Source organism: Antarctobacter heliothermus (assembly GCF_900188425.1).
GTDB classification, from domain to species: Bacteria; Pseudomonadota; Alphaproteobacteria; order Rhodobacterales; family Rhodobacteraceae; genus Antarctobacter; species Antarctobacter heliothermus.
In genome coordinates this window covers 1-57,671 of record NZ_FZON01000017.1, presented here as the reverse complement: position 1 = coordinate 57,671, position 57,671 = coordinate 1, and the positions used below count along the sequence as shown (strand labels likewise).

At 62.7% G+C, this 57,671-nt stretch carries 47 protein-coding genes and 2 pseudogenes; 27 read left to right on the top strand and 22 right to left on the bottom strand.

Translation table 11 applies throughout. The features are described 5' to 3' along the window. Nucleotides 1-100 precede the first annotated feature (100 nt). Nucleotides 101-337 (top strand): hypothetical protein, encoded by a 237-nt coding sequence (locus tag CHB90_RS10885; RefSeq protein WP_089277897.1) that lies wholly within the window; start codon nt 101-103, stop codon nt 335-337. 80 nt (nt 338-417) lie between these two features. Here the strand turns inward: CHB90_RS10885 and CHB90_RS10880 are convergent, their stop codons facing one another. The 4 genes from CHB90_RS10880 to CHB90_RS10865 form a co-directional block, all read right to left on the bottom strand. Beyond that, nucleotides 418-2,778: a TRAP transporter large permease gene (locus CHB90_RS10880; protein WP_089277896.1), complete on the bottom strand. Its 2,361-nt coding sequence runs from the start codon at nt 2,776-2,778 to the stop codon at nt 418-420. Nucleotides 2,779-2,793: 15 nt separating this feature from the next. Next, nucleotides 2,794-3,753: a TRAP transporter small permease subunit gene (locus CHB90_RS10875; RefSeq protein WP_170941039.1), complete on the bottom strand. Its 960-nt coding sequence runs from the start codon at nt 3,751-3,753 to the stop codon at nt 2,794-2,796. Nucleotides 3,754-3,867: 114 nt separating this feature from the next. After that, a complete protein-coding gene (locus CHB90_RS10870; protein WP_089277895.1) occupies nt 3,868-4,956 on the bottom strand; it encodes a TRAP transporter substrate-binding protein in 1,089 nt (362 codons plus the stop codon). A 190-nt stretch (nt 4,957-5,146) separates the two neighbouring features. Next, nucleotides 5,147-6,022 (bottom strand): LysR substrate-binding domain-containing protein, encoded by an 876-nt coding sequence (locus tag CHB90_RS10865; RefSeq protein ID WP_245823221.1) that lies wholly within the window; start codon nt 6,020-6,022, stop codon nt 5,147-5,149. A 181-nt stretch (nt 6,023-6,203) separates the two neighbouring features. Here CHB90_RS10865 and CHB90_RS10860 point away from each other — a divergent pair, with 181 nt between their 5' ends. The 3 genes from CHB90_RS10860 to CHB90_RS10850 are packed head-to-tail and all read left to right on the top strand — an operon-like array spanning nt 6,204 to nt 8,515. Continuing rightward, the gene (locus CHB90_RS10860) at nt 6,204-6,416 is read left to right on the top strand and encodes a DUF6552 family protein (RefSeq protein ID WP_089277893.1); all 213 of its coding nucleotides are present in this window, start codon (nt 6,204-6,206) and stop codon (nt 6,414-6,416) included. A gap of 39 nt (nt 6,417-6,455) precedes the next feature. Next, nucleotides 6,456-7,874 carry a cache domain-containing protein gene (locus tag CHB90_RS10855; protein WP_089277892.1) on the top strand — a complete coding sequence of 473 codons (1,419 nt, stop codon included), beginning with the start codon at nt 6,456-6,458 and terminating at the stop codon, nt 7,872-7,874. Then, complete coding sequence (locus CHB90_RS10850) at nt 7,871-8,515, top strand: response regulator transcription factor (RefSeq protein WP_089277891.1); 645 nt, start codon at nt 7,871-7,873, stop codon at nt 8,513-8,515. The genes CHB90_RS10855 and CHB90_RS10850 overlap by 4 nt, the downstream gene beginning before the upstream one ends. A gap of 32 nt (nt 8,516-8,547) precedes the next feature. On the opposite strand, the gene CHB90_RS10845 is transcribed toward CHB90_RS10850, so the two are convergent. Further along, nucleotides 8,548-8,757: a hypothetical protein gene (locus CHB90_RS10845; protein WP_089277890.1), complete on the bottom strand. Its 210-nt coding sequence runs from the start codon at nt 8,755-8,757 to the stop codon at nt 8,548-8,550. A 653-nt stretch (nt 8,758-9,410) separates the two neighbouring features. Between CHB90_RS10845 and CHB90_RS10840 the strand changes: the two genes are divergently transcribed. Next, nucleotides 9,411-11,165 carry an acetolactate synthase 3 large subunit gene (locus tag CHB90_RS10840; protein WP_089277889.1) on the top strand — a complete coding sequence of 585 codons (1,755 nt, stop codon included), beginning with the start codon at nt 9,411-9,413 and terminating at the stop codon, nt 11,163-11,165. Further along, on the top strand, nt 11,162-12,154 hold the full coding sequence (locus tag CHB90_RS10835) for an acyltransferase family protein (RefSeq protein ID WP_170941038.1): 993 nt from the start codon (nt 11,162-11,164) through the stop codon (nt 12,152-12,154). The genes CHB90_RS10840 and CHB90_RS10835 overlap by 4 nt, the downstream gene beginning before the upstream one ends. Nucleotides 12,155-12,164: 10 nt before the next feature. Here CHB90_RS10835 and CHB90_RS10830 read toward each other — a convergent pair whose 3' ends face one another. Then, nucleotides 12,165-14,192, bottom strand: coding sequence for an ATP-binding protein (locus CHB90_RS10830; protein WP_089277887.1), 2,028 nt, complete (start codon nt 14,190-14,192; stop codon nt 12,165-12,167). Nucleotides 14,193-14,384: 192 nt separating this feature from the next. On the opposite strand from CHB90_RS10830, the gene ilvN reads away from it, so the two are divergent. Then, on the top strand, nt 14,385-14,945 hold the full coding sequence (ilvN, locus tag CHB90_RS10825) for an acetolactate synthase small subunit (protein WP_089277886.1): 561 nt from the start codon (nt 14,385-14,387) through the stop codon (nt 14,943-14,945). A 59-nt stretch (nt 14,946-15,004) separates the two neighbouring features. On the opposite strand, the gene CHB90_RS10820 is transcribed toward ilvN, so the two are convergent. Beyond that, a complete protein-coding gene (locus CHB90_RS10820; protein ID WP_212591590.1) occupies nt 15,005-15,313 on the bottom strand; it encodes a hypothetical protein in 309 nt (102 codons plus the stop codon). 297 nt (nt 15,314-15,610) lie between these two features. Between CHB90_RS10820 and CHB90_RS10815 the strand changes: the two genes are divergently transcribed. The 3 genes from CHB90_RS10815 (at nt 15,611) to CHB90_RS10805 (ending at nt 17,876) form a co-directional block, all read left to right on the top strand. Next, nucleotides 15,611-16,372 carry a helix-turn-helix domain-containing protein gene (locus tag CHB90_RS10815; RefSeq protein ID WP_141135851.1) on the top strand — a complete coding sequence of 254 codons (762 nt, stop codon included), beginning with the start codon at nt 15,611-15,613 and terminating at the stop codon, nt 16,370-16,372. Nucleotides 16,373-16,491: 119 nt separating this feature from the next. Further along, nucleotides 16,492-17,667, top strand: coding sequence for an aromatic ring-hydroxylating oxygenase subunit alpha (locus CHB90_RS10810; protein ID WP_089277884.1), 1,176 nt, complete (start codon nt 16,492-16,494; stop codon nt 17,665-17,667). Further along, nucleotides 17,664-17,876: a hypothetical protein gene (locus CHB90_RS10805; protein ID WP_089277883.1), complete on the top strand. Its 213-nt coding sequence runs from the start codon at nt 17,664-17,666 to the stop codon at nt 17,874-17,876. Before CHB90_RS10810 ends, CHB90_RS10805 begins: the two co-directional genes overlap by 4 nt. Before the next feature lie 8 nt (nt 17,877-17,884). Here CHB90_RS10805 and CHB90_RS10800 read toward each other — a convergent pair whose 3' ends face one another. Beyond that, entirely contained in the window at nt 17,885-18,688 is an 804-nt protein-coding gene (locus CHB90_RS10800) for a DUF2189 domain-containing protein (RefSeq protein WP_089277882.1), read from the bottom strand. 235 nt (nt 18,689-18,923) lie between these two features. Between CHB90_RS10800 and CHB90_RS10795 the strand changes: the two genes are divergently transcribed. Then, nucleotides 18,924-19,607 carry a hypothetical protein gene (locus CHB90_RS10795; RefSeq protein WP_089277881.1) on the top strand — a complete coding sequence of 228 codons (684 nt, stop codon included), beginning with the start codon at nt 18,924-18,926 and terminating at the stop codon, nt 19,605-19,607. Nucleotides 19,608-19,649: 42 nt separating this feature from the next. Here CHB90_RS10795 and CHB90_RS10790 read toward each other — a convergent pair whose 3' ends face one another. The 5 genes from CHB90_RS10790 to CHB90_RS10770 form a co-directional block, all read right to left on the bottom strand. After that, complete coding sequence (locus tag CHB90_RS10790; protein WP_089277880.1) at nt 19,650-21,161, bottom strand: sugar ABC transporter ATP-binding protein; 1,512 nt, start codon at nt 21,159-21,161, stop codon at nt 19,650-19,652. Next, nucleotides 21,158-22,159: an ABC transporter permease gene (locus tag CHB90_RS10785; RefSeq protein WP_089277879.1), complete on the bottom strand. Its 1,002-nt coding sequence runs from the start codon at nt 22,157-22,159 to the stop codon at nt 21,158-21,160. The genes CHB90_RS10790 and CHB90_RS10785 overlap by 4 nt, the downstream gene beginning before the upstream one ends. Nucleotides 22,160-22,172: 13 nt before the next feature. Continuing rightward, nucleotides 22,173-23,150 (bottom strand): ABC transporter permease, encoded by a 978-nt coding sequence (locus CHB90_RS10780; RefSeq protein ID WP_089277878.1) that lies wholly within the window; start codon nt 23,148-23,150, stop codon nt 22,173-22,175. 31 nt (nt 23,151-23,181) lie between these two features. Beyond that, nucleotides 23,182-23,979 carry an SDR family oxidoreductase gene (locus CHB90_RS10775; protein WP_089277877.1) on the bottom strand — a complete coding sequence of 266 codons (798 nt, stop codon included), beginning with the start codon at nt 23,977-23,979 and terminating at the stop codon, nt 23,182-23,184. A 79-nt stretch (nt 23,980-24,058) separates the two neighbouring features. Then, nucleotides 24,059-25,015 carry a sugar ABC transporter substrate-binding protein gene (locus CHB90_RS10770; protein ID WP_089277876.1) on the bottom strand — a complete coding sequence of 319 codons (957 nt, stop codon included), beginning with the start codon at nt 25,013-25,015 and terminating at the stop codon, nt 24,059-24,061. Between the two features lie 220 nt (nt 25,016-25,235). Here CHB90_RS10770 and CHB90_RS10765 point away from each other — a divergent pair, with 220 nt between their 5' ends. The 14 genes from CHB90_RS10765 (at nt 25,236) to CHB90_RS27455 (ending at nt 44,577) form a co-directional block, all read left to right on the top strand. Then, nucleotides 25,236-27,065 (top strand): extracellular solute-binding protein, encoded by a 1,830-nt coding sequence (locus tag CHB90_RS10765; RefSeq protein WP_425426614.1) that lies wholly within the window; start codon nt 25,236-25,238, stop codon nt 27,063-27,065. A 17-nt stretch (nt 27,066-27,082) separates the two neighbouring features. Continuing rightward, nucleotides 27,083-27,892 (top strand): SDR family NAD(P)-dependent oxidoreductase, encoded by an 810-nt coding sequence (locus tag CHB90_RS10760; RefSeq protein WP_089277875.1) that lies wholly within the window; start codon nt 27,083-27,085, stop codon nt 27,890-27,892. Between the two features lie 66 nt (nt 27,893-27,958). Then, entirely contained in the window at nt 27,959-29,257 is a 1,299-nt protein-coding gene (locus CHB90_RS10755; protein ID WP_089277874.1) for a M24 family metallopeptidase, read from the top strand. Between the two features lie 76 nt (nt 29,258-29,333). Next, nucleotides 29,334-30,341 carry a thiamine pyrophosphate-dependent dehydrogenase E1 component subunit alpha gene (locus CHB90_RS10750; RefSeq protein WP_089277873.1) on the top strand — a complete coding sequence of 336 codons (1,008 nt, stop codon included), beginning with the start codon at nt 29,334-29,336 and terminating at the stop codon, nt 30,339-30,341. A gap of 12 nt (nt 30,342-30,353) precedes the next feature. Then, nucleotides 30,354-31,349, top strand: coding sequence for an alpha-ketoacid dehydrogenase subunit beta (locus CHB90_RS10745; RefSeq protein ID WP_089277872.1), 996 nt, complete (start codon nt 30,354-30,356; stop codon nt 31,347-31,349). Next, the gene (locus CHB90_RS10740) at nt 31,339-32,661 is read left to right on the top strand and encodes a biotin/lipoyl-containing protein (protein WP_089277871.1); all 1,323 of its coding nucleotides are present in this window, start codon (nt 31,339-31,341) and stop codon (nt 32,659-32,661) included. Before CHB90_RS10745 ends, CHB90_RS10740 begins: the two co-directional genes overlap by 11 nt. A gap of 15 nt (nt 32,662-32,676) precedes the next feature. Beyond that, nucleotides 32,677-34,101 (top strand): NAD-dependent succinate-semialdehyde dehydrogenase, encoded by a 1,425-nt coding sequence (locus CHB90_RS10735; protein ID WP_089277870.1) that lies wholly within the window; start codon nt 32,677-32,679, stop codon nt 34,099-34,101. A 5-nt stretch (nt 34,102-34,106) separates the two neighbouring features. Further along, nucleotides 34,107-34,985, top strand: coding sequence for a 2-oxo acid dehydrogenase subunit E2 (locus CHB90_RS10730; RefSeq protein ID WP_089277925.1), 879 nt, complete (start codon nt 34,107-34,109; stop codon nt 34,983-34,985). A 321-nt stretch (nt 34,986-35,306) separates the two neighbouring features. Then, nucleotides 35,307-36,080, top strand: a complete 774-nt coding sequence (locus CHB90_RS10725; RefSeq protein WP_089277869.1) for a TetR/AcrR family transcriptional regulator — start codon at nt 35,307-35,309, stop codon at nt 36,078-36,080. A gap of 152 nt (nt 36,081-36,232) precedes the next feature. Beyond that, a complete protein-coding gene (locus tag CHB90_RS10720; protein WP_089277868.1) occupies nt 36,233-37,387 on the top strand; it encodes an efflux RND transporter periplasmic adaptor subunit in 1,155 nt (384 codons plus the stop codon). After that, the gene (locus CHB90_RS10715) at nt 37,384-40,515 is read left to right on the top strand and encodes an efflux RND transporter permease subunit (RefSeq protein WP_089277867.1); all 3,132 of its coding nucleotides are present in this window, start codon (nt 37,384-37,386) and stop codon (nt 40,513-40,515) included. The genes CHB90_RS10720 and CHB90_RS10715 overlap by 4 nt, the downstream gene beginning before the upstream one ends. A 13-nt stretch (nt 40,516-40,528) precedes the next feature. Then, on the top strand, nt 40,529-41,239 hold the full coding sequence (locus tag CHB90_RS10710; protein WP_089277924.1) for an ABC transporter ATP-binding protein: 711 nt from the start codon (nt 40,529-40,531) through the stop codon (nt 41,237-41,239). Beyond that, nucleotides 41,236-43,599 carry an ABC transporter permease gene (locus CHB90_RS10705; RefSeq protein WP_089277866.1) on the top strand — a complete coding sequence of 788 codons (2,364 nt, stop codon included), beginning with the start codon at nt 41,236-41,238 and terminating at the stop codon, nt 43,597-43,599. The genes CHB90_RS10710 and CHB90_RS10705 overlap by 4 nt, the downstream gene beginning before the upstream one ends. Before the next feature lie 3 nt (nt 43,600-43,602). Then, nucleotides 43,603-44,577 (top strand): HlyD family secretion protein, encoded by a 975-nt coding sequence (locus tag CHB90_RS27455; protein ID WP_342744952.1) that lies wholly within the window; start codon nt 43,603-43,605, stop codon nt 44,575-44,577. A 5-nt stretch (nt 44,578-44,582) separates the two neighbouring features. Here the strand turns inward: CHB90_RS27455 and CHB90_RS27540 are convergent. Beyond that, nucleotides 44,583-44,768: pseudogene (locus tag CHB90_RS27540) on the bottom strand (gamma-glutamyltransferase); the annotation flags it as partial. A 434-nt stretch (nt 44,769-45,202) separates the two neighbouring features. Here CHB90_RS27540 and CHB90_RS10690 point away from each other — a divergent pair. Further along, a complete protein-coding gene (locus CHB90_RS10690; protein ID WP_170941037.1) occupies nt 45,203-47,557 on the top strand; it encodes a transporter substrate-binding domain-containing protein in 2,355 nt (784 codons plus the stop codon). Nucleotides 47,558-47,561: 4 nt separating this feature from the next. On the opposite strand, the gene CHB90_RS10685 is transcribed toward CHB90_RS10690, so the two are convergent. The 8 genes from CHB90_RS10685 to CHB90_RS10650 all read right to left on the bottom strand — a co-directional run bounded on the left by CHB90_RS10685 (nt 47,562) and on the right by CHB90_RS10650 (nt 57,108). Beyond that, nucleotides 47,562-48,881 carry an MFS transporter gene (locus CHB90_RS10685; RefSeq protein WP_089277862.1) on the bottom strand — a complete coding sequence of 440 codons (1,320 nt, stop codon included), beginning with the start codon at nt 48,879-48,881 and terminating at the stop codon, nt 47,562-47,564. A 132-nt stretch (nt 48,882-49,013) separates the two neighbouring features. Next, on the bottom strand, nt 49,014-49,844 hold the full coding sequence (locus CHB90_RS10680) for an XdhC family protein (RefSeq protein ID WP_089277861.1): 831 nt from the start codon (nt 49,842-49,844) through the stop codon (nt 49,014-49,016). Nucleotides 49,845-49,855: 11 nt separating this feature from the next. Beyond that, nucleotides 49,856-51,034, bottom strand: coding sequence for a vWA domain-containing protein (locus tag CHB90_RS10675; RefSeq protein WP_170941036.1), 1,179 nt, complete (start codon nt 51,032-51,034; stop codon nt 49,856-49,858). Beyond that, nucleotides 51,034-51,888: an AAA family ATPase gene (locus CHB90_RS10670; protein ID WP_089277859.1), complete on the bottom strand. Its 855-nt coding sequence runs from the start codon at nt 51,886-51,888 to the stop codon at nt 51,034-51,036. Before CHB90_RS10670 ends, CHB90_RS10675 begins: the two co-directional genes overlap by 1 nt. A 98-nt stretch (nt 51,889-51,986) precedes the next feature. Continuing rightward, the gene (locus CHB90_RS10665; RefSeq protein ID WP_089277858.1) at nt 51,987-54,404 is read right to left on the bottom strand and encodes an aerobic carbon-monoxide dehydrogenase large subunit; all 2,418 of its coding nucleotides are present in this window, start codon (nt 54,402-54,404) and stop codon (nt 51,987-51,989) included. Next, nucleotides 54,401-54,895 carry a (2Fe-2S)-binding protein gene (locus tag CHB90_RS10660; protein ID WP_089277857.1) on the bottom strand — a complete coding sequence of 165 codons (495 nt, stop codon included), beginning with the start codon at nt 54,893-54,895 and terminating at the stop codon, nt 54,401-54,403. Before CHB90_RS10660 ends, CHB90_RS10665 begins: the two co-directional genes overlap by 4 nt. Nucleotides 54,896-54,905: 10 nt before the next feature. After that, nucleotides 54,906-55,742, bottom strand: coding sequence for an FAD binding domain-containing protein (locus CHB90_RS10655; protein ID WP_089277856.1), 837 nt, complete (start codon nt 55,740-55,742; stop codon nt 54,906-54,908). A 241-nt stretch (nt 55,743-55,983) separates the two neighbouring features. Then, complete coding sequence (locus CHB90_RS10650; protein ID WP_089277855.1) at nt 55,984-57,108, bottom strand: MHYT domain-containing protein; 1,125 nt, start codon at nt 57,106-57,108, stop codon at nt 55,984-55,986. A gap of 327 nt (nt 57,109-57,435) precedes the next feature. Here CHB90_RS10650 and CHB90_RS26770 point away from each other — a divergent pair. Beyond that, nucleotides 57,436-57,671: pseudogene (locus tag CHB90_RS26770) on the top strand (IS110 family transposase); the annotation flags it as partial.

The window sequence follows — 57,671 nt, the reverse complement described above, 5'->3', positions numbered from 1 at the left end:
TGTAAGGAACGCCACTATTGACGTTGCGTCACTTAAAAAATTGACCGAAAGGTCAAAATACCCTCTCCACAACCGCTCCGCAAAAAGTTAGTCGGAGCACATGACGCAACCAGAAGAATATCTCCCGGCCTTTCTTGCCAGCATCGAGTCGCTTGATCCCGACAGCCAGATTGGGCATGCGCGGGGTCTTGTCGTCGCGGTCCTAGAGCATCTCGGCTATGTTCTGGCACGGGACACCGACACAACGGCGGCGACCTCCGCCTTTATCCTTGCGGCAGACCTGGAAAAGCGCCTGAACTCTCTGGAATTGATGATCGGCTCTGACGGAGCCTCCTAAAGCCCTCACCGAAAGCCGCATAAAAAAAGGGCAGGCTGTGACGCCTGCCCTTTTCGGTGTGTCGAAACCGGATGCCCCGATCAGCGGCCCAGAAGTGAGGGCACGATGGTGACGATCCCCGGGAACAGCGCCAGAATGGCCAGTCCCAGAACCTGGATCAACACAAACGGGATCACGCCACGATAGATGTGGCCGGTTGTGACCTCCTTGGGCGCGACGCCGCGCAGGTAGAACAGCGCAAAGCCGAAGGGCGGCGTCAGGAACGAGGTCTGCAGGTTCACCGCGATCATGATTGTCACCCATTTCGGATCGAAATGCGCGCCATAGATCACCGGCCCCACAATCGGCACAACGATGTAGATGATCTCAAGGAAATCCAGCACGAAGCCCAGGATGAACAGGATGATCATCACGATGATAAAGGCCGTGCGCGGATCGTCGAAGCTGCGCAGGAATTGCTGGATGTATTCCTCGCCGCCAAAGGAAATCACCACAAGGTTCAACAGTTGCGAGGCAATCAGGATGGTAAACACCATCGAGGTCACCTTGGCCGTTTCCCGCACCGCTGGCGTCAGCACCCCGGACCGGAACAGAACCCAGCAGCTGAACAGCAGACCGAACAGCGCGTACAGCCAGCAGACATAGGCAAAGAAGAACGCCACCCATGTTTCGAATGACACGCTTTCGGTGTTGATGCGCAGGTCAAAGTTGATGCCGGTCAGGATCATCAGAACCACGGCCAGCGTCGACCAGATCACGATCTTGGGCGATTTGTCCTCTTCGGACAGCTTGCGATAGGCGGCCAGCATGATGGCCCCTGCCGCCCCCAGCGCCGCCGCGGGCGTCGGGTTGGTGATGCCGCCCAGGATGGACCCCAGTACTGCTACAATCAGAACCAGTGGCGGGAAGACCACGCGCAACAGCTCATTCTTGGACAAGCGGCCCATGGCATGGAAACATCCATAAACCGTGATGGCCCAAGGGATCAGCATCATCAGCACCGTCCCCATCGACGACGTGGTTGGCGACAGCAGGAAGATATCGACCAGCAACCCCAGAAGCAGGCCGGCCGCACCGATCTGCAAGGGCAGAGGATTGGCGGACGGCGAAACACCGCGTGCCACCGACAGGATCAGGCCAAACATGATGGTCAAGATCGCAATGCCGGTGCCAATCGGTGCCGCATTTTCAATGGTTTGGGCCCGAAGCGCAGTGATCTCCTCCGGCGACAGACGGGTGCTGGTTTGCGTCCCACCCCCGGCGTCGATTTCAGCCTGCTCTGCCACAGCCGTGTCCCAGGCCTTTTGGCCGTGCAGATCGATCATCGACGCCTTGCATGTGTCCGACACATTGGTGCGCAGCGATGCCGTGTCGCCCGTTTCCGTAAAGGTGTTGACCTGCGTCGTCTGCGTGCCCACCAGCCCGACCTGGGCCAACAGCATTGTGCCCGCAATCAGCGCCACGGGGACACCGACGTACCAGGTAAACGCCTCGCCGCGTGTGACCGGCTCTCCTGTGGAATCGCCCATCGCCACGGCGGGCGCCTTGGACGGGTTCAGCATGGCATAGACAAAGGCATACAGCGCGTAGAGCACCGCAAGCAGGATGCCCGGCAGCAGCGCCGCCTGGAACAACGTGCCGACAGACACCACCGCCGGGCTGCCCAGATAGGTCAGCGCGTCGGAACAGCCCGCAAGCTGCGCGCGCGATTCCTGGGCTGCTGAATAGAGATCCCCGGCAAGCGTGCCCAGCAGGACGATCACGATGGAGGGCGGAATGATCTGCCCCAGCGTACCAGAGGCCGCAATCACACCTGTCGCCAGTTCCGGCGCATAGTTGTTGCGCAGCATGGTTGGCAGCGCAAGCAAGCCCATGGTGACAACGGTCGCGCCGACGATCCCGGTCGAGGCGGCCAGAAAGGCACCCACAACCACAATCGACACCGCCAGACCGCCGGGCAGCGGGCCAAAGACCCGCGCCATGGTGGTCAACAGGTCGTTGGCGATCTTGGAGCGTTCCAGCACGATGCCCATCAGCACGAACATCAGCACCGCCAGCAGCGTCTCAATGGACTGACCGGCGATGACCCGTTCGTTGATCCGGTTGGTGATGCCCGCGATGACGCGTTTCATCGCGCCTTCGTAATCGCCCGCCGGGAAGATCGAATCCGCCGCCACGCGCGGCAGGTCAGGATACCGGAAGATCGAGATCGCCTTTTCAGGCACGCCAGAGGCGAGCAGGGCCGAATACGGCTCTGACCCTGTGTCGATTGCCTGGTGAATAAGTATGCCGGCACTGTCCAGCGCGGCGATGATACCGAAGGAGATGACCCCGGCGCCACCGATGGCAAAAGCCACTGGAAAGCCCGAGAGGATCGCCGAAAAAAGCGAGAGAAAGACGATGATCAGGCCGATCTCGACGCCGTCCAATCCGAATAGCATTGTCCTACTGCCCCTTTAGAATTCTGCGTGATCGTAGGGCTCTTCGCCCTGCTCGATCACGTCTTTGTCCAGATATTTGCCGTCGCTCTCGGGGCCTTCGATCCACTCCAGGTAGGAGCGATAGAAAAAGGACCACGCATGGACAAAGATCATGCCGATCATGATCAGCATCAGGATCTTGAACAGAAAGTAGCCGTTAAAGCCGTTGGGCGAAAAGCCGATGGTCTCGACGTTCCAGCGCAGCGCGCGAGCCTTAAGCACAAGCCGGTCAAGCTGGTCCGTGGCGTTCACCGGCGGCACGATCATCGAACGCCACATGAAGGTCCATGTGAACATCCAGATCAGCACTGCCATCGGCAACATGAAGAAGAGTGAACCGAACATGTCGATCACCCGCTTGGTGCTGTGCGATACGGCGGCATAGACAAGGTCAACGCGCACATGACCACCCTGCACAAAGGTATAGGTCAGGCACAGCGCGACCACCATCGCATTGTAAAGCTTCAGCTCTTCGGCATACCAGGAGATGTCGAACTGCAGCGGGATGCCAAAGCCGAACACGATGTCCGGCCGGGTAAAGATCCGTTGCAAAAAGACGATGACCACCTGTTGCAGCACCATCAGCAATCCCGCCCAGGCGGCAAAGCGACCGACGGTGTTGGCAAAGCCCTCCAGCACCCGGACCACGCCCCAGAGAAAGGCATTCTTCCAGACACCGACGGCAAAGATCACGAGGAAGAAGACAAACGCGACAAAGAAAAATTCAACCGACGCGCCGTAGTAGACCAGCCGCATCATCGATTGCTTTTGTTCCAGCGTCTCCATTCCGCCCGTCCAGCCCAGCCAGTCGGCAGAATGCGTCACCGCATATCCCAGATTGTAGAACGCCATGGCGAGGTTTTGCAGGATCCAAACGATCCCGTCCCCCAACGCTCCCATGAATTGCCCGAAACCGGCAGGCCCTGTTTCTTCCATTAGTCCCCCCACACCCCGTAGGATTCGTCTGACCCGGGTTGATCGGCGCCAGACGTAGCACGAAAAGAAGCCCCCGCGTCACGCGCGAGGGCCTCGGTTTTCAAAGCTGAACGATCAGCCGCCCAGCACGCGAACGCGCTGTTCGACGTAGTAGGCGTCCGACTTGCCGATCCAGCTTGCCGAGTTGGCCATGCTGGTCTCGAACGAGTTGCGGATCTTGGCGAACAGTTCGTCGCCCATGTTCTCGTCCATGACCTTCTTGGACGCGGCACCGAAGGCATCCCAGACATCGTCGGGGAACTGCAGCGTCTTGACGCCTTGCGACTGCAGACGTGCCAGCGCGGCACCGTTGTTCGCCAGCGTTTCGGCCAACTGGAAATGCGTGGTCGCCATCGACGCATAGCGCAGGATCGCCTGCTGCTGCGCGGTCAGGCTTTCCCAGACGTCCAGGTTGACGTTGGCGGACAGGGCAGAGCCCGGCTCGTGGAAACCGGCGGTGTAATAGATCTTGGCCACTTCCTGGAAGCCGGCGCGCTCATCGGCCATCGGGCCAACCCACTCCAGACCGTCCAGAGCACCAGACGACAGCGCCTGATACAGTTCGCCACCGGGGATGTTCTGCACCGACGCACCCAGTTCACCCAGAACCTTGCCGCCCAGACCGGGCATGCGGAACTTCAGACCGTTGAAGTCGTCAGCCGACTTGATTTCGTTGCGGAACCAACCGCCGGACTGCGAGCCGGAGTTGCCCGCGTTCAGGCCCTTCATGTTGAAGATCATGCCCAGTTCGTCGTGCAGTTCTTCGCCGCCACCATGGTAGTACCAGTTGGTGACTTCCTGCGCGGTGCCGCCAAAGGGAACGGCGGTGAAATAGGCGTAACCCGGATGGTTGTTGATGAAGTAATAGTCAGCCGAGTGGTACATGTCCGCCTGGCCCGACGACACGGCGTCAAACACTTCCAGCGCGCCGACCAGTTCACCCGGGGCTTTCTTGTCGATGGTCAGCATACCATCGGACATCTCGCCAACCATCTGCTCCAGGTAGGTGGCCGCGTCGTCCAGAACGGCAAAACCGCGCGGCCAGGACGTGACCATGGTCAGGGTCCGCTTGCCCTGTGCATAGGCCGGAGCGGCCAGCGTCGATGCAGCGGCAGCGGCGCCGGCACCCAGAGTCGAGTTACGAAGGAAAGAACGGCGATCCATAGAAAACCTCCCAGTTTTTTTAGTTGCGCAGGGCTCCCCACCTCGCGCGGACCGAATTTAAGTCTTCGCACCCTAGGGTGGGTGTCTGCGCAAAGAAATACCCAGTGCTACGGAGGAGATGCGATATTTTGCCAAAACGGCCACTTTTTTGAGTGAGCGCAAAACGGGGCCGCTCCGCTGGTGGCGCGCCTCACGCCTGAGAACACGATTCCCGCTCTGCCGCCGCGCAGAGCCAGTCAAAGACCAGGCGCCGCGACGGGTCTGCCAGATCCTCACGCGGGCAAAGTGCGTCATAATTCTGTGAGGTCGACAATGTGCCGGGCACCGCCTGAACCAGCCGACCAAGTCGGATATCGCGTGCCACAAGGAACCGACTGGCCAGGGCAACCCCCTGCCCCGCCATGGCCGCCTCGATGGCCAGTGTTATCTGGCTGAACCGGGGTCCAGGCAGATGATCGCGGTGGGCCTGGCCCAGCACGGTCTCTAAAAACGCAGGCCACAGATCCAAAGAATGATGCAGCAAGGTCCGCCCCTGCATCCCGTCGCCCGGCAGATCCGGCGCGCAGACGGCGATTGCCTCGCCGGTGAACAAGGTGCGCGCCTCCATCCCCGCCAGCGCCTGCGACCGGCCGAAACGCACCGCGATGTCCACCCCATCGGCGCGAAACCGCGACAGCGCTTCTGTTGCAAGGACGCGCAATTCGATCTCTGGGTGGCGGGCCGAAAAATCCGGCATGGTCGGTATCAGCCATTTCGATGCAAACGAAGGCGTGACGGAAATGGTGACGCTGCGTCCACCCGGTCGCAGATCCTGCGTCGCCTGTTCCATCAATCGAAAGGCGCGCGCGATCTGGTCATGATAGCGCCGCCCGTCTTCGGTCAGACGCAACCCGCGTGCGTGCCGATCAAACAAACGCAGGGCAAGACGCGCCTCCATCCCGCGCACATGCTGCGCCACAGCCCCTTGTGTCACGCGCAGCTCCCGGGCTGCGGCGGCAAAACTCAGATGCCGTCCCGCCGCCTCAAAGGCGCGCAAGGCATTTAGCGGAGGAAGTCCGTCAGCCAATCGTTTTCCTATCATCTCAAGGCAGTCGTTCTGGCCTGTGCGGGGGCAAGTATAGCCAATATTTCACTGTGGAAACACGCAAACATAGGATAGCGCCATGACTAGAGTAGAAATGCCGCCGATGACATGTGCACAGGGTTCAGTGCATGTTACGCAACCCGCCGCACACAGGACCGGTGCAATGATCGACACAGTCAAATGGACCGCCTCCATGGCGCAGATCGGCGGCTATGCCGCGACCGGGTTCGGCTTTGCCACATGGGCGTTGCCCTTTTTTGCGGTTGGCCTGCTGGGCTGGCTGGCCGTGGGTCTTGCCTGGCGCGATCGGGCAATCATCCTGATCCACCTTGTCGCCATGGCCGCAATGCTGACCGGCCTTGCCACCCGCGGCTGAGGTCTTTTCAATACCCCCGCACTCTGCTTTGCTGCGCTTATGCGCAAGCTCATCCAGCGCCTTCGTCCGTCTTACCGTCAGAAGCTGTTTCTTCTTGCGGCGGCCCCAATGGTACTTGCTGTCTCGGCCATTGCGCTGCTGGTGGCCGAGCAGTCGCGTGCCATGGCCGAACAGGAAATCCGACAACTGGAGGCGCAGTTGCTGGAGGCCAAGAAGCGCGAGTTGCGCAACTATGTCACCCAGGCACGCAACGGGTTCTATTTCATCTACGGCTCTGCCGCGCCGGACAATGAATCCGCCAAGGAACAGGTCATGCAGATCCTCGCGGCGATGATCTATGGTGAAGAAGGGTTCTTCTTTGTCTATGACTATGAGGGCAAGAACCTTGTGTCGCCGCGCCAAACCGATCTGATCAACGGCAACCAATGGGATCTGACCGACAGCGAAGGCACCTATGTAGTGCGCGAGTTCGTCGAGATCGCCCGTCAGGGGGCGGGCTATGTCGATCACCTCTGGCCGAAACCCTCAACCGGCGAAGAGGGCCGCATGATCACCTATGTCACCTCATTTCCCAGTTGGCGTTGGGCTGTCGGCACCGGCGTGTTCATTGACGATGTGCTGGCCAGCGTCGCCGCCGCCCGCGCCGAGGTAGAGGCCAAGGTGCAGCGTACATTCGTGTATATTGGCGCGATCACTCTTGCCGCGCTGCTGGTGGTCTTTGCCTCTGGACTTGTGCTGAATATCCGCGAACGGCGGCTGGCCGATGCCAAGCTGCGCGTACTCACCCAGCGGGTTCTGGACACGCAGGAAGAAGAGCGCGGCCGCGTCGCGCGGGAACTGCATGACAGTATCAGCCAGATCCTTGTCGGTGTGCGCTATGCGTTGGACGTGGCGCGGCGGCGCGTGGCCTCCGGCGATCCACGCGCAGCGGACACGCTGGCCAAGGGCACGGACAACCTGGGCCTGGCGATTCAGGAGGTGCGCCGCATCAGCCGCGACCTGCGCCCCGGCGTGCTGGACGATCTGGGCCTTGGCCCCGCGATCAAGACCCTGGCCGAGGATTTTCAGACCCGCACCGGGATAGACACCCATTTCGCGACCGTGGTGTTTCGCAACCGGCTGGATCAGGACGCCAAGATTGCGATGTACCGCATTGCGCAAGAGGCGCTGACCAATGTGGAACGCCACGCAAGCGCCACCCATGTCCGCATCGATCTGCGCGGACATCGTGCCGGGGCCACGCTGAAGATCGCCGATGATGGCGTCGGGTTGCGCGATTCCCGCGCGCATACGCCCGGCATCGGCCTGCGCAACATGCAGGAACGGATGGACCAACTGGGCGGCACCTTGCGTGTCTTGTCCTCACGCGACGGGACCCTTATCGAGGCGCAGGTGCCGCTCAGCCACATGCTGCCCCCAGAAGACGGTACCGTCTCACAACCCAAGGTCCGCGCATGATCCCCCGTCCCACCCGCGTCGTCGTTGTCGATGATCACCCGATGGTTGCCGAAGGCATCGAAGCCATCCTTGAAAGCTATGACGACATCAACGTGGTCGCGACGCTGTCTGACGGGCAAACAATGATCGACCGTCTGGAAGAGCTGTCGCCCGATGTCATTCTGATGGACCTCAACATGCCCGGACTGGGCGGGCTGTCCGCCACCGAGATGATCCTGGAATTGCGACCCGAGACGCGCATTCTGGTGCTGTCGATGCACGATTCCCGCGAATACATCAGCACGGCGCTCAGCCATGGCGCGCGGGGATATGTGCTCAAGGACGTGCCGACCGATGAGATCAAGCGCGCCATCGACACGGTGATGGCGGGAGATCGCTATCTCTGCCCCGGCGCAGAGGGGGCATTGACCCCGTCCGGGCAGGACCGCGAGCAACTGACAAACCGCGAACAGATGGTGTTGTTGCAACTGGCGCAGGGCAAGTCGAATAAGCAGGTCGCCGAAGCCTTGGATATTTCGGTACGCACGGTGGAAACCCACCGCAAGAACATCCGCCGCAAGCTGGGCGTCAGCAGCACCGCCGAACTTATGCGCTATGCGCTGGAACACGGCGTCTTGCAGGGCACCGGCGCGAACTTCTGAAGAAATGAGGCACGCCGAGTCCTGTCAGCCTGTCAGAGTTCGACCATTGGCCCGACCGGAACGCAGTCTTCCCAGGCTTTATAAACCATCGCGGGAATAACCTCTGCTTCCGTGGGCTCTGCACCGGCAAAGGCGGTCGATGCCTTGGGCACGCCCCCCATCGCCACGGCCACTCCCATCAGCGCGACAAGTGCCACGGCCTTGCAAATCGTGAAATCGCGGTAAAATATATTTCTGGACATGACGATCTCCTCGTCTCCTGTGACCTCATGCACAGCATTGCGGATGTTGCGGCCCCAAACAACTCACGATGCCGCGCGCGAATGTTGCAATGCGTCTAGTGCCCGCCGTGTCCCGGCATCAAAACGGCATGTGCAATCCCTGTCGCACCGGGGTTTTCGGGCTGCAGACCGATCGCGACAAGGATGAGAAAGGACAGACAAGCCGCCTTTATTAAAGAAAAATTTCGAAATGACCTGGACCTGAGCATTGCTCGCCTCAACAAGAAAATGAACTGACTGGTTCAGTATTGCCAGACCTTTCGCCGGGCTTGCAATCGACAATATGCGCATAATTGCACATCAAATATGCATAGCGCGGGACTGAACGCAAAAACAGACGACGCCACCTGCGCAAAAGCAATTTTCGAAAAGGCGCTGCCCGCCAAACGAAATTTGCTTTCTCCCACTTCGCCGGTTGACGCCTCGTGCCGCCCGCCATAAAGTCGCCCGCGCAATGCAAGGGAGCCTCGGGCATGTCCACGCTAGTGGTAATCGTAGGAACAAGGCGCATGGGCCGGTAACGGAATCCCTATCAGGACCCCATGCGCCCCCGAAATGAACCTCGGGGGCTTTTTTGTGCGCAAAATTTCAGTGTCGTGAACGGAGAACATGCGATGACACGTCAGATGACCGGAGCGAAAATGGTGGTTCAGGCCCTCAAGGACCAGGGCGTGGACACGGTATTCGGCTACCCTGGCGGCGCTGTACTACCGATTTACGATGAGGTGTTTCAGCAAAACGACATCCGCCACATCCTTGTTCGGCATGAACAGGGCGCGGTTCACGCGGCAGAGGGCTATGCCCGCTCTACCGGCAAGCCCGGTGTCGTTCTTGTGACCTCCGGCCCCGGCGCCACCAATGCAGTGACCGGGTTGACCGATGCCTTGATGGACTCGATCCCGATTGTCGTTTTGACCGGACAGGTTCCGACATTCATGATCGGCTCGGATGCCTTTCAAGAGGCAGATACCGTCGGCATCACCCGCCCCTGCACCAAGCACAACTGGCTGGTGAAGGACACCGCGCGGCTGTCGTCGACCATCCATGAGGCGTTCCATGTTGCCACCTCGGGCCGTCCCGGTCCGGTGCTCGTGGACATCCCCAAGGACGTCCAGTTTGCCAGCTCGCAATACCAGGGCATCCCAAAGGTCGCGACCAGCCACTATCAGCCGCAGGTCAAGGGTGACATGCAGATGATCGAACATCTGGTCGAAGCGATCGAGATGGCCGAGCGCCCGGTGTTCTATACCGGCGGCGGCGTGATCAACTCTGGCCCGGCGGCCAGCCAATTGTTGCGCGAAATCGTCGAAGCGACCGGCTTTCCGATCACCTCGACGTTGATGGGTCTTGGCGCGTATCCGGCTTCTGGCAAGAACTGGCTGGGCATGCTGGGCATGCACGGTCTGTATGAGGCCAATCTGGTGATGCACGGCTGCGATCTGATGATCAACATCGGCGCGCGGTTCGACGACCGGATCACCGGCCGCCTTGACGCCTTCAGCCCGAATTCGCGCAAGGCGCATATCGACATTGATCCGTCCTCTATCAACAAGGTGATGAAGACCGATTTCCCCGTTGTCGGCGACGTGGCGCATGTGCTTGAAGATGTGCTGAACCTGTGGAAAGCACGCGGCCGCAAGGTCAACCGTGAGGCAATCGCCCGCTGGTGGAAGCAGATCGAGGAGTGGAAGAAGGTCGACTGCCTGAAATACAAACCCTCCGAAGGCACGATCCGTCCGCAGCACGCGCTGTCGCGGCTTGAGGCGCTGACCAAGGACCGCGATCGCTATATCTGCACCGAGGTCGGCCAGCACCAGATGTGGGCGGCGCAATACCTTGGCTTTGAGGATCCGAACCGCTGGATGACATCCGGCGGCCTTGGAACCATGGGATACGGCACGCCTGCCTCTATCGGCGTCCAGATCGCGCACCCGGACTCTCTGGTGATCAACGTCGCCGGTGAAGCATCGTGGTTGATGAACATGCAGGAGATGGGCACCGCGGTGCAGTACCGTCTACCGGTCAAGCAATTCATCCTGAACAACGAACGCCTTGGCATGGTGCGCCAATGGCAGGAATTGCTGCACGGTGAGCGGTATTCGCAATCCTGGTCCGAGGCGCTGCCCGATTTCGTCAAGCTGGCCGAGGCCTTTGGCGCCAAGGGCATCCTCTGCAAGGATCCCGCCGATCTGGATGACGCGATCATGGAGATGCTCGACTATGACGGGCCAGTGATCTTTGACTGCCTCGTCGAAAAGCACGAGAACTGCTTCCCGATGATCCCCTCGGGCGCGCCGCACAACAAGATGTTGCTGGGCGATGCCTCGACCAAGGGTGCCATCGGTGCCAAAGGCGCGGTGATGGTGTGATCCCATCGCCGCTCACCCGGTCCGCCCCGGCGGGCCGGGTGTTGTGGCTGGACCGGGCCAAAGGGCTGGGCATTGTCCTCGTCGTGTTTGGCCATGCCTGGCTGGGGGCGCAGGCGGCAGGTTTGCTGCCCGCCGACCGGCTGTTCCACACCGTCGAAAAGCTGATCTACAGCTTTCACATGCCGCTGTTCTTTCTTCTGTCGGGCGTCACGTTCGAAGCCTCTGCCCGTCGGCGTCCCCTGCTGCGCGGGGCGCGGGACAAGGCGCTGCGCCTGCTTTGGCCGCTGCTGTTGTGGACCTACGTCTTTGCTGCGTTCCGCTATCTGGCCGGTGGGGCGGTCAACAGCCCAATGGCGCTGGCGGATCTGTTCACCTCGCCTCTACCGCCGCAGGACCACCTGTGGTTTCTCTGGGCGTTGTTTCTGATACAGATGTTGGGCCTTGTGATTGCCGTGCCGGGCGGGCGGCCAAGACCAACCTGGGTCTGGCTGGCGCTGGCGCTGTTGGCCATGGCGGTTGTGTCCTTGCCCGGTCTGCCGCTGGGGCCGTTGACGGTGAACGCCGCGCTGCATCTGGGGATCTTCCTGTTGGGTATCTGGCTGGCGCGGGCCGGTCCCCTGCCCTCTGGTATGCCTACCCGGCTCAAGGCCTTGACGGTGTTTGTCGTCGTCCAGTTCATCAGCTTCGGTCTGCCTGAAAACATATTGGCCTTTCAGGTGATTGCCGCGACGTTGTCGCTTTGCTTTGTCGTGATGCTGAACGCCCGCCTAGGTGTCCTTGGCCGTCTTCTGGTGCGGCTGGGCCAACTGTCGATGCCAATCTATCTGGCCCATACGCTGTTCACCGCCGCCACGCGCATCGTCCTGTTCAAAGTCACCGACGACCCGACACTGCATCTGGCGTTTGGCACACTGGCCGGGTTGATCGGTCCGGTGGTGCTGTATTACACGGTGCGCGCCGTTGCCTCGCCCCGGTTGCTGGGGTTCTGAGGCCACGCCGTCACGAGGCCGCCGCGTGGTCCGACCCGGCGCAGAGATGTGCGGCGATGGTCAGCAACAGCGCATCGCGTCGCACGGGTTTGCTCAGGAACCCGTCCATGCCCGCCGCCGCCGCGTCGTCGCGGTCCTTGTCAAAGGCATTGCCCGTCAGGGCGATGATCGGTCGGTGCGGCCAGCCCCGCTGCTGCTCACGCTCCCGGATCAGACGGGTTGCCTCCAGACCGCTCATTTCCGGCATCGACAAGTCCATCAAGACAAGAGCAAAGCGGTGCGGATCGTACAGATCCAGCGCACGGCGCCCATTGTCGGCCAGCACAACCTGCGCGCCACGCCGCTCCAGCATTTTCTGGGCAACCGCCTGATTGGTGCGATTGTCCTCGACCACCAGGACGCACAACCCGTCAAGACGCATCGTGTCGGTCGAAACCGGTACGGCGCTGGGTGTCGAAAAGGCCACGGTCGGCAATGGCAAATCCACGGTAAAGGTCGTGCCCCTGCCCTCTTCGGACCGGGCGGAAATGGTGCCCTGCATGGCAGAGACCAGCCGTTTGCAGATCGACAAACCAAGACCCGTGCCCTCAAACTGACGCTCATGTCCCTTGTGGACCTGTTCGAACGGATCAAAAATCACCGCCAGCCGGTCCGCAGGAATGCCGATGCCGGTGTCGGTGAGGGTGAACCGAACAACATTGTCGCGCGCGGATGTTCGGGACAGATGCAAATCCACCTTTCCCTCCAATGTGAACTTGATCGCGTTGCCCATGAGATTCATCAGGATCTGACGAATCCGCAACGCATCCCCCTCGACCAGATGCGGCACGTCCGGGTCGATGCGACACTGCAACGTCAATTCCTTCTGTGTCGCCAAGGGCGACAGCAGTTCACTGATCTCATCGACCAGCCCTGCAACCTCAAACGTCACCTTTTCCAGTTCCAGCCGCCCGGCCTCGACCTTGGAAAAGTCAAGTATGTCAGAGATCAGAGAGGTCAGCGCCAGCGCCGCGCCCCGGATCGTGGCCACATAGCTGGCCTGTTCGCTGCTGAGGTCTGTTTCGGCCAACAGATCCGCCATCCCGACAACGCCGTTCATGGGAGTGCGGATTTCATGGCTCATATTCGCCAGAAACGATGACTTCGCCTTATTGGCGACGTTGGCGGCATCCCGTGCCGCGCGCAGTTCGGCGTTCTGGTTGCGCAGATCGGTGATGTCGGTGTGTACGATCACATTGCCCAGCATCGGCCGCGACGACGCCTGCATGTAATAACTGCGGCCGGAGTCCGGAATCTCCATCAACACCTTGCGCCCTTTGTTCAGCGCATCCTCTACCTCCCGGTGGACTGTCGGATCGCGCGGAACCTTGTCATGCTGGGCCAGAAAGTGCAGATGATCGCCCATCGCCATACCCTCTGGCACATCGGCGGACTGAAGACCAAAAAGCCGGAGGTACGCCGGGTTCACGCGCAGCACCTGGTTGTCGGGATCATCGACCTGTGTGCCCGAGGTCACAAGCAGCCCCTCCCCCATGCCTTCGACGATCTCGGTCAGCAGGTGATTTGTCTCGGACAGTTCATGCGCCTTCTTGACCAGATTCCGTTCAAGCGCCACGGTTCGCTTGTTCAGTCCGGCCACCAGGGAATCCGTCACATCCGCCTTTCGCATGACGGCGCTGATGTTCAAGGTGATCCCGCGATAGCCGGCAAACACGCCCTGCACTGTCCAGATCGGCACTGCGCTGTCCATCAGCACCGCGCGGTCGCCATTGACCATCACACGTTCATAGCTAAGCCCGCGCACCTCGCGCTGGTCGCGCAGCGCCTCCATCAGTCGATCAAGCCCGGCCTCGTCACCCGTGGCGCTGGCCTGGTCCAGAATGCACAGGCCGTTCAGCTGTTGCGCCGTCAACTGCAACCCGGAATGCCGGATGTTGACATAGCGCAGCCGGTAGTCGGCGTCCGCCTCCCATGTCCATGCCGGCATGAGGTGGATGACATCCGACCAGATTCTGGCGTCTTTCTCCCTCTCGGACATGAGTGGCCCCTGGTTGCCGGAAACAATTGCGACGCAATGAATTTGGACTAGCGAAAAACAATTGACAGGGCATTAAATCCTCTGCATCACCCGATTTAACCGCGCGGACCGCTGGCCAAAGCCGCCGATCTTGGCTAAATCCTTGTGCGGCCCGCGCCTTGCGGGTCGGCACCCCCTCAGAAAGGCCCGGCGATGTCAGCACTGAAGATCAAGAAAGGTTCGAGCAAGCACTCTGCCTACAACCTGCGCCCCAATTTCTCGGACGTGCAGGAAACCCATACCATCGCGGTGCTGGTAGAAAACGAACCAGGCGTGCTGGCGCGTGTCATCGGATTGTTTTCCGGGCGCGGGTACAACATCGACAGCCTGACCGTTGCAGAGGTCGATCATGAGGGCCACCTCAGCCGCATCACCATCGTCACGACCGGCACGCCGCAGGTGATCGAACAGATCAAGGCGCAGCTGGGCCGCATCGTTCCCGTACACGAAGTGCATGACCTCACGGTCGAGGGCAAATCCGTCGAACGGGAACTGGCGTTGTTCAAGGTCAACGGCACCGGCGACAAACGGGTCGAGGCACTGCGCCTGGCGGATATCTTTCGAGCCAATGTTGTGGATTCGACGCTGGAAAGCTTTGTCTTCCAGCTGACCGGAACCCCGGACAAGATTGATGCCTTTGCCGATCTCATGCGCCCGCTTGGCTTGGCCGAAGTGGCCCGTACCGGCGTCGCCGCCCTGGCGCGCGGCATCTGACATGACGACTGTGGCGCGACCCCGGTCACCGGGAATCGCGCCGCACCCTGAAAGGGGTTCTATCCGGCGCGACGCGCCTCGGGAAAGCTGACCACGTTTTCGGCCGTGCTGCTGCCGCGTGGCCCCCTGTTGCGCAACTCGTGCACGATGGTCGGGGCATAGCCCGCGTCCACCCGGCGCAGGTTGCGCGCCCGTCTGACATCGCGATCCTCGCGGAGGTCGAACTGAATCAGATCTCCCGCGTCCAGATCAATCCCTTCGTGAACGTTCTGTTCAGCTGCCGTGTAATACGCCAGGTTGCCGTGATCTTCGCACCAGATCACGGCTTTGCGATCATCGACATCCGCCCACAAAACAACGCCCAACATCTGATCCTGCATGATGCACCCACTGATGATTATTAGATGAAGGTGAACGAAACCTTTCCGACGCAATAGGTGATTTTCCGTGTCTTCATCTTGATTTTTGTGGCGCTAGAGGTCAGGTTTGCCGCCAAGTAGCATCATGCGTGACGCCAATTGGCGTCAAACACCGATGTATCAGGGGACAAGCGCGCAAAAATGCTGCAACTTAAAGGCGCTACAAGACGGGACTGGGACAACATGCCGGAGAAGCCTGCCACAAATGCGCCAAGGCGCGGTCCCGCGCCGGCCGAATTGCGCAGTATGCTTGGTGCCAATCTGCGCCAGCTGTCACAACGTGCGCCCTCCATATCCGCGCTGTGCCGCGACCTGGGGATCAATCGCACCCAGTACAATCGCTATCTTGCAGGTGAGAGTTTTCCGCGCCCCGACGTGCTGCACCGCATCTGTTCATATTTTCAGGTCGATGCGCGCATCCTGCTGGAACCCGTCGAGGAGATCACCAACAGCGAAGCCGGCATTCTGAACAACCCCGCCGTCGCCAACTATCTTGGCGGCGCGCTGCGGCCCGTCAGCGAAGAAGAGTTTCCCAGCGGGTTCTATCGCTTTGCCCGCCGCAGCTTTTTGGACGAAGACATGTTCGTTCGCGGACTGATCTATGTCTTTCGCAGCCGCAAGGGCACCTTCCTCAAGGGGTTCGAGGCCAAAGATGCCATGCGCCAGCAAGGGTTGCCCACCGAACCGGCAACGCGGGAATTTCGCGGTGCGGTGATGGCGCAAGAGGACGGGGTGGCTGCACTGGTCAGCCGCCGGGGGGCCACCACGACCTCTTTCAACTTTCTCGCGCGCATTCCGTCGTTCGAAAACAACTTTTGGGTCGGATATGTCACCCGCACCGTGCGCGAGAACGTCGCCGGACGCCGGGTGGAACGGCTGGTCTACGAATATCTGGGCAAGGACATGGCCCATGTGCTGCCCGCCGCGCGCAGCGCCGGGTTCTGTACCGAGGCGGATCTGCTGGCCTATCAGCGCAATCTGCTCAAACCTTCGGAATCCTTTATCTGACCGCCGATCCGCCGCAGGTGCGGTCGCTGTGATACAAACTGTGTCGGGTTTGATCGGTTCAAGCCCGCCTTCTGCGTCTAACCGGGAAAGTGTCCCACGTCAGCAGAAGGCCCGCCCAGATGACCCTTCCCCCGACCGTTCTTGCCCCCACTGATCTTGACAACGTCCGCCGCCCCGCCGCCCAGGCCAACGGCCTGCCGAATGCGCACTACATCGACCCGGATGTCTTTGCCGAAGAACGCGACGCGGTGCTGTTCCGTCAATGGGCCGGACTGGCGGTCACGGCGGATGTGCCCGAAGAGGGCGATGCCAAGCCGATCACCTTTCTCGGGATGCCCCTGCTGCTGTTGCGCGGACGGGACGGTGCGGTCCGGGTCTTTCAGAACATCTGCCGCCATCGCGGCATGATCCTGGTCGAAGAGCCGCGCAAGATAGAGGGCGCGATCCGCTGCCCCTATCATTCGTGGTGCTACGGCACCGATGGTCGTCTTGTCAGCACGCCCCATGTGGGCGGGCCCGGCCACAACACCCATGATGCCATCGACCGCGCCACCCTTGGCCTGATCGAGGTGCGCAGCCATATCTGGCGGGATGTTGTGTGGATCAATGTCTCGGGCGATGCACCGGCATTCGAAGAGGCCATGGCCGATGTCATGACCCGCTGGGCCGAGTTTGAAAAGCCGCTCTATCACGGCGGATCCGACAGCATTCTGACGCTGGAGGTGGCCTGCAACTGGAAACTCGCGGTGGAAAACTACTGCGAAAGCTATCACCTGCCCTGGGTCCATCCGGGCCTGAATTCCTATTCGCGGCTGGAGGACCACTACAACATCGAACGGCTGGGGCGCTTTTCCGGTCAGGGAACCGAGGTCTACCGCCAGGTCACCAACGAGAACGGTGATCCGTTTCCGGATTTTGACGACATCTCTGACAAATGGGACACCGCCGCTGAATACATCGCGGTCTATCCCAACGTCCTGTTCGGAGTGCATCGCGACCACGCCTTTGCCATCGTCCTGTTGCCCGACGGCACGGCAAAGACGGTCGAGCATATCCACCTGTATTATGCCCAGCCCAAGACCGACAGCGGGCTGCGCCAGCGCAACACGCAACTCTGGAAGACCGTGTTTGAGGAAGACATCTTTGTGGTTGAGGGCATGCAGCGCGGACGCCATGCCAGCGGCTTTGACGGCGGGCGCTTTTCACCGGCGATGGACAGCCCGACCCATTGCTTTCACGACTGGGTGGCCACACAGGTACAATCCTGCCGCGACATGTCCAAGGCCGCCGAATGAAGACACTGGACGATCGCCTGATAGCAGCGCACGCGCGGGGTGATCGCGCGGCACTGGTGGCGCTTTATGCGCAGGCGGCCGAGACGGTGAACAACCTTGATGCCGCCTGTTTCTACCTGACGCACGCCTATGTCTTTGCGCTGGAACTGGGCGACGCCCGCGCCGCCGGGCTGCATGCCCGGCTCAAGGCCGAAGGCCGCGAGGCCTGACAGCGCTCTCAGGCCGCGACATGCGCCTCTGCGCCATGGCTTTGGCCATAGGCGACCATGTCGTACAGATGCCATGTCGCATGCCCCAGTAGCGGCAGCGAGATGAACAGCCCGACAAACCCCGGCAGCATCGACACCAACGTCACCACCGCGATAAAGACCGCCCAGCCCAGCATCGGCAAAGGGTGCGCCTGTACATAGGCAAAAGAGGTGATCATCGCGGTCACGAAATCGATTTCCCGGTCCAGCAGCATGGGCAGCGACAGCACGGTGATCATGTACAGCAGGGTCGAGAATGCCGCCCCCACCAGCGTCCCCACCGCCAGCATGGTCAGCCCATTGCTGGTCATGTAAATGTCCAGCGAACTGGAGACATTTGTCATCGTTGACAGGCCCAGAAACAGCGCAAAGATCATATGCGCCAGAAAGAACCAGAACAGAAAGACGACGAGGATGATGACCCCCAACCACGGCAATTGCCGGCCGGATTCGCGTCTGACCACCCCCATGATCTGCATCCAGTCCAGCGGCCGGTCCTGTTCGATCCGGCGACTGACATCGTAAAAGCCCACCGCCGCAAAGGGCGCGATCAGCGGAAAGCCGATGGCGGCAAAGACCAGCCAATAGCTTTGCCCGGTGATCCATGTAATCCAGACCATGAACCAGCCGCCCAGAAAATAGACCAGCGCAAACAGCAGCGCAAAGCCCGGCGCGCGTTTCAGATCACGCCAACCGCGTCGCAACGCCTCTTTCAACAGGCCCGCATCGACCGGACCCAACTCCGGTACACCGGGTTTGGGGGTATCTGGCACGCAATTTCTCCCACGCTCATCCCTACGCTCTGCATTCAGTAAAGGGCATGTGACTGACTGGCGTCAACCGCGCCGTGGATCTGGTGGGCGCGCGCGGCCTCTATTTCAGTGTATAGCATGACGCACGGATGTTGCTGGGCGCACGACGGGGGACAAGGCCCGCCCTACGCAGGCCGGGTCTTGGCGTTTGCTGCGCAATTGACTACCCTTCCACTACCAATTCGAGGTCTCAGTCATGTTCCCATGTCGCCGTTTGCCGATTGTCTTTGCCGCGTTCCTGATGGCCCAGGGCGCCGCGGCCCAGGACAGTGCCGACACCATCAACCCGGCGGAACAACTGATGGCCGACATCCTGATCGCCGTGGCCGAAATCGAGCTGGACCTGAAGGCGCGCGGCGCAGAGGGGATCGAACCGCCCAAGGAGGGCGGAGATCTGCTGGGCACCACACAGGACCGGGTTGCGGCACTTGACGATGTCGATCTCCCCGAGGTCGCGGTCGTGGTGCCCCCCGATGGTCCCAAGGACGTCCCCGAAGACGACACAAAGGACGATGCCAAGGTCGATCCCGCCGAAAGCGTCCCGCCTGTCGTCGATCCCCCGGAAGTCGCCACAGTTGTCGAAACCATCCCGGACGACGGAACAGGTGTGACGCCGGTTTCGCTCAACGGGACCAGCATTCACAGCGCGTTGTTTCAGGATCTGTCAGCCGACGAAATCGCCAAGCTGCCCCAGGTTGATCCGGCGCGCTGTAGCGAATTGGGCGAATGGTTTCTGGCCTTGTCCTTGCAACGAGACTTTCTGGCGTTTTTTGTCGCCGAAAAGGAAAGCGTCCGCATATGCCGACGCCTGGGAACCTCGTGGTTCGTCAAGCGCGCCAGCAATGGCAACCGTGCGCATCTGGTGGCCGTCATCGACTGAACCGGGGCGCGGCCCCAATCTCAGGTCATTGTCACACAGCCCTCACGCCGCCTTGTCCGGCGTGATCCCTGAAATCGCCTGAATCAGATTGTCTTCGGTCACCTCTTCAGAGGTGAAGGTGCGCATGATCCGCCCCGAGTACATCGCCACGATCCGGTCAGAGACGTGCAGCACCTCCGGCATTTCCGACGAAATCACGATCACCGCGTAGCCCTGGGCCGCCAGTTCACGGATCAGGTTGTGAATCTCGGACTTGCTGCCCACGTCGATGCCGCGCGTCGGTTCATCCACGATCAGCACGCTGGGCCGCATCGACAGCCATTTGCCGATAACGATTTTTTGCTGGTTGCCGCCCGACAGATTGCCGACCAACTGTTTCCAACCCGGCGTCCGGATGTCCAGCCGGTCACGGTATTGGTCAAAGATCGACACCTCGGCTCCTTCGGCCACAAACGGCCCGGCCTTGAGGTCATCAACCTGCGGCAAGGTCATGTTGTCCCGACAGTTCATGCCTAGGATCAGCCCCTGCCCTTTGCGGTCCTCCGGCACCAACGAAATGCCGCGCGAAATCGCGTCGGTGGGCGAATGAATCACCGTTTCCTGCCCGTCCAGCAGGATTGTGCCCGCGCTGGGGTCGCGTAACCCGAACAGCGTTTCGGCAATCTCTGTGCGTCCCGCGCCGACAAGGCCGTAGAACCCGACCACCTCACCACGCCGGACCTCAAAACTGATGTCGCGGAACAGATCACCACAGCACAGCCCGCGCACCTCCAGCGCGACGTCGCCCAGTTCATGATGGCTTTCGTTGCGGGTCAGGTCCAGCTTGCGGCCGATCATCAACTGGGTGACCGCTTCTTCATCGGTGTCGGCGGTGTTGACGGTGCCCCGATAGCTGCCGTCGCGCAGCACGCTGATCCGGTCGGTGATCCTAAAGATCTCTTCCATCCGGTGCGAGATATAGATGATCCCGACGCCCTGTTCTTGCAGCCCGGCAATCACGTCGAACAGCACAACCTTTTCCGCGTCGGTCAAGGACGCGGTGGGTTCGTCAAAGATCACCGCCTTGGCATCCACGGTCAGCGCGCGGGCAATCTCGACCATCTGCTGGTTGGCGATGGACAGATCCCCGACCCGCGTTCTGGCGTCAAAACCGACCTTGAGCTTTTCAAGGATCGCATTTGTCCGCGTCTCCAGCGTGGCCCAGTCGACCAGCCCGAACCGTTTGCGCGGCAATTCTCCCAGATAGATGTTCTCGGCCACGCTCAGTTCCTCGGCCAGGCTGAGTTCCTGATGGATAAACACGATGCCCTTGGCCTTGGCCTCTAGCGGTGAGGACATTACAACCGGGGTTTCCGCCACCAGGATGCGGCCCTCATTCGGTTTCAGGATGCCGCCCAGCACCTTCATCAGGGTGGATTTTCCGGCGCCATTTTCCCCCATCAGGGCGTGGACCTCACCGGGCATCAGGGTCAGCGACACACCGTCCAGCGCCCGAACCCCCGGAAAGGTCTTGACGATGTCTTCGAGCCGCAGAACCGGGGTCAGATCACTCATACCTTCAACTCCTCTTTGCCCTTGGTGTTCAACTGGCGGTCCAGAAACAGCACCGCGATCAGGATCAGGCCAATCACCAGATTGACGGTTTCCGTATCGGCGCCGATATGTGACAACCCCTTGCGCAACAGCTGGATCGCCAGCACGCCACCAAAGGTCGAGATGATCGACCCCGCGCCCCCTGTCAGCTTGGTACCGCCCAGCACAACAGCGGTGATCACCCAAAGCTCATACAACTCGCCATCGTTGGGATTGACCGATCCGCTTTCGGAATAGAACACCACCGCCGATAATGCCGCGAGAAAACCGATGATCATGAAGTTGATCACCATATGGGGCCCTACCCGGATGCCGGCGTTGACAGCGGCGCTGCGGTTGTTGCCGATGGCGTAAGCGTTGCGGCCATGCACGGTCTTGTTCATCAGGAACCAGACCGCCGCCGTGACCACCAGCAGGAACCATGTCGCCGTGTGCAGGCCCAGCCACTGTGCCTCGGCGAAATCGACCAGCGTCCAGTTCAGGTGTGAGGTCGGTTGTTCACCGTTGTACATGAACACCAGACCGCGATAGCCCAGCATCGACCCCAGCGTGACGATAAAGGCATCGACCCCGGTTTTCCAAACGATCAGCCCGTTCAGCGCCCCCAGTGCCACGCCCGTCAACAGCGCCAGGATCCAGGCCACCGGGATCACCCCGTCCCCCAGCCCGGCAAACATGGACCAGGTCATGGCGTCCAGCATGACAATCGCGCTGATGGCATAGGTCGCGCCAACGCTGAGATCGATATTGCCGTTGACCATGATGATGGTCATGCCCATGGCGATGATGCCGATCGGGGCGGACTGTTTGAACAGCAGCAACATGTTGTCCACGTTGATGAAAGCCTTGTCGCTGACCGACAGAAACTCACCCGCGATGGAGAAAAAGATCAGCTCCAGCACGATAAAGCCCCAGATGGCACCGCGCTTGAGAAAGGTAGAAAGGGTTCCGGGTTGCATGTGTTTTTCTCCCTCAGGCGATCAGAGACCAGAGCTTGCCGCGCTTGGCCGCAATATCCAGCCAGACCGCAAGGATGATGATGACCCAGGTCACAACGAACTGGACGTAGAATTGCAGACCCACCAGCAGCAGACCGTTCTGGATGAACCCAAGGATCAGCACGCCGATCACCGTCTTGAAAATCGTGCCGGACCCGCCCATCAACGACGCACCGCCCAGGATGACGGCGGCCAGAACCTCTAGTTCCAGCCCCTGCCCCACGGTGTTCTGCGACCCCAAGGACCGGCTGGCCTGTATCAGCCCGGCGGTGGCCACGCAGAACGCGCTAAGCAGGTAACAGGTGAACACGACGCGGGCGCGGCGGATGCCGGAAAAGGTGGCCGCCGTGGCATTGCCGCCCACGGCGTAGACCTTGCGCCCGAACGGCGTCTTGGCCAGCATGATCCCCAGCACCGCCGCCAGCAGCGCAAACAGCAGGATCGGCACCGGGATCCCCAAGGCGTCGCCCTGACCAAACACTTTGAACCAGGTGCCTTCCTTGTCGGCGATGTCCATGTTCTTGCCACCCGACCAGGTCAGCGTCAGGCCATGAATGGCCGACAGCATCCCCAGGGTGACGATCAGTGAGTTCAGCTTCAGATAGCCGACCAGAAAGCCGATGAACGCCCCCAGGCACAGCGTCAGGGCAAACATGGCGGGAATCGCCAGCGCCGGACCGATCTTGTCGTGCAGATCCAGCACCACGATGGTCGAGAACGACATCATCGACCCGACCGACAGGTCCAGATTGCCGCTGATCACAACAAAGGTGACGCCCAATGCCATCACGCCCATGATGGCCGATGACCGGACCACGCCCATGATGTTGTCAGGATCGATAAAGCGCGCATTCGCGATCGAAAAGCCGATCATGAACACCACGAAGGCGATCAAAATGCCCTGCCGGGCGAGAAAACCGCCGATGTCCATCCGTTTCGTCACCTCTGCCATGGCTCCCCTCCCGTTGCCGCCTGCGCGGTTGTCACACCAGCGTCATGCCGCCGTCGATCATCACGATCTGGCCGGTCATGTAGTCGCTGTCTTTCGATGCCAGGAACGTCGTCGTCCCTGTGATGTCCGCGGGCGTTGCAACGCGGCCTTTCAGGATCTCGGCAGAGAATTCCTCCATCGCCTGTCCCGGACGCTCTGCTGCGCCAATCGCCAACAGATCCTGATCGACCTGTTCCCACATTTCGGTGGCCACCACCCCCGGCGCAAAGCCCGTGACGGTGATATCATGCCGCGCCAGATCGCGCGCGCCGGATTGCGTCAGCGACACCACCCCCCACTTGGAGGCGCAGTAAGGCGCAACATTCCCGAACCCTTGTCGGCTGGCAACTGACGCGGTGTTGATGATCTTGCCCGGCGTGCCCTGCCGGATGAACTGCTGTGCGGCCTCTTGCATGCCGATCAGACAGCCCAGCCCGTTCACATCGGTGATGAAACGCCAGTTCTCTTCGGTCACGTCGAGGAAATTCATCGGCTTGTTGACGCCGGCATTGTTGAATTTCACATCCAGCTTGCCGAACACCTCGACCGTGTGGGCGATCATCGCCCGCACCTGTTCCCGCTTGGTCACGTCGACCTGCGCATGGGTCACCCGCCCCCCGGCCCGCTGCGCCCTGTTCTGATTGGCCAAGGCCACCTCGGTGACTTTGGCAGCGTTGATGTCAGCAAAACAAACATCGGCACCTTCGTCGAGCAGAGCCTCTCCGATGGCACGGCCAATGCCTTGGGCTGCACCAGTCACGATGCAGGAACGGCCGGAAACACGGGCCATGGGTCGCCCTCCCAGGAAACAAATCAAATCAGAATGGAAGAGGGGCGCGGCCAGAGCCGCGCCCCTCAGCAAGCGGGTCTTAGAAAACCGGCTTGGTGTAATCGCCCATGTTGTCCTGGGTGATTTTCGGCGTGTCGAAGTAGTTCAGGAACGGCAATTCCTTGCCTTCCAGCGTCTCGATCGCCGTCTTCAGCGCGGCCTTGGCGTCATCCACTGGCGACTGATAGATCGAGCCCCAGTATTCGCCCCGTTCCATCGCCTCGTAACCGACGGCAAAGTTGGTCGCCCCGACAAAGATGATGCCATCACGCCCCGCCGCTTTGGCTGCGTTCAATGCGCCGACACCCATGTTGTCGTCACCCGCATAGACACCGTCGATGTTGTCATATTTGACCAGGAACGCCTCCATCACCTTTTGCGACTTTTCGCGGTTCCAGTCGCCCGGCTGCGTGTCGACGATGGTCACGTCGGGGCAGACCTCAGGCAGGCGATCCTCAAAGCCCTTGGCGCGCTCAATCGCGGTGGTGTACCCCGGCTGGCCGGTGATGTGGACCACCTGCGCCTCTGTTTCGATGCCCATGTCCTTGAACTTGTCACACATGATTTCCGCCGACCGGGCCCCTTGCGTGATGTTGTCCGGACCGGAAAAGGACGCCACGAAATCAAACCCCGCATCGGCGATGTTCGAATTGGTGACAATCACCGGAATACCGGCGGTGTGCGCCTTGCGGACGGCGGGAATGACCGCCTCACCATTGGTTGGCCAGATGATGATGGCATCGACGCCTTGCTGGATCAGATCCTCCATCTGGGCGATCTGGCGGGCCACGTCGCCGCCCGCATCCAGAACGATCACCTCGACGTTGTCGTTCGCCGCTGCCGCCTCGATAAAGGCCTTTTCGTAGGTCGTCTGATAGCTGTCGACGCCCACGTTGTTCTGCGTGATGCCGATCTTCATGGTCTCGGCCCAGGCCGCGCCGCTCAACGCCAGTGCAGCTGCAGCGGTGGTGGCGGCCAGTGTGTTGCGAATGTTCATTTCGAATTCCTCCCGAAGTGTCCCTGTATCTAGCGCTCATCCCCACACCTCCAGCAGGGGAGCATCGTCCGGCATGCCGACCGATTGCGCCAACCTTGTCGAGTCAGGTCGTTCAGGGCTGCACCAATAAAGTCCATTTTGGACATTTTATCATCCAAAGCGGATGTCTTCGCGGTACACTCCACCCGTCAATTTGAACATTTTGCAGGGGGGCGACGCAATGCCCGACTGGTTTTCGTCCAATATGAACAAATCGGCAGACCCGATGGACCCGGTTACGCGAAAGGCGCAGGCAGATCCAATGAACGTGATGAAGGGACATGGAGACAGTTATCTGATGTCACGTCAGGGGAAAACCGATTTGCTGCGCATTTTGTCCTTTCTGGAGGATGTCGGCGGCGAGATCGAAAGCTCGGTCGAATTGTTTGCCCCCAATCCCTACCTGCGCATGACCCTGCACCTGATCCGTGGCCATCTGGAGGCCAAGACCGTCACGCCGACGTCGCTGATCGGGGCCAGTCAGGTGCCCTATGCCACCGCAAACCGACGCCTTCGACAGATGACAGACGACGGGCTGATCGAACAGCGGCCGCGCACAAAAAGCGGCAAGAGCTTTTCCCTGCATCCCAGCGAAAAGCTGCTGGAGCAATGGATGCAGCTGTCTGGCCGGGTGGAACGACTGGCGGAAACCCGGTTCGGAGGGCGCAAGCGCGCCGCTGACAGCAAGGACTATTACTTTGGCGGCTCTTACATGTCCGCCCAGTCGATCCCGCCGCTGACGGTCTTGCCCGAGCCGCTAAAGATCGCGGGAGGCTTGCGGGTGCTGGTGCATGGCGATCCGACCTTCATGGTGATGGAAAACCTCAAACGCCAGTTCGAACAGGTCGTCGGAACGCAAATCCATCAACGCGCCTTTTCCATCGACAGGCTGCGCGAAGAGGCCCGGCGCAATGCCGACCGCAAGACCAGCCGCTATGACATCGTCGCGCTGGACCTGCCCTGGGTTGGAGAGTTTGCCGACAAGGGCATCCTGATGCCGCTGGACGAGGCGATGGACATTGCCCGCCTCGATCCGGCGGATTTCCACACCGCGGGTTGGCAAGCGGCGCAATGGGGCGGTCGCCCCTACGGCGTGCCTGCCCAGACCACGCCCGAACTGCTGTTCTATCGCCGGGATCTGTTTGCCGAGGTCGGGCTGGAGCCGCCCACCACCACCGACCAGTTGCTGTACGCGGCATCCGTTCTGCACGACCCGCAGCGCGGGCGTCACGGGGTTGCATGGAACGCGGCGCGCGGCACCGCGCTGGGGCACACTGTTCTGATGACCATGGCGGATTTCGGACAGCCGGTCCTGAACCTGCCGGAAATCGCCGGCGGTTTTGGCACCGACCATCTGGCCGACGGGAATTATCACCCCACCATCGACACCGAAAACGGCCTGCGGGCGGCCGAATTCCTGATGGAACTGCTGAAGTATTCGCCGCCCGACATCCTGTCGATGTCCTGGTATGAGCGGGTCCGCCCCTATGCCGCCGGGTCGATTGCCATGGCCTATGGGTACACCCTGCTGGCGCCGTATTTTGAACTGGACGAGTCCTCTCCGGCCTGCGGTCAAACCGGATATCTGCCACATCCCGCTGTGCCCGGCGCGGCACAGGTCGCCCCTGTCGGCGGCTATGTGATGGGCATTCCCGCCAACCTGCAGCCGGAACGGGTGCAGGCCGCGGTCGAGGCGCTGATCGTCTTTACCTCGCCCGAGGCGCAGAAACTGTTTGTCCAGAACGGCAGTCGCACCAACCCGCGCTATTCCGTCGGATCGGACCCCGAGGTGCGCCGCGCCTCGCCGATCTTTGAGGCGGTCGATGCCATGTCCTGGCGCGATGAACTGCAATTCTGGCCGCGCCCGCCGGTGCCCGAGATCTGCGACATCATCCAGATCTGCGGCGAGGAATTCCACGACATGCTGCGCGGGCTTGCAACCCCGCCCGAGGCCCTGCGCCGCGCCCAGAGCCGGGCCGACGCCTTGATGCGATCACCCAAGACATCGTGACTGAAGGAGGACTACCCATGGACCCCAATCGCCTCACCGGCAAAAATGTCCTGATCACCGGCGCCGCGCGCGGGATGGGGGCGGCCAACGCCGAAAACTTTGCCGCGCAGGGCGCAAATGTGTGTCTTGGCGATCTGGATCCGGATGCGGCGCAGGCCGTCGCGGACCGCATCAACGCAGGCGGCAACGGCAAGGCGATTGCGGTCAGGATGGACGTGACCAAACGTGAGGACAACGCCGCCGCCGTGGCCGCCACGGTCGAGGCCTTTGGCAGTATCAATGTCGCGGTGTTCAACGCCGGCCTGAACAAACCCCGGTTCTTCATGGATATCGATGAGGACAACTGGGACATGATCATGAACGTCAACACCAAGGCGATGTGGTTAGGGATGCAGGAAGCCGCCCGCCAGATGATTGCTCAGGGCCCGATGGACGATCACCCGTACAAGCTGATCAACGTGGGCAGCATCGCATCGCGCAAACCGCTGGTCGATGTCACGGTCTATTGCACCTCCAAATACGGTTGTCTGGCGCTGACCCATTGCGGCGCGATCGGGCTGGCCGAACACAACATCACCGTCAACGGTTACGCCCCCGGCGTCGTGGTCACACCGCTGTGGGAACAACTGGACAAGGATCTGGTCGATATCGGTTTCAAGCAGCGTGAGGGGCAGGCCTATGACGACATCGTGCGCGACGCGCTCCAGATCAAGCGGGTGTCCTACCCCAAGGACATCACCGGCACCGCGTCCTTTCTGGCCAGCGACGACAGCGATTACATGACCGGCCAGATGATCCACATCGATGGGGGCTGGTGCATCCAGTAGCCCCGACAAACCACTGATTTCAAACAGAACAACGGGCGCGCGCTGTCGGGCCCGAAGGAGAAAGCCATGTCTCGCGCCTTGATGCCGAACCTGCTCACCCCAAAGGATCTGGAACCCAACTGGGAATGGCGCGAACGCCTGCCCGCATGGGGCCACACCTCGGTCGATTTCGAACGACGCATTGATCACGACCGGCTGCGCCGTTACCGGCTGGCGCGCACCCGTCAGGCGTTACAGGCGTCCAATGCGGGCACTCTGTTGCTGTTTGATGTCAACAACATCCGCTATGTCAGCGCCACCAAGATCGGCGAATGGGAACGGGACAAGATGTGCCGCTTCTGCCTGCTGACCGGCGACGACAGCCCCTATGTCTGGGACTTCGGCTCTGCCGCGATGCACCACAAACGCCACTCTGATTGGCTGGAGCCGGACCACTGTCTTGCCGGTGTTGTGGGTATGCGCGGCACCATCCCGCCGGAATTTGGCCTGATGCAGAAATACGCCAAGCAGATCGCCGGTCTGATCCGCGATGCGGGTATGGCCGACATGCCGGTGGGCGTCGATTACGCCGAAACCGCCATGTTCCACGCCCTCAGGGAAGAGGGCATCAACGTGGTCGACGGACAGCAGATCATGCTGGCCGCGCGCGAGATCAAGAACTGGGACGAAATCCAGCTTTTGACGCAGGCCGCCGCCATGGTCGATGGCGTCTATCACATGATCTACGAAGAGCTGAAACCCGGCGTGCGTGAAAACGACATCGTCGCCCTGTCCAACAAGATGCTGTATGAGATGGGCAGCGACGACGTCGAGGCGATCAACGCCATATCGGGCGAACGCTGCAACCCGCATCCACACAATTTCACCGACCGGCTGATCCGTCCCGGCGATCAGGCGTTCTTTGACATTCTCCAGTCATATCAGGGGTATAGAACCTGTTATTACCGCACCTTCAATGTGGGCCGCGCCACGCCTGCGCAGAACGATGCCTACGTCAAGGCGCGCGAATGGATCGACGCGTCCATCGCTCTGATCAAACCGGGTGTGACCACGGATACGGTCGCCAAGGTCTGGCCCACCGCTGAATCCCTTGGCTTTCCCAATGAGGACGCGGCCTTTGGGCTGCAATTCGGTCACGGCCTAGGGCTGGCGCTGCACGAACGCCCCATCATCAGCCGCGCGGTCAGCCTGGATCACCCGATGGAGATCCAGACCGGCATGGTCTTTGCGCTGGAAACCTATTGCCCGGCAGCAGACGGCTATTCCGCCGCCCGGATCGAGGAAGAGGTGGTTGTGACCGAAACCGGCTGCGAGGTCATCAGCCTCTTCCCGGCCGAGGAACTGCCGATCGCCAACCGCTACTGATCGGCGGTCATGGCCCGCCCTGCGCCCTCCTCCCGACGCAGGGCGGGTTTTTCCGCCATCTTCCCAAGAGGACATCATGGCCCAGACGAAAACCAATACCGAAGACTACCTGCGCATGTACGCCCAGATGGTCCGCATCCGCACCTTTGAGGACACCGCGAACCAGCTCTACCTGTCGGCCAAGATGCCCGGCCTGACCCATATGTACAGCGGCGAAGAGGCCGTCGCCGTCGGAATCTGCGAGGCGCTGACCACAACCGACAGGATCACATCGACCCACCGGGGCCACGGCCATTGCGTCGCCAAGGGGGCCGCGTTCAAGGAAATGTTCTGCGAGCTGCTGGGCAAGGAAGAGGGCTATTGCCGGGGTAAGGGCGGCTCCATGCACATCGCCGACCAGTTCAACGGCAATCTGGGGGCCAACGCCATCGTGGGCGGGTCCATGGGCATCGCCACCGGATCTGCGTTTACCGCAAAGATGCAGGGCCGCGACGATGTCACCGTCTGCTTTTTCGGCGACGGCGCCACCGCGCAGGGATTGTTGTACGAGGTCATGAACATGGCCGCGCTGTGGAAGTTGCCGGTGATCTATGCCTGCGAAAACAACGGCTACTCCGAATACACCGCGACGGCGGAGATCGCCGCCGGGTCGATCACCGCCCGTGCTGAGGCCTTTGGCATCGAGGCGCATCAGGTGGACGGTCAGGACGTGTTGGCCGTCAACACGCTGACGCAGGATCTGGTGGCGCGCGCCCGCAAGGGCGAAGGCCCGTTTTTCCTCGAACTGATGACCTACCGCTATCACGGCCACCACGTCGGCGACATCAACCGCGAATACTATCGCTCCAAGGACGAAGAGCGCGACTGGAAGGACAACCGCGATCCGATCGTCAAGTTTCGCGGCTGGCTGGTCGATCAGGGCGTGGCCTCCGAGGCAGAGATCGAGGCGATGAATGCCGAGATCAAACAGGATGCCGCCGAGGCGGTCGAGTATGCGCTGAACGCCCGCTACCCGGCGGAGTCCGAGGTCGACATGCATGTCTATGCCGACATCGAACACGCGCTGGCCCCACACACCGCCTGAGGAGAGAGAAAAATGCGAGAGATCACCCTGTCCCAGGCCGTCAACGAAGCATTGGCCGAGGAAATGCGCCGCGACGACACCGTTTTTATCATCGGTGAGGACGTGGCCGAGGCTGGCACGCCCTTCAAGGTGCTCAGCGGTCTGGTCGAGGAATTCGGCACCGGGCGCGTTGTCGATACCCCGATTGCTGAACCCGGCTTCATGGGATTGGCGGTGGGGGCCGCCATGACCGGCACCCGCCCGGTTGTGGACCTGATGTTTGGCGATTTCCTCTATCTGATCATGGATCAGCTCTGCAATCAGGCGGCCAAGACGCATTACATGTCCGGCGGCAAGATGCGCGCGCCTTTGGTGGTGCGCACCAATCTGGGCGCCACCCGCCGCTCTGCCGCGCAGCACAGCCAGTCCCTGCACGCGCTGGTGGCCCATATTCCCGGGCTGAAGGTGGCGCTGCCCTCCTCTGCCTATGAGGCCAAGGGCCTGATGAAAACCGCCATCCGCGACAACAACCCGGTGGTGATCTTCGAAGACAAGCTGATGTACAACGACAAGGCCCCGGTGCCGGAAGAGGAATTCCTGATCCCCTTCGGCGAGGCCAACATCAAGCGCCCCGGCACCGACATCACCCTGATCGGCACCTCGTCCATGGTGCAGGTCTGCGAAAAGGCGGCAGAAATCCTGTCCTGTGAGGGCATCGAGGCAGAGGTGATCGACCCGCGCACCATCGTTCCGCTGGACGAGGCGACGCTGCTGGCCTCGGCGAAAAAGACCAGCCGCGTGATTGTCGTGGACGAAGGGCATCAGAGCTATGGCGTCACCGGAGAGATCGCCTCGCGGATCAACGAAAAGGCGTTTTATCATCTCGACGCACCTGTGCTGCGCATGGGCGCGATGGATGTGCCGGTGCCGTTTTCGCCCGCGCTGGAGGATCTGACCGTCCCCACGCCAGAGGCGGTCGCCGAGGCTGCCCGCAGGCTGATGAGCGGGGAGATGATCCATGCCGCGTGAGGAAACCCCTGGTTCCGCGTCGCATGAGGTGATCATGCCCGCGCTTGGCATGGCGCAGGACACCGGCCTGATCGTCGCCTGGCACAAGGCCCCGGGTGACGCCGTGGCCGAGGGTGATGTGCTGTTCGAGGTGGAAACCGACAAGGCGACGATGGAGGTCGAGGCCCCCGCCGCCGGTTTCCTGACCGATGTGAGGGCGCAGGCCGGAGAGGATGTGCCGGTGGGCAATGTGATCGCGCTGATCTCTGCCACGGCAGAGGACAGCGGCAGCGCCGCGCCACCTGCCCCATCCTCCGCTGACGACGACGACGGCGGCGATAAGCTGCCGGATGGCAATGAGGTGATCATGCCCGCGCTCGGCATGGCACAGGACACCGGCCTGATTGTCGCCTGGCACAAGACGCCCGGAGACGCGGTCAGCGCCAGCGACATCCTGTTCGAGGTCGAAACCGACAAATCCACCATGGAGGTTGAGGCCGGGCAGGATGGCTATGTCGCGGCGCTGTTGGCCCTCGCGGGTGAAGAGGCCCCCGTGGGCGGCGTCATCGCGCTGATCTCGGCGGACAAGCCGGACACCCCGATACAACGCAGTATCGCCGCCGGGACCGCGCCCAAGGCGACGCCGCCCACCGGATCACGAACGCCATCCGCCCCGAAACCGCCGTCAGAACCAGCCCCGAAACAACCCCAGACCGCCGCTGCCCCCAGCGCGCAGGGCCGCATCCTTGCCTCTCCCAAGGCGCGCCGCCTTGCCCTGCAAGAGGGGCTGGACCTGAACCGCCTCGTGGGCGCGGGCCACGCGCAACCCTTTCATGTGCGTGACCTCGACACGCTCCGCGCCATGCCCGAAGCGGCCCCGACCGCCGCCTCGGCAGGCACCGCCGCACGACACCTGACCGCGCAGGCCGCTGACGGGTTTTCCGGTTTCGCGCATTGGGCGTCAGAGACCGCCGGTCTGTCCGATGTCTCGGCCTTGCTGGCCGGGCTGGCGGCGGCCAGTCTGGGGCGTGAGGCTGTGGTAGATGTCGAGAGGTTCGGCCAAGGCCGCACCTACGCCACCCATGCGCAACTGGGTCAGACGGCCCGGACCGACGCGCCACCGGCCCTGCGTCTCCGCGACATGCGCGACGCGGTATTGAGCTCGGTGCACATCGGCCCTGAAGAGGTGCCCGTTCTGACCCTGACGCAGGACGACGCAGGCATCGCCATCACGCTGGAATGCAGCGCCGATCAATTGTCCCCTGGCGACGCGCTCCGCCTTATTTCCAATTTCGCAGGCCGGATCGAACATCCGCTTCGCCACCTGCTCTGACCTCGGGAGACCGACATGGACCACACCGATCTCTATATCAACGGCCAATGGCACAAGGGCAGCGACCGCTTCGACGTCATCAACCCCGCCACCGAAGAGGTGCTGGCCTCTGTCGCCTCTGCCGATATCGCCGATGCCGACGCCGCGCTGAACGCCGCCGAGGCCGCGATGAAGGACTGGGCCGCCCGCACCCCTCGCCAACGCTCCGAGGTGTTGCGCAAAGCGTGGGAGCTTATGACCGCGCGGCTGGAAGATTTCGCCCATCTGATCACGCTGGAAAACGGCAAGGCGCGTGCCGATGCCCTGGGCGAGGCAACCTATGCCGCCGAGTTCTTTCGCTGGTTCGCCGAAGAGGCGGTGCGCGCCAACGGACAGTTGGGCCATGCGCCCGCCTCTGGCGCACGCATCATGGTCCAGCACAAGCCAGCCGGTCTGGCAGTGCTTGTGACGCCGTGGAACTATCCCGCCGCGATGGGAACGCGCAAAATTGCCCCGGCGCTGGCCGCTGGCTGCGCGGTGATCATCAAACCGGCCTCGGAAACCCCGCTGACCATGCTGGCGCTGATGCCGCTACTCGAAGAGGCGGGTGTGCCGCCCGGACTGGTCAACGTGTTGCCATCGCGCAGAACCGGCGCGCTGGTGGACCACATGCTGCACGATCCGCGCGTGCGCGTGGTCAGTTTCACCGGCTCGACCGGCGTCGGGCGCAAGCTGTTGCACTCCGCCGCCGATCAAGTTCTGAAACCAGCGATGGAACTGGGCGGCAATGCCCCGGTCGTGGTGTTTGAGGACGCCGATATGGACACCGCCATTGAGGGCACGATGCTGGCCAAGATGCGCAATCTGGGTGAGGCCTGCACCGCCGCCAACCGCATCTATGTGCATCAGGACATCGCCGCAGAGTTCACCCGCCGCCTGACGACCGCGATGCAGGCGCTCAAGGTCGGGGATGGCACCGACTCGACCGTCGATGTCGGTCCGCTGGTCAATGCCGACACGCGCGACAAGGTCGCCGCCTTTGTCGCCGATGCGGTGGCCAAGGGGGCGGTGATCGAATGCGGCGGCGTCACCCCGGACGGTCCGGGCTTTTTCTACCCGCCCACGGTGCTGTCCAACGTGCCGGAAACCGCCGATTGCGTCCAAGACGAGATCTTTGGCCCGGTCGCCGCGATCCAGACATTTGCCGATCAGGACGAGGTGATCCGCCGCGCCAATGACACCGAATACGGGTTGGTGGCCTATGTCTTTTCCGGCGACATGAAACGCGCGTTGCAGGTCTGCGAGCGGCTGGAATACGGCATGGTCGGGCTGAACCGGGGCCTTGTCTCTGATCCGGCGGCCCCGTTCGGCGGGGTCAAACAATCCGGTTTGGGCCGCGAGGGCGGGCATGAAGGAATGCTTGAGTTCATGGAAACCCAGTACATCTCGGCGGCATGGTGATGGCGATGCGAGAGGTGATAGCCGCCCCGTCCGTCCGCGCCCTGGCGCTGGAAAAGGGCATCGACCTGGACACACTGGCCCGCGATCTGGGCCGGACCACCATCGCGCGTGAGGATCTGGACCGCAGCCCCCAAACCGCCGCGAAAACGCCCGACACCTCCTATTGGGAGGTGGATCATGCCGCCTTCGGGCCAGTCGCCACCGAGCCGATGAGCCGGTTTGCGCAAGTCTCGGCAGCCAACCTGTCGGCGGCCAATGCGCTGATCCCGCAAGTCACCCACCATGACCGCGCCGATGTCTCTGCCATCGAAACCTTTCGCAAAGGTCTGAAACCAGAGGCAGAGGCGCGCGGGGTCAGGCTGACCGCGCTGGCCTTTCAGGTCATGGCCCTGGCGCGCGCGTTGCGAGAATTTCCACGCTTCAACGCCTCCTTGTCCGCCGATGGCAAGTCCCTGATACTAAAAGACTATGTCAACATCGGCATTGCCGTGGACACCGAACATGGCCTGATGGTGCCGGTCCTGCGCGACGCGGACAAAAAGGGGCTGTGGCAAATCGGGGCGGACATCGCCGATCTCGCCACCCGCGCCCAGAACCGCAAGATCGGGCCGGACGAGATGGGCGGCGGGTCCATGACAATCACCAATCTGGGCGGCATCGGCGGCCGCGCCTTTTCCCCCATCGTGAATCCGCCGGAACTGGCGATCCTGGGCATCACCCGCACAGAGATCGTGCCGCACTGGGACGGTACTGCGTTTCAACCGGTGCCCATGGTGCCGCTGGACCTGAGCTATGATCACCGGGTGATCAATGGTGCAGAGGCCGCGCGGTTTACCTCTCGTTTGTGTGCCCTGCTGGCGGACCCGCGCCACTTGATGATCTGAACCGCACAAGACCCTGCAGGCCCGCCTGTCTGCGGGCCATGCACCCTGCCCCACATGACGCCGTCCGCCAGCCTCGGACAGGTGTTTGCCTTTCCGAGGGCGACCATCACATTGGTCAGACACAGGACAGGCACGCCGTTCAGCGGCGGTCGTCGTTGCAGAGTTGTGCGCGACAGATGCCCGACCCCGAAAACCTGCGTTTCAGATGCAATAGTTGCTGACCTGACGCTACGGGACGGGTGATGCCGCCCCCAAGACCATTGACACAATGGGTGCGCCCACTACATACCGACCGTCGGTCTGTAACTTGGGAGGCCCCGGATGTCCGCACCCACGACGACACAACCTGTTTTCGCCACCAAGCGTCAACGCATGACGCCCGAAACACGCCGCGCGCGCATTCTTGACGCAGCGCAAGGGTTGTTCCTTGAACGCGGCTGGGACGCGGTGACCATCGCGGATGTCCTGGACGTGGCCGGTATTTCGAAAGGCGGTTTTTATCACCATTTCGCCGCCAAGGAGGATTTGCTGGACGGCGTGGTAGAGCGGTTCACCAATGAGGCGCTGTCCTCTGCGGAAACCGCACATGCCGCCGCGACAGGCGACGCACTGACACGGTTCAACGCCTTTCTGGCCGATACCAGCCGCTGGAAGGCGGAACAGGCACCACAGTTGAAGTTCTTTCTGGATGCCATGTTGCGGCCCGGCAACGATGTCCTGTTCACCCGTATCACAAACGCATCGAACACCGCGGCAAAGCCCGTCTTGCAGGGGATGATCGCGCAAGGCATCTCCGAAGGATGTTTTGACGTCCCCGACCTGACGCTGGTCACGGAAACCATTCTGGCCTTTTCGGGCGGCCGCCGCACCGCGATCGAACGGGCCATCCGCGCCGCTGAGGCGGATGATCTGGATGGCGGCGTCGACATCCTGACCAGTCGGATGGTTGCCGAAGGTGCCCTGATCGATCGTTTGCTGGGTCTGCCGCAGGGCAGCATCGCCCTGTGCAATTCTTCCGAATACCGCCTGATGCTGCGCGCAATTGCCCAGGACGGACCGCCGGACAGGCGGATCGACGACCAGTCCCCCCCCTGAACGCAATTGCGCAAAGCGCCAACCAATATCTGCCCGGCCCCGCAAGACAGCAGGCTCCGGGCACACCAGAACAGTCAGGTTTCGAGGTCGAAATCTGTTCAGCCAACCAAGGCACCCGACACGGAACGGCGTCTGCCAAATGGAGACCAGATATGACCGAGCACCAGACCGACGGTCCCAAGCCGCTTTCCTTTGAAAACGACCATGGGTCGACCCGGTCCCGTTGGGTCGCCGGTGGCCTGGCCGTGGCCATTGTCGGCTGGATGGGCAGTGGATTCGTGTTGCCGTCCAAAGACGCGGGCAATACCGCCAAGACCCCCGCCACCCCCAGGGCCGTCAGTGTCGCGGTGCGCCGGTCCGTGGCCGAAACGGTGGCTCAGGTCTTTGCCGCCGAAGGCCAGGCCCTGCCCGACCGCGATACGCCGATCCGCGCCAAGACCTCGGGGCAGATCGGCGAGGTGCTGGTCGAAAAGGGCGCGGATCTGGCAGAGGATCAGGTCATAGCCCGCTTCGACATCGCGGCGAGGCAATCCGATCTGGACCGCGCGCAACAGGAACTGGCCCGCGCGCAACGCGAGTACGACAATGCCGCAGCCCTGGTCGAACGCGGCGTGGCCACCGTTGACCGCGTGGCGCAGGCCCGCGCGACACTGGCCGCCGCACAGGCCAGCATGACAACCGCGACCGAGGCCGTGGCCAACACCGAAATCCGCGCGCCCTTTGCCGGGCGGCTGGAATCGCTGGATATCAACGAGGGGGAATATGTCACGATGGGCGACGATGTCGGCCGCATCGTCGACAACACCCCCCTCACGATCCGCATTCAGATTCCGCAGCAATCCTTGCGCGACATCAAGGTGGGCCAGACCGCGGATGTGGCATTCATCACAGGGGCCACAGGCAAGGGAGTGGTGCGATTTGTCAGCACAAGCGCGGATGCCGAAACCCGAACTTTCATGGCCGAGATAGAGGTGTCCAACACGGACGGGGCCATTCCTGCCGGAATCAGCGCGCAATTGCGCATTCCTACGGGCGAATTGACGGCACATTTCGTGTCCCCCGCGATCCTGTCGCTGGACACCGACGGCACGCTGGGGATCAAGATCGTCAACGACAAGGACATCGTCGAGTTTCACAAGGTGCGCATCGTCCGCGCCCAGACCGATGGCATCTGGGTGTCCGGCCTGCCAAAAGAGGCGCAGATCATCTCGATCGGTCAGGGCTTTGTGAACGATGGCCAGACCGTCAGCCCGAAACCCGAAGATGAGGCGGAACCTCTGGCCACGCGACGCGAGGTGACCCAATGAACACGCTGATCGACGCCGCCTTCAGCCGGGGCCGCGTGGTGGTCATGGCGCTGGTCATGATCCTTGCGGTCGGGGCCTATGCCTATGTCACGATCCCCAAGGAAAGCTCGCCAGAGATCCCGATCCCGATCTTTTACGTCTCGACCAGCCTGGATGGTATCTCACCCGAGGATTCCGAACGCCTGCTGGTCGAACCGCTGGAAACCGAACTGTCGTCGATCACCGGCCTCAAGCAGATGACCAGCAACGCCGGCGAAGGCTATGCCAGTGTCCAGTTGGAATTCGAACCGGGCTTTGACGCCGAAGCGGCGCTCAGCAAGGTCAAGGAGGGCGTGGACCGTGCCAAGTCCGATCTACCCGAGGATGCCACCGACCCGGTGGTGACAGAAATCAACACCGCGCTTTTTCCCATTCTGACGGTGATCCTGTCCGGCCCGGTGCCGGAACGGACCCTGAATACACTGGCCGACAATCTTTCGGACGATATCAAGGGGTTGTCTGGCGTGCTGGAGGTCGACGTGGGCGGCGCGCGCGACGAACTGCTGGAGGTTCTGATCGACCCCACGGTGTTCGAGACCTACAACATCAGCTTTGAGGAACTGATCGGCCAGATCAACCGCAACAACCGCCTGATCGCGGCGGGCGCCATCGAAAACGGTGCCGGTCGGATCGTGCTCAAGGTGCCCGGCCTGATCGAGGGCATTGACGATGTGATGGCCCTGCCGGTCAAGGTGCGCGGCGATACGGTTGTGACCTTTGGCGATGTGGCCACCATTCGCAGGACCTTTGAGGATCCCACCGGCTTTGCCCGCATCAACGGCCAGCCCGCGCTGGCGCTGGAGATCAAGAAACGCTCGGGCGCGAACATCATCGAAACCGTCGACGCGGTCCGCGCCCTGATCGAAGAGGCGCAGGGCGACTGGCCCGCCAGCGTGTCGATCGACTACATGCAGGACGAAAGCGAGCAGGTTCAGACCATGCTCAGCGATCTGGAGGCCAACGTCATCGCCGCCGTGATCCTGGTGATGATCGTCATTGTCTGGGCGCTGGGCATCCGCTCTGCCCTGCTGGTTGGCCTTGCCATTCCGGGGGCATTTCTGGCGGGGGTCACGGCGCTGCTGATGATGGGGTTCACCATGAACCTCGTGGTGCTGTTCTCGTTGATCCTTGTGGTGGGCATGCTGGTCGACGGGGCCATCGTGACCACGGAACTGGCCGACCGGCGCTTGCAGGAGGGCGACGCGCCCAAGGTCGCCTATACGGCGGCCGCAAAACGCATGGCCTGGCCGATCATCGCCTCGACCGCGACCACGCTGTCGGTGTTCTTTCCGCTGCTGTTCTGGACCGGCACGGTGGGCGAGTTCATGAAATTCCTGCCAATCACCGTCATCCTGACGCTGACCGCCTCGCTGTTCATGGCATTGATCTTTATTCCCGTCGTCGGCGGGATCATCGGAAAGAAACCTCCGCAGTCGGCACAGGACAAGGCCACGCTGTATGCCGCCGAAAAAGGCGACCCGCGCAAGCTGAAAGGCTTCACCGGCGGCTATGTCCGGCTGCTGCAATTCGCGATCCTGCGGCCATGGGCGACGCTGATCATGGCGGTGTCCTTTCTGCTGGCGGGCTTTACCGCCTATGGCCAGTTCGGCAACGGGATCAGCTTTTTCCCCTCCATCGAGCCGGACTTTGCACAGGTGCAGGTCCGCGCCCGCGACAACTTTTCGATCTTCGAAAAGGACGCTCTGGTGGCCTCCGTCGAAAACAGGCTGTTCAACTACCCCGAAATCGCCTCAGTCTATGCCCGGACCGGCGGCTCAAATCAGGATGCCGCCGATCTGATCGGCACCATCCAGATCGAGCTGACGGAATGGGACACCCGACGCCCTGCCGCCGAGATCGGCGAGGACATCCGCGCCGAAATGGCCACCATTCCGGGCATCGACGTGCAGGTGCAGACCGCGTCAAACGGCCCGTCGGCCGGTAAGCCTGTGTCCCTGCGGGTCCGCGCCCGCGATCCGCAGGCGCAGGCCACTGCGGTTCGGGACATTCGCAAGAAAATGGATGAGATCGGCGGCTTTACCGATGTCACCGACACCCGCCCCCTGCCCGGCGTCGAATGGCGCATCACCGTGAACCGCTCCGAGGCGGCGCGCTTTGGTGCCGACATCTCGACGCTTGGACAGGCGGTGCAACTGCTGACCCGTGGCATCACCGTGGCCGACTACCGGCCCGACGATGGCGACGGATCGGTTGACATCAACGTGCGCTTTCCATCGGACGAACGCACGCTGGAAGAGCTGCAATCGCTGCGCGTGCCGACCAGCGCGGGCCTTGTGCCGATCTCGAACTTCGTGACCTTTGCGCCCAGCCCGCGCAGCGGCACCATCACCCGCGTCGATCAACGCCGCGTCATCACCATAGAGGCCAATGTCGCCCCCGGCGTTCTGGTCAACGATCAGGTTGTGGCCCTTCAGGCGGCGATCGACGGGATGGACCTGCCCGACGGGGTCGAGGCGACCTTTGCCGGTGAGGCGCAGGACCAGATGGATTCGATGATCTTTCTGGTCGGGGCCTTTGTGACGGCGATTTTCCTGATGTTCGTGATCCTGGTGATCCAGTTCAACAACTTCTACCAGGCCTTTGTCGTGATGAGCGCGATTGTCTTTTCCATCGCCGGGGTGCTGTTCGGCCTGATTGTCACCGGCCGCCCGTTTGGCGTGGTCATGGGCGGCATCGGGGTCATCGCGCTGGCGGGGATCGTGGTGAACAACAACATCGTTCTGATCGACACCTACAACGACCTGAAAAAATCCGGTCTGTCGCCGTTGGAGTCCGCGCTGCGGACCGGCGCACAGCGCCTGCGTCCGGTGGTGCTGACCTCTGTGACCACGGCGCTGGGGTTGATGCCCATGGTGATCGGCGTGAACCTGAACTTCTTCACGCGCGAAATTGTCTATGGCGCGCCGTCGACCCAGTGGTGGACGGAACTGTCCTCGGCCATCGCGGGCGGTCTTGTCATCGCAACCGTTCTGACATTGGTCGTGACACCCGCAATGCTGATGCTGGGTGAGAAAAAGGCGCGGCGGGGTGAACCCTCACCCGATCTTGCCGCGCCACAGGCAACGTGAGGCGGTCCACCAGATGCAGACACCCCTTGCCTTTACCACACGCGGCCTGACCAAGGTCTACGGCGAGGGGCGGTCTGCCGTCCATGCGCTGCGGGGGGTCGATCTGGAGATCCCGCAGGGCGAGATCGTGGTGCTGCTGGGGCCATCGGGGTCCGGCAAGTCGACTCTGCTGAACATCATCGGCGGGCTGGACCGCGCGACCGAGGGCACCGCGCATTTCCGCGATCAATGCCTGTCGGACATGAGTGACGCGGAACTGACGCGCTACCGGCGCAATCACGTCGGTTTTGTCTTTCAGTTCTACAACCTGATGCCCAGCCTGACCGCGTATGAGAACGTCGAACTGGTGACCGAAATCGCGGGCAACCCGATGGACCCGGATGAGGCATTGACCCTTGTCGGCCTCAAGGAACGCACCGATCACTTTCCCGCGCAACTGTCGGGCGGCGAACAGCAACGCGTCGCCATCGCGCGGGCCATCGCCAAACAACCCGAGGTTCTGTTTTGCGATGAACCAACCGGCGCACTGGACAGCACCACCGGCCGCGCGGTGCTGGAGGTGCTGCGGGACGTGAATGCGCGGCTCGGCTCGACCGTGTTGATGGTGACGCACAATGCCAATACCGCCGCCATGGCCGACCGGGTGATCCATTTTGCCGATGGCGGCATCCGCGAGGTTGTACGCAACACGACCAAGCTCAGCCCCTCGGAGATCGAGTGGTGAGCCCGCTGGACCACAAGCTGTTGCGCGGTCTGTGGCGCATCAAGGGGCAAGCCATCGCCATCGGGGCCGTCATTGGCGTGGGCGTCATGATGCTGGTGATGATGACCGGCCTGACCGCGTCGCTGACCCAGACTCGCGACGCCTACTATGAACGCTATCGGCTGGCCGATGTCTTTGCCCCGGTCAGCCGCGCGCCTGAACGACTGGGCGGCAGGGTGGCAGAGATCCCCGGCGTGGGCGCTGTGCAGACCCGCGTGCAGGGCCGCGCGCTGATCGACTTGCCGGGACAGGGTCTGCCGGTGCAGGCGCAGGCGATCTCTCTGCCGGACCGGGGGCGGCCCGCGCTGAACGATGTCTTTCTGACCGACGGGCGCATGCCGTCTGCGGGGCGTCCCGATGAAATCCTGCTGTTGCAGAGCTTTGCCGCCGCCCATGCCCTGCGCCCCGGCGACACCCTGCGCGCCACGATGAACGGCGCGCGGCGCAGCTTTGACATTGTCGGCCTCGCCCAGAGCCCCGAGTTTCTGTACATCACCGCACCGGGGGAATTGATCCCCGATGACGCCCGGTTCGGCGTCATCTGGATGAGCCGCGCCGGCCTGTCGGCGGCCTATGACATGTCGGGCGCGTTCAATGAGGCGCTGGTCGGGCTGTCGCGCGGGGCCAATGAACAGGCGGTCATGGCGGCCATTGACCGCCTTCTGGCCTCCTACGGTGGTTCTGGTGCCTATCCGCTGGCCGATCAGACCTCGAACCGCTTTGTCTCGGAGGAAATCGCCGGGCTGGAGGCCGCCGCCACCGGCGTTCCGCCGATCTTTCTGATGGTTGCGGCCTTTCTGCTGTATATCGTGATCAGCCGCATCGTGCAGTCCGAACGCGGCCAGATCGGCCTGATGAAGGCCTTTGGCTACACCAACGGCGAGGTCGGCGCACATTACTTCAAGCTTGTCATGGCCATCGCGGTGGGTGGCGCGCTGGCCGGGTGCCTTGGCGGCATCGGCACGGGGCGGGCCATGGTCGGGATCTACACCGAGTATTTCAAGTTTCCCTTCCTGGTCTTTCAACTGGACCCCGGCTCATTCGTGGTCGGCGTGGCGGTCAGCATCCTGTCAGCCTCTGTCGGCGGGCTGCTGGTGCTGCGGCAGGTCTTTGCCCTGACACCCGCCGATGCGATGCGCACCCCCTCGCCGCCGGATTTCAGCCGCACGGGCCGGATGGGTCGGGCCATCGGCGGTTTGCTGGATCAGCCGTCGCGCATGGTCATGCGCCGCATCACCCGGCAACCGGGCCGCATGGCCGGTGCGATGATCGGCATCGCCAGCGGCATGGCGCTGTCGGTCTCCATGATCACCATCTATGCGGGCTTTGACCAGACCATCGACCTGACCTTTTCCGTGGTCGACCGCAGCGACGTGACCGTCAGCTTTACCCACCCCGTCAGCGACAAGACCCTGTTCGAACTGGCCCGCCTGCCCGGCGTCCAGCGGGTGGAACCTGTCCGCAACGTCGCCGCCGTGCTGCGCAACGGGCTGAACAGCTATCGCGGCGCGCTGACAGGATTGCCGGAAAACCCGGTGCTGTACCGCGCGCTGGACGACCGTATGCAGCCTATCACCCTGCCTCAAAGCGGCGTTGTCCTGTCCCGCGTTCTAGCCGAAATGCTGGACATCCAGCCCGGCGACAGGCTGCGCGTCGATGTCCGCGAAGGCCCCCAGCCGCTGCTGGACCTGCCCGTCTCCGGCATTGCGGAATCGCTGCTGGGAGCTCCCGCCTACATGGGGCTGGACGCGCTCAACACCGCCCTGCGAGAGCCGGGGCGCGTGTCGGGGGCCTACCTGATGATCGACGACGCCAGATCCGACACCATCTTTGCCGCGCTGCAGGACATGCCCACGGTCGCAGGGGTCAGCCTGAAATCGCAGGCGCGCGATGCCTTTGTCACTTTGATGAACACCGGCGCGGGGGCAATCCGCTATGTCATGGGGGCCATTGCCTTTGTGATCACCTTTGGCATCGTCTACAACGCCGCCCGCATCGCGCTGGCCGAACGCGCCCGCGATCTGGCCAGCCTGCGGGTCATCGGCTTTACCAAGGGCGAAACCGCCTTTGTGCTGCTGGGCGAACTGGCGGTTGTGACGCTGGTCGCCCTGCCGGTGGGCGCGGTCATGGGCTACTACATGTCCTTCGGCATCGCCGCAGGCTTTTCGACCGACCTCTACCAGATCCCCGCCATCTTTGACCCGGTCAGCTATGGTCAGGCGACACTTGTCGTGTTGACCGCCGCGGTCGTATCCGGCTGGCTGGTGAAACGCGACCTGGACCGCTCCGACCTGATCGAAGCCCTCAAGACACGAGAGTAAACAATGGCCAAAGCAAAGAAACGGTCCCGCCTTGTCCTGACCCTGATTGCCGGTGCGCTGGTGGCGGGCGCGCTGACAGCGGCCTTCTGGCCCCGGCCGCTGATGGTCGATCTGGGCACCGTGACCCGCGGCCCGATGATGGTCACCATCGACGAAGAGGGCCGCACCCGCGTGGCAGAGGCCTATGTGGTTTCAACCCCGGTCGGCGGGCGGTTGCTGCGCGTTCAGGTCAATCCGGGTGATCCGGTGGAACGCGGCAAGACGGTTGTGGCGCATATGCGCCCGTCGAACCCCTCGGCGTTGGATGTGCGCACCCGCGAACAGGCGCTGGCCGCCGTTCAGGCGGCAGAGGCCGCGCTGCGGGTGGCGCGCGCCGATCTGAACGCCGCCATCGCCAACCGCGATCTCGCCGACTCCGAACTGTCGCGGACCGTGCAACTGAATGAGCGGCTGGTGGCAAGCGCCGCCGAACTGTATCTGGCCCGCCAGAACGCCCGCGTCGCCGAGGCCTCGGTCGAGACATCAGAGGCGGCCATCGCCATGCGCGAGGCCGATCTGGCCAATGCCCGCGCCCAGTTGATCGGGTTCGACGATCAGGGGCTGGCGGCGGCGATCAACGGCAACGCAAGCGACGACATCCCGCTGCACGCCCCGGCCGACGGGCGCATCCTGCGCATCATTCAACAAAGTGAGACAACCCTGCCCGCCGGGGCCGCCATCATGGAAATCGGCGATGTCCACGGCGATCTGGAGGTGGTGGTAGAGCTGATTTCATCCGACGCGGTGCAGATCACCACCGGCGCACCAGTGATTATCGAGGACTGGGGCGGCAACGTGCCGCTCAATGGTGAGGTTCGCCGCATTGACCCCTTCGGCATCACCAAGTTCTCGGCGCTTGGAGTCGAGGAACAGCGCGTTCCCGTCACCGTCGCCAACAGGCCAGAGCCGGGGATCAGGTCCAACCCTTCAGCGCGGTAATGCGCCACCGTCGCCCCGGCAGGGGCCGTGCCCTGCCCGCAGATCATCTGCGGTGCGTCGTCCCCGGCGGGCCAGACCAACGCCGGCATGTCGCCCAGCGGCCCGTTCAAATGCGGCTCGACCACGTTGAGCACAAAGCCCGCCGCAACCGCCGCGTCAAGGGCGTTGCCACCCGCCTCCAGCAGCTTCATCCCCACCGCACTTGCCAGCCAATGGGTCGTGGCCACCATTCCAAAGGTTCCGGTCAGGTCCGGACGTGTCGTGAACGTCATGCCGCCTCGCTCTGCCTCGATCACGGTGCAGCCTACGCAGGAAATTCCGCGCAAACCAGCGATGATCCCACGCCACCTCCACAGGATCGCCCACACCGAAGGATCGCCACCGCCTGCCCCACGTCCGGACCAACCACCTCGCCGGGCCCGAACAACACCCCAACGCCATGACGCCTCAGGACACGCCCTCCGCAGAGGAAGGCACGCCCCCGCCCCGCCCCCAACCAACGCCCCGCCCAACAAGAACGCACCCGCACGCACCCACACCCAGCCGCACCGGTACGGCCGCGCTTGCCGCAAAGGCATCCCGCATGTCACAGTGCCCATGCGTCACCGAACAACGAGGCCCGCCAATGCCCCTCAGATGGATCACCGCCCTTTTCATCGCGCTGGGCCTTGGCAGTGGCGCGCAGGCACAAGGCCTGCCCGATTGCGGCTTTGGCTTCGAGATCGACCGCCAAAGCTCGGCCTTTCAATCCATGCTGGTGGACGGCGAACAGAAACGCGGGTTCTGGCTGTCGATCAACCGCGCCCCCTCCGACGTCAAACAGGTGGCGCGCCACATCGGGCGGTTGCAGGTCTGCCTGATGACCCCCGATGGTCAGCCCCGCACCCTGACGCGCGGCGGCCAGACCTTTACGCTCGACAGCCCGTTCCTGTCCAACTGCACCGCCGCCCTGCTGCCGGACAACCGCCTGCTGACCAACGCCCATTGCTTTTGCGATCCCGACCTTGTGCGCGCCGGCTTCACCGTGGTCCGTGAGGCGCGCATCAACTTCAACTACACCTCCAGCGACGACACCGGCGCGGTCCTCACTTATCTGGTGGCCCCGCGTGAGGTGGCGTTGGACAAGGATCTGGACGCGCTCTTGCTGCAGATCCTTGGCGCCGACGCCAATACCGATCTCGGCGGCCACATCCCGATGAAGATGATGACCCGCACCGAACCCAATCAGGAACTGCGGATGATCCATCATCCCGGCGCCGACCCGCAGCAGTATTCCACCGGCACCTGTCAGGTCCACCGCCGCCAGTCCGAAATCCCCGACACCCGCTCTCCGTTCCGCCACAGCTGCGAAAGCACCGGCGGATCGTCCGGATCGCTGCTGCTGGACGCGCGCACGCTGGCGGTGGTGGCGCTGCACAATCAGGGCGGGCTGAAACCCACTGGCGACAGCTTTAACGGCGGGCACAAGATCGCGCTGATCAATCAGGCGTTCAATCTGGGGTTTCAGGAACTGGCCCCCACCGGCGGCGACAACCGGGACGGCGACGCCGACCGCGCGCTCTCCGACGCACTGCTGACCGCCGAGCTGACCGCCCGCGTCACCGCCCTGCGTGGCGTGATCTCACGCTTTGCCGGGACAGAGGCCGCCGAAAAGGCGCAGACCGCCGCAACCCGGCTTGAAACCGATCTGGCGCAAAAGGACCGCAACGCGCTGGCCATCGCCCGGCTGGACCGCGCCAAATCCGCCAAGGACACCGACACCTTGCGCGCCATGTTGCAGGAATTCGACGGCACCGCCCTGGGCTTTCAGGTCCAGCTTGCCCTGTTCGAGGTCGAGGCCGCGCAGCGCGTAACCGAGTCACAGGCCAATGCCGCCCTCACCGCCGCCCTCTTGCTCACCGATCCCAACGCAAAAATGGCCGCACTGGAGCGGATCACACGCGAACACGCGGCCTTTCCCGCCGCCCGGCAGGCGACGACGGCGCTGCAGCGTCTGCGCGCGGCGAGTCCGGCACCCAAGCCGCCGACCACGACACCGCCGGTCAAAACCCTGCTCGGAATGATTACGTCTCAGCAATTGGACCAGATGGCCCGCAAGGGCGGCACGCAGTCGGACGTGATCCATCGCGGCCACCTTAATTGTGGCGTCAGTATCGGGATTCTCGGGTTTTCCTATTCCGACGACCGGGGCGACTGGCAGGGGCTGGACGTCGATCTGTGCCGCGCCGTGGCCGCCGCGGTGCTGGACAATCCGAATGCCGTCGAATTCGTCCCCACCACGCCCGCGACCCAATTCATCGCGCTCGCCTCGGGAGAGGTCGACCTGTTGGGCGGCAACGTCTCTCAGGATGATGTGCGCGGGTCTGGCATGACGTTCCTGTTTCCCGGTGTCTCGGTCCAGGATGGGGTGGCCATGATGGTGCCGCGCAACCTTGGGGTATCATCGGTAAAGCACCTTGATGGCGCCACCGTATGCCTGCGGCCGGATACGCAGGCCGAACTGGCACTTGCAGACTACTTTTCGGCCAACAATATGTTCTTCGAGCCGGTTCCCACCGACACATTCGACGACTCCCTGCAAAAATATCTCTCTCTGGGCTGCGATGTCTTGCTTGGCAATCGCAGCGATCTGGCCAGCATCCGCGCGACGGAAACCCGGCCTGACGATCACAGGATCCTGCCGGAATTGCTGTCCAGCAGGCCCTTGGGTCCGGTTGTGCGCGCCGATGATCGGAACTGGGCGGATATCGTCGGTGGCGTGCTGGACGCCGCAAAGCTGGCCGCAAAACTGAACCTTTCGCAGGACGATCTGCGCTTCGGAGCACCGGCCTCGGGTGTGCACCCCGACCTTCTTGGGGGCACAAATCTGAACCTGCCTGATGATTTCCTGCTGCGCGTCGTGCGCGCCGTCGGCAATCTCGAAGAGATGTTCAAACGCAACTTTGACGAGGACGCTTCGGTCTTTCTCAGCCCCGGCTAGGCGATCAGAACTTTGCGCCCCAGTGCGGGTGCCGGTCGTCGATCACAAGCGCATGGGAATGCTCGCGCTGCCCGTCCAGATGCGGATGATCCAGTGGCAGATTGTCGTGCCGGTGCGTCACCGGACCGGCCTCGCCCACGGGCCACAGCCGCAGCGCCATCACCGCGCCCATCCCCGCCACAACCGCCAGCCCAATCAACGCTGGCACCGCGCCAAACGCCGTCATCAGCCAGCCTGACAGCGGATAGGTCAGCAGCCAGCAGGCATGGCTCAGCGCGAATTGCGCGGCAAAGACCGCCGGGCGATCCTCGGGCTGGGCCGACCGTTTGAGCAACCGCCCCGAGGGCGTCAAGACCGCCGAATAACCCAGCCCGACAACCGCCCAGACCGCCGCCAACAGCGGCCAGCTCAGGCCGGTGACGGCAATCCCCGCCGCCAGTGCCAGCAGGCCTGACACCATCAGGCCCGCCCCGGCCAGCATCACCGGGCGATCGGCCCGCCGCTCCAGCAGCCGGGGCAACAGCAGTGCCGCCGCCATCGACCCGCTGCCAAAGGCGAACATTGTCCAGGCCAGCGCGCTTTCGCCCAGACCCAATGTGCCGCGCACCAGCACCACCGAGTTGACCAGCACCATCGCCCCCGCCGAGGCCGCCGCAAGGTTCAGCGCCAGCAGCCCACGCAGGCGCGGCGTGGCCAGATAGATCCGTATGCCCCGCGTGGTGCGGTCATAGATGCCGCGCCGTGTGCTGGCCCGTGGGCTGGGCAGCATGACCGACACCACCAGCAGGCCAGAGCCCAGAAAGCCCACAACCGTACCCAGAAACAGGACGTTATAGCTCATCACCGCCAGCAACAGCGCCGCCAGCGTCGGGCTGACGATGTTCTCCAGATCATAGGCCAGCCGCGACAGCGACAGCGCACGGGTATAGCGCGCCTCCTCGGGCAGCACGTCCGGGATCGTTGCCTGAAACGTCGGGGTAAAGGCGGCAGAGGCCGATTGCAGCACAAGGACCAGCGCATAGACCTGCCAGATCTCGGTGACAAACGGCAGACACAGCGCCGCGCCCGCCCGCACCACGTCCAGCGTCACCAGCAGCGCGCGCCGGTTCACCCGGTCGGCAAAGGCTCCGGCGATAGGGGCAATGCCGACATAGGCCACCATTTTGACGGTAAAGATGGTGCCCAGCACCATGCCCGCGTTCTGGCCCGCCAGATCGAACGCCAACAAACCCAGCGCGACCGTGGCAAGTCCCGTGCCCAGCAGGGCCACCACCTGCGCCAGGAACAGGTGCCGATAGCGCCGGTCTGACAGGATCTCCAACACGGCGGTCTCTCCCTCGCTCAGTGTCTGTCCTGTGACCCTAGAGCATGTCGGGACCGGCTGAAAAGAGCCTGCGTCTCGGCGGGGGTAACCTTAATCGTTGGTAAATTCGTCTCTGTAAACCATTGATTTTGTTTATCCGCCGATCTGTCCACGCGTGGACACGCCCTTGGGCCCCATCGCCAGATCCCGCGCCTCGCGCCGCCAGGCGACAATTTCCGCCATGATCGACAGGGCAATTTCCGCCGGATCAACCGCCCCGATGTCCAGCCCGGCAGGCGCCTTCAACCGCCCCAGCCGCGCCTCCTCCATGCCGCCTTCCAGCAGCCGCGAGCACAGCGCCGCCGCCTTCTTTTGGGAGGCCACCATCGACACCCGCCCCGCATCGCTGTCCAGCGCCGCCTGAAGGCAGGCAAGGTCGCGCTGTCCCTGGCTGGCCACCACCACAAAATCCCGAACGCCCAGCGTCAGGCCAGACAGATCCGTCCCCTCGAACCGCAGCGGTTTCCCTGCGCAGGCCACCCCCTCGGCAAGGGAAACACGGTAGCCCGCCAGCCCCCCATGCCCCGCAACCGCGCGGGCAATCGGCCCCTCGCCAAAGATGCAGATCACCGGCGGCAGGGCAAATGGCTCGATCATCAACTCCACCGTCCCACCCGACGGGCAACCGCTCTTGTAGACCTCTGCCCCATCGGCGTCCCGCAAGGCCACGACGGTCTCGGACGGCTTCACCCGGATCACCCGAGGCGCGCCACTGTCCAGCGCCGCCTGACCCGCCTCGCGCACCGCCCGGGTGACGCAGGCCCCGCCCAGATGGCCGATGATCTCGCCGGTTTCAGTCACCACCGCCTTGGCCCCCGGTCGCGCCGAGGTCGCCGCCTCTGTCCGCACCACGGTCACGACGCAAAACGGCCGCCCCGTCGCACGCAAGGTGGCCACGGTATCGAAGATATCGAATGGGTCCATGATGTCCTCCGTCAAAGCCGCGCAAATTCAGGTTCCAGAGCGGCCAGCGCCGCGAGAGAGTTGGCAGGCAAAAGCGCATCCAGATACGGACGCGCGGCGGCCATCGCCTGCGCCACTGGCGCATGGTCCTGCCAGCCATTCAGCGGGTTCAGCCAGATCACCCGATGCGCCCGCTTTTGAAGGCGTCTCAGCCCGTCGGCCACCACCTCGGGCGCGCCGGTGCAGTAGCCATCGCTGAGGATAATCACCACGGTCCGGCCATTGACCGCGCGCGTCGAATAGCCCTCGTTGAAAGTCTTCAATGCGCCGCCGATATCGGTGCCACCGCCAAACCCTTCAGCCATCAGGCTCAAACGCCCCGCCGCACGCAGACTGTCGTGGTCGCGCAAGGCATCGGTGACACGCATCAGCCGAGTATGGAACAGATAGGCGTCGGCCCGCATGTCCACGCTGATCAACCCCCTGAGGAACGCCAGAAACACCCGAGACACCGTGGTCATCGACCCGCTGACATCACAGAGCGCCACGATCCGCAAAGGCCGGTCTGGCCGTCTGCGGCGCGGCAGATCCAGCGGTTCCCCCCCGCGCGCAAGGCTGGCGCGCATCACCCGGCGCAGGTCCAGGTCCAGACCCCTCGTGGCCTGCCTGCGCCGCCGCGAGCGGCGGTCACGCAGCGCGCGCGCCAGATCCCGCGCGGCCTTTTCGGCGGCGCGCAGGCTGTCCTCGTCCATCAACTCGCGCAGATCGCGTCGGCTGAGCGCCTCTGTCCGGGTGGCAATCAGGCGGCCTTCGGTGCCTTCGGCCTCATCATCGCTCCCATCGGGCTGACCCACGTCGCCGTCCTGTTCTGCCCCGTCCTCGCCCAGATGTGTCTGCCACAGGGCGGGCTTCGCGCTTTGGACCCGGACATGCGCGTTGGCCTGTCCCTGCCGCTGCTTGCCCGTGTTGAACCAATAACTGTCAAAGAGATCATCGAAACGCCGCCAGCCCTCGGCATCCGGCACCAAAAGCGCCTTGAGCGCGCGTCGGGCCTGGTCCGGATCCGTGGCCTTGACCTCTGACAGGGCCGCCAGCGCCGCCACCGTCTCACCGGGACCAAGGCGCATGCCATTCATCCGCAGATGTGCAATGAACCCGGCCATGCGGTCGGCCAGCCCCTCGGCACGCAGCGGAAAGCGGGTGACGGCCATCAACCCACCTTGCCCACGATGCGCGCCATGACTTCGGGCGGCAGCGCGTCCCGGTCAGCGGCGGTTTTCAGCAGGCAGACCAGCGTCGCCTGCACCTGCGCGGGGCTGGCGGACAAATCGTTGATCCCCAGCCCGGACAGCGCCGCGGCCCAATCCAGCATCTCGGCGATGCCCGGCAATTTCCCCAGATCCTCGCGCCGCAACGCCTGCACCACACCGATGATCTGTTGCGCCAAACGCGCCTCGATGTCGGGTGCGCGACGAGCAAGGATCGCCAGTTCGGTGTCCCGGTCCGGATAGTCGACGTAGCTGTACAGACAACGTCGGCGCAAGGCATCCGACAGCTCGCGCGTGCCATTGGCCGTCAAAATGACCACCGGGCGCGTTTGGGCGCTGATGGTGCCCAGTTCCGGGATGGTGATCTGAAAGTCCGACAGGATCTCCAGCAGATAGGCCTCGAATTCCTCATCCGCCCGGTCAATCTCGTCAATCAACAACACCGGACGCTCGGGTTGTGAGATCGCCTCCAGCAACGGGCGTTTCAGCAGGTATTTCTCGGAGAACAACGCCTCTTCCCCCGCGCCTTCAGCCCGGATCGCCAGCAACTGGCGCTGGTAGTTCCATTCATAGATGGCGTGGCCCGCGTCCAGCCCTTCGTAACATTGCAGACGGATCAGGCGCGCATTCAGCACCTCGGCCAGCGCCTTGGCGATCTCGGTCTTGCCGACCCCCGCAGGCCCCTCCAGCAACAGGGGCCGCCCAAGCGTCAGCGCCAAATGCAGCGCCATCGACAAGGTCTCATCCGCCACATAGCCGGTGGCGGCCAGACGCTCTCTCAGTTCCGCCTCACGCATCGCCTGTATCTTCTTCTCTGGTAAAATACCTCGGAGGGGGTCCGGGGGAGGCAGAGCCTCCCCCGGCGGATCGCCGCGCAACGCGCGGCGAAACCGCTTTACCCGTGCAGCCCCAGATCACGCGCGATCCGCCACACTCGCCAGTGATCATGCGGCATATGGCTTTGCGTCAGACCAAAGGGCCGGAACGCATCGTGGACCGCGTTCGAGAACGCCGGGACAGAACCGACATTGGGGCTTTCGCCCACACCCTTGGCCCCAATCGGGTGATGCGGCGAGGGTGTGACGGTAAAGTCCGTCTCATACGTCGGCGTTTCCCAAGAGGTCGGCAGGAAGAAATCCATCAAGGTCGCGGTCTTGTGGTTGCCCATGTCGTCGTAGGCTATCTCCTGTCCCATGGCGATGGCATAGCCCTCTGTCGCGCCGCCATGCACCTGCCCCTCGATGATCATCGGGTTGATACGGGTGCCGCAATCGTCCAGCGCATAGAACTTGCGGATCTCGTGTTCGCCAGTGTCCACGTCCAGATCCATCACGCAGATATAGGCGCCAAACGGATAGGTCATGTTGGGCGGATCGTAGTAACTGACCGCCTCCAGTCCCGGCTCCAGCCCCGGAATGGCCTGATTGTAGGACGCAAAGGCGAGTTCCTTCATCGTCTTGAACCGATCCGGCGCGCCTTTGACCACAAAGCGGTCGACGTCGAACTCGACGTCGTCGTCATGGACCTCCAGCAGGTAGGCGGCGATCATCTGCGCCTTGGCGCGGATCTTGCGCCCCGCCATTGCGGTGGCGGCCCCGGCCACAGGCGTGGACCGTGACCCATAGGTGCCAAGGCCATACGGCGCGGTGTCGGTATCGCCCTCCTCGATCGTGATGTCATCGGCGGAGATGCCGATTTCCGAGGCAAGGATCTGGGCAAAGGTCGTGGCATGCCCCTGCCCCTGGCTGATTGTGCCCAGCCGCGCGATGGCCGACCCGGTGGGGTGAATGCGGATTTCGCAACTGTCGAACATGCCAAGGCCAAGGATATCGCAGTTCTTGACCGGACCCGCGCCGACGATCTCGGTGAAATGGGTGAGGCCAATCCCCATCAGCTTGCGCGTCTTGCCCGACTTGAAATCCTCCAGCCGTTGCGCCTGTTCCTTGCGCAGATCGACATAGCCAACCGCCGCCAGCGCCTTGTCCCAGGCGGTGTGATAGTCGCCGCTGTCGTATTCCCAGCCCAAAGCGGACTGGTACGGGAACTGATCCTTGCGGATAAAGTTGATGCGCCGCAGTTCCGCCGCGTCCATGTTCAGCTTGATCGCCAGAACCTCGATCATGCGTTCGATGAAATACGCGGCTTCGGTCACGCGGAAGGAACAGCGGTACGCCACGCCCCCCGGTGCCTTGTTGGTATAGACCCCGTCCACGGCCAGATAGGCGGTCGGGATGTCATACGACCCGGTGCAGATGTTCATGAACCCCGCCGGGAATTTTGTCGGGTCCGCACAGGCGTCAAAGCCGCCGTGATCGGCGGTCGTATGGCACCACAGCCCGGTGATCTTGCCCTCCTTGGTTGCGGCAATCTTGCCTTGCATCCAGTAATCGCGGGCAAAGGCGGTGGACATCAGGTTGTCCATCCGGTTCTCGACCCATTTCACCGGCTTGCCGGTGACGATGGAGGCGACAACCGAACAGACATAGCCCGCATAAGCGCCCACCTTGTTGCCGAAACCACCACCGATATCGGGGGAGATCACGCGGATATTGTGCTCGGCGATGCCCGAGATCAGGCTGACCACCGTTCGGATCGCGTGCGGCGCCTGAAAGGTGCCGTGCAGGGTCAGCTTGCCCGTGACCTTGTCCATGGAGGCGACGCAGCCGCAGGTTTCCAGCGGACAAGGGTGCGTGCGGTGGTAATAGACCATCTCTTCGGCCACCACATCCGCGCCTGCCAAGACCGCCTCTGTCGCGTCCTTGTCGCCTTGCTCCCATGTGAAGATGTGGTTGTGATGCTTGCGCGGACCGTGAGCGCCCTCGGTCTGACCCGCCAGATCCTCACGCAGGACAACGTCGGATTTCAACGCCTCGAACGGGTCGGTGAGGACGGGAAGTTCATCGTATTCGACCTCGACCGCCTCGACGCCGTCAGCGGCGGCATAGCGGTCCTTGGCGATCACATAGGCCACCTCCTGGCCCTGGAACAGCACCTTGCCGTCGGCCAGCACCATCTGCTTGTCGCCTGCCAGCGTCGGCATCCAGTGCAGGCCCAGCGGCTCCAGATCCTTGGCCGTCAGCACCGCGACGACGCCGGGCACCTTCATCGCTGCTTCGGTGTCGATCGACACGACACGCGCATGGGCATAGGGCGAGCGGACAAAATCGCCGAACAGCATGCCGTCCAGCTTGATATCGTCGACATAGTTGCCACGGCCCTGGGTAAACCGGACATCCTCGACCCGCTTGCGCGAGCAGCCCATGCCCTTGAGGCTGGCACTGCGTTCTTCGGGGGTTGCGACGTCGTCTTTCATTCTGCCGCCTCCTTCTGCGCATTGTTGATCTCGGCGGCGGCAAGGATCGCCTTGACGATGTTCTGGTAGCCGGTGCAGCGGCACAGGTTCCCCGCCATGCCAAACCGCACGTCCTCTTCGGTCGGGGTCGGGTTCTCTTGCAACAACCGATGCGCACGCGTGATCATGCCCGGCGTGCAGAAACCGCACTGAAGCCCGTGATGTTCGCGGAACATCTCTTGCAGCACGGACAGTGACCCGTCCGGGTTCACCAACCCCTCGACCGTGGTGACATCGGCGCCCTGCGCCTGCGCCACAAAGACGGTGCAGGATTTGACCGACTTGCCATCCATATCGACCGTACAGGCCCCGCAATGCGAGGTTTCGCACCCCACATGCGGCCCGGTCACCTTGAGGTTTTCCCGCAGGAAGTGGATTAACAGGGTGCGCGGCTCTGCAAGGCCCTCGACCTCGTCGCCGTTCACTTTCAGCTTAACATGCATCTTGCTCATACTGTCCCCCTCAGCCCGCGGCGCGCGACAGCGCCCGGTCGATGGCACGGCGCAACACGACGCCCGCCACATGTTTCTTGAACTCGATCGGCCCGCGCATGTCCTCCTGCGGATCAATGGCGGCGAGCGCGGCGCTGACGGCGCCCTCCGTGTCCCCGGCGGCCAGCGCCGCACCCGCCTCTGCCGACCAGACCGGCGTATCGGCCAAGTTGGTCATGGCAATCGATGCGCCGCCCGGACCGAACAGCACCGCCGCGGCGGCGGTGGCATAGTCGCCGATCTTGCGCTTTTGTTTTTCGTAGGCGTACCCGGTGCCCGCCGCAGGGCACGGGAGGGTGATACGCGTGAGGATCTCCTCATCGCTTCGCGCGGTGAAATAGGCCGAGTCGTAAAACTCCCGCGCCGCAATGGTGCGCGTCCCGTCCGGGCCGACGACCTCGTAGGACGCATCCAGACATTGCATCAGCCCCGGCATGTCATTGCCCGGATCGCCGTTGGCGACGTTGCCGCCAATGGTCCCGACATAGCGCACCTGGGGATCAGCGATCTGCAACGCCGCCTCACGCAGGATCGGAACAGCCTGCGCCAGTCCCTCATGTGTGATCAGCTCATTCTGCGTGGTCATCGCGCCGATGCGAATGACGTCTGCCCCGAGCTCGATGCCCCTCAACTCTGCAATGCCTTGCAAGTCGACCAGATGAGACAAAGAGGCCATGCGCAGCTTCATCATCGGGATCAGGCTATGCCCGCCCGCGACCACACGCGCCTCGTCGCCATGCGCCTGCAACAGACCGATGGCCGACGCCATGTCGGTCGGCCGATGGTACTCAAACCCGGCTGGTATCATTTTCGAAAGTCCTCCCTGCGGTCTCCCGCCGCACAACGCCAGAGTTCTCCGAAGCAGGGACCGGACCAATGAAAGAGCTATGAAATGCAGACACCTGCGCACGAAATGCGAAATACCTGCACGAGATGCGATGGCTGCGGGAACAGCGGCCGGGGATGGTGGGCGGGGATGGTGGGCGGGGCGACGTTCCGGCCACAGGCCGGATCGAGCGCCGTCAGACATCCCCGGGTCTGTCTGTGGCTCAGACGCCCAGAACCTGGCGCACGTCCGACAGACGCGACCGGCTGACAGGCACCTTGGGCAGCGAGGCGACCGCCTCAAAGAAACACAGGCCAGTGTCCTTGGTCCGCCGGAACTCGGTCACGAAGGCAGGGTTGACCAGAAAGCTGCGATGGGTGCGGATCAGACCGGCCGGTTCCAGCCGTCGCGCCGCCTCGGAAATCGACCAGGGACAGAATAGCTTGTCCGGGCCGGAATACAGCAGGGTATAATGGCCTTCGGCGCGCACTGCGGCAATTGCGCCAGCGTCCAGAAACTGGGTCCGACCCTCCTTTTCATAGGGGACAGAAACCCGCCCACCGGGGACGTCGGGGACCGGGTCCGGCTCTTCGATCTCCGCAGCCACGGTCACGGGCATCTCTTGCGGGGCTGCTGCGACCCGCACCGGAAAGAACGTGACGCCCGACAACAGGAACGCGCCGCAGATCGCAAAAGACGACAGCGTCACCCCCATCGCCAGTACCTCGTTCGACAGGATCGGCCCTGCCCCGCTACCACCGCCCAGCCCGACAAACCCGGTTCCAGCCATGGCAATGAAATGCACGGCAACGACAGAGACGCCGAAAAACAACGTGCCCAGCAAGATGTGCCCCCGCGTCCGCTCACCGTAGGCCACCCAGATCGCCGCGATGGACAACGCCAGCGCCGCAATCAATGCCACCACCACACCGCCGACGCTGTAGACCGGGCGGCACAGTTCCATCCCGCTCATGCCGACATAATGCATCGCGACGATCCCCGCCCCGACAATCGCCCCCGCCAGCGTCAGGCTGGCGGGCGTGCGGTCGCGGAAATGCAGGATCAGCAGCGCCAGCCCAACCATCAGGATCGCGATCAGCGCAGAGACCAGCGTCACCAACCCATCGTAATAGAACAGGATCGGCAGTTGCAGCCCCAGCATGGCAACAAAGTGCATCGACCAGATGCCGCCGCCCAAAGCGACGGCTGAAATTGCGACAACCGCCTTGCGCCGCGCCAATGGCAGCGCCGATGCGCCACGGGTGATCGCCAGACCGCTGAATCCGGCCATCAGCGCAACCGCAAGGGACGCCACCACAAGCGCGGGATGATGCGAGAACTCCAGCACGCCGTCGACCCTCCAGATGTGCAAAAATTAGTCAAGCCGCCTTCGCGGCGCAAGCGCATCAATGCCCCCCTGGGCAGGGCGCGACACACGTCATGACAGAATAGACAAAACTTTTCTCGAAGGAACAGCGGGATATCGGAAACACTCCGGCCTTTCCCCGGTTTACTTTTTCTTAACCCGCTCCAATGACGCGCTTTCAACAATTTCCCGCCCAACCAATCCCGGATTCGCGTTCCTAAGCGGATGGGGTGGATAGCTCCTGCTCCAACCGGCGTCGCAATGCGCCATACTGCAGTTGTCTATCACTGCTAGGAAAGGAGCTACCCAATGCAAGTTACAACAGTGGGCATTGATCTGGCCAAACATGTTTTTCAGGTCCACGGAATTACCAGGGATGGTCAAGTTGTCTTCAATCGAGCAATCCGCCGAGCACAACTCATGCAGTTTTTCACCAATCTGGAACCCTGTCTGATCGGCATGGAGGCTTGCGGATCCAGTCATTACTGGGCGCGAGAACTCAGCAAACTTGGGCATGATGTTCGCCTGATCCCAGCCAATTATGT

Bases quoted from the DNA above. Each gene is read 5' to 3' on its own strand.
- CHB90_RS10860 (WP_089277893.1), top strand. From the start codon at position 6,204: ATGATCGACACAGTCAAATGGACCGCCTCCATGGCGCAGATCGGCGGC.
- CHB90_RS10675 (WP_170941036.1), bottom strand. From the start codon at position 51,034: ATGGCCGTCACCCGCTTTCCGCTGCGTGCCGAGGGGCTGGCCGACCGC.
- CHB90_RS10795 (WP_089277881.1), top strand. From the start codon at position 18,924: ATGTTCCCATGTCGCCGTTTGCCGATTGTCTTTGCCGCGTTCCTGATG.
- CHB90_RS10870 (WP_089277895.1), bottom strand. From the start codon at position 4,956: ATGGATCGCCGTTCTTTCCTTCGTAACTCGACTCTGGGTGCCGGCGCC.
- CHB90_RS10815 (WP_141135851.1), top strand. From the start codon at position 15,611: ATGCTTGGTGCCAATCTGCGCCAGCTGTCACAACGTGCGCCCTCCATA.
- CHB90_RS10850 (WP_089277891.1), top strand. From the start codon at position 7,871: ATGATCCCCCGTCCCACCCGCGTCGTCGTTGTCGATGATCACCCGATG.
- CHB90_RS10750 (WP_089277873.1), top strand. From the start codon at position 29,334: ATGGCCCAGACGAAAACCAATACCGAAGACTACCTGCGCATGTACGCC.
- CHB90_RS10805 (WP_089277883.1), top strand. From the start codon at position 17,664: ATGAAGACACTGGACGATCGCCTGATAGCAGCGCACGCGCGGGGTGAT.
- CHB90_RS10725 (WP_089277869.1), top strand. From the start codon at position 35,307: ATGTCCGCACCCACGACGACACAACCTGTTTTCGCCACCAAGCGTCAA.
- CHB90_RS10660 (WP_089277857.1), bottom strand. From the start codon at position 54,895: ATGAGCAAGATGCATGTTAAGCTGAAAGTGAACGGCGACGAGGTCGAG.
- CHB90_RS10775 (WP_089277877.1), bottom strand. From the start codon at position 23,979: ATGGCCCGTGTTTCCGGCCGTTCCTGCATCGTGACTGGTGCAGCCCAA.
- CHB90_RS10670 (WP_089277859.1), bottom strand. From the start codon at position 51,888: ATGCGTGAGGCGGAACTGAGAGAGCGTCTGGCCGCCACCGGCTATGTG.
- CHB90_RS10880 (WP_089277896.1), bottom strand. From the start codon at position 2,778: ATGCTATTCGGATTGGACGGCGTCGAGATCGGCCTGATCATCGTCTTT.
- CHB90_RS10755 (WP_089277874.1), top strand. From the start codon at position 27,959: ATGTCTCGCGCCTTGATGCCGAACCTGCTCACCCCAAAGGATCTGGAA.
- CHB90_RS10770 (WP_089277876.1), bottom strand. From the start codon at position 25,015: ATGAACATTCGCAACACACTGGCCGCCACCACCGCTGCAGCTGCACTG.
- CHB90_RS10780 (WP_089277878.1), bottom strand. From the start codon at position 23,150: ATGGCAGAGGTGACGAAACGGATGGACATCGGCGGTTTTCTCGCCCGG.
- CHB90_RS10655 (WP_089277856.1), bottom strand. From the start codon at position 55,742: ATGATACCAGCCGGGTTTGAGTACCATCGGCCGACCGACATGGCGTCG.
- CHB90_RS10840 (WP_089277889.1), top strand. From the start codon at position 9,411: ATGACACGTCAGATGACCGGAGCGAAAATGGTGGTTCAGGCCCTCAAG.
- ilvN (WP_089277886.1), top strand. From the start codon at position 14,385: ATGTCAGCACTGAAGATCAAGAAAGGTTCGAGCAAGCACTCTGCCTAC.
- CHB90_RS10690 (WP_170941037.1), top strand. From the start codon at position 45,203: ATGCCCCTCAGATGGATCACCGCCCTTTTCATCGCGCTGGGCCTTGGC.
- CHB90_RS10810 (WP_089277884.1), top strand. From the start codon at position 16,492: ATGACCCTTCCCCCGACCGTTCTTGCCCCCACTGATCTTGACAACGTC.
- CHB90_RS10715 (WP_089277867.1), top strand. From the start codon at position 37,384: ATGAACACGCTGATCGACGCCGCCTTCAGCCGGGGCCGCGTGGTGGTC.
- CHB90_RS10680 (WP_089277861.1), bottom strand. From the start codon at position 49,844: ATGGACCCATTCGATATCTTCGATACCGTGGCCACCTTGCGTGCGACG.
- CHB90_RS10820 (WP_212591590.1), bottom strand. From the start codon at position 15,313: ATGTTGGGCGTTGTTTTGTGGGCGGATGTCGATGATCGCAAAGCCGTG.
- CHB90_RS10885 (WP_089277897.1), top strand. From the start codon at position 101: ATGACGCAACCAGAAGAATATCTCCCGGCCTTTCTTGCCAGCATCGAG.
- CHB90_RS10875 (WP_170941039.1), bottom strand. From the start codon at position 3,753: ATGGAAGAAACAGGGCCTGCCGGTTTCGGGCAATTCATGGGAGCGTTG.
- CHB90_RS10855 (WP_089277892.1), top strand. From the start codon at position 6,456: ATGCGCAAGCTCATCCAGCGCCTTCGTCCGTCTTACCGTCAGAAGCTG.
- CHB90_RS10745 (WP_089277872.1), top strand. From the start codon at position 30,354: ATGCGAGAGATCACCCTGTCCCAGGCCGTCAACGAAGCATTGGCCGAG.
- CHB90_RS10790 (WP_089277880.1), bottom strand. From the start codon at position 21,161: ATGAGTGATCTGACCCCGGTTCTGCGGCTCGAAGACATCGTCAAGACC.
- CHB90_RS10765 (WP_425426614.1), top strand. From the start codon at position 25,236: ATGCCCGACTGGTTTTCGTCCAATATGAACAAATCGGCAGACCCGATG.
- CHB90_RS10720 (WP_089277868.1), top strand. From the start codon at position 36,233: ATGACCGAGCACCAGACCGACGGTCCCAAGCCGCTTTCCTTTGAAAAC.
- CHB90_RS10740 (WP_089277871.1), top strand. From the start codon at position 31,339: ATGCCGCGTGAGGAAACCCCTGGTTCCGCGTCGCATGAGGTGATCATG.
- CHB90_RS10735 (WP_089277870.1), top strand. From the start codon at position 32,677: ATGGACCACACCGATCTCTATATCAACGGCCAATGGCACAAGGGCAGC.
- CHB90_RS10710 (WP_089277924.1), top strand. From the start codon at position 40,529: ATGCAGACACCCCTTGCCTTTACCACACGCGGCCTGACCAAGGTCTAC.
- CHB90_RS27455 (WP_342744952.1), top strand. From the start codon at position 43,603: ATGGCCAAAGCAAAGAAACGGTCCCGCCTTGTCCTGACCCTGATTGCC.
- CHB90_RS10830 (WP_089277887.1), bottom strand. From the start codon at position 14,192: ATGTCCGAGAGGGAGAAAGACGCCAGAATCTGGTCGGATGTCATCCAC.
- CHB90_RS10665 (WP_089277858.1), bottom strand. From the start codon at position 54,404: ATGAAAGACGACGTCGCAACCCCCGAAGAACGCAGTGCCAGCCTCAAG.
- CHB90_RS10785 (WP_089277879.1), bottom strand. From the start codon at position 22,159: ATGCAACCCGGAACCCTTTCTACCTTTCTCAAGCGCGGTGCCATCTGG.
- CHB90_RS10730 (WP_089277925.1), top strand. From the start codon at position 34,107: ATGCGAGAGGTGATAGCCGCCCCGTCCGTCCGCGCCCTGGCGCTGGAA.
- CHB90_RS10845 (WP_089277890.1), bottom strand. From the start codon at position 8,757: ATGTCCAGAAATATATTTTACCGCGATTTCACGATTTGCAAGGCCGTG.
- CHB90_RS10760 (WP_089277875.1), top strand. From the start codon at position 27,083: ATGGACCCCAATCGCCTCACCGGCAAAAATGTCCTGATCACCGGCGCC.